At 40.6% G+C, this 57,671-nt stretch carries 53 protein-coding genes (2 of these 53 cut by a window edge); 15 read left to right on the forward strand and 38 right to left on the reverse strand.

Annotated features, from left to right (window positions below):
* A protein-coding gene (locus tag KAN5_RS11540; RefSeq protein ID WP_016708317.1) for a TetR/AcrR family transcriptional regulator crosses the window boundary here: on the reverse strand, positions 1-247 show its 5' portion. Its footprint begins 407 nt before the window's first position; only the first 247 of its 654 coding nucleotides appear in the window; it begins with the start codon at positions 245-247; its stop codon lies off the left edge, out of view.
* A 249-nt stretch (positions 248-496) separates the two neighbouring features.
* Between KAN5_RS11540 and coaD the strand changes: the two genes are divergently transcribed.
* Together coaD and KAN5_RS11550 are read left to right on the forward strand one after the other, a co-directional pair.
* The gene (gene coaD / locus KAN5_RS11545) at positions 497-979 is read left to right on the forward strand and encodes a pantetheine-phosphate adenylyltransferase (RefSeq protein ID WP_016708318.1); all 483 of its coding nucleotides are present in this window, start codon (positions 497-499) and stop codon (positions 977-979) included.
* A complete protein-coding gene (locus KAN5_RS11550; protein ID WP_244389749.1) occupies positions 976-2,370 on the forward strand; it encodes a capsule assembly Wzi family protein in 1,395 nt (464 codons plus the stop codon). Before coaD ends, KAN5_RS11550 begins: the two co-directional genes overlap by 4 nt.
* A gap of 25 nt (positions 2,371-2,395) precedes the next feature.
* Here KAN5_RS11550 and KAN5_RS11555 read toward each other — a convergent pair whose 3' ends face one another.
* The 8 genes from KAN5_RS11555 to argC form a co-directional block, all read right to left on the reverse strand.
* A complete protein-coding gene (locus KAN5_RS11555; RefSeq protein WP_244389750.1) occupies positions 2,396-2,890 on the reverse strand; it encodes a hypothetical protein in 495 nt (164 codons plus the stop codon).
* 57 nt (positions 2,891-2,947) lie between these two features.
* Positions 2,948-3,478, reverse strand: a complete 531-nt coding sequence (locus tag KAN5_RS11560; protein WP_244389751.1) for a hypothetical protein — start codon at positions 3,476-3,478, stop codon at positions 2,948-2,950.
* Positions 3,479-3,515: 37 nt separating this feature from the next.
* Positions 3,516-3,731 (reverse strand): hypothetical protein, encoded by a 216-nt coding sequence (locus KAN5_RS11565; RefSeq protein WP_244389752.1) that lies wholly within the window; start codon positions 3,729-3,731, stop codon positions 3,516-3,518.
* A 270-nt stretch (positions 3,732-4,001) separates the two neighbouring features.
* Positions 4,002-5,867: an argininosuccinate lyase gene (gene argH, locus KAN5_RS11570; protein ID WP_016708323.1), complete on the reverse strand. Its 1,866-nt coding sequence runs from the start codon at positions 5,865-5,867 to the stop codon at positions 4,002-4,004.
* A 54-nt stretch (positions 5,868-5,921) separates the two neighbouring features.
* Positions 5,922-7,124: an argininosuccinate synthase gene (locus KAN5_RS11575; RefSeq protein ID WP_016708324.1), complete on the reverse strand. Its 1,203-nt coding sequence runs from the start codon at positions 7,122-7,124 to the stop codon at positions 5,922-5,924.
* Positions 7,125-7,134: 10 nt separating this feature from the next.
* Complete coding sequence (locus KAN5_RS11580; RefSeq protein ID WP_016708325.1) at positions 7,135-8,055, reverse strand: ornithine carbamoyltransferase; 921 nt, start codon at positions 8,053-8,055, stop codon at positions 7,135-7,137.
* 7 nt (positions 8,056-8,062) lie between these two features.
* Positions 8,063-8,824: an acetylglutamate kinase gene (argB, locus tag KAN5_RS11585; protein WP_016708326.1), complete on the reverse strand. Its 762-nt coding sequence runs from the start codon at positions 8,822-8,824 to the stop codon at positions 8,063-8,065.
* 6 nt (positions 8,825-8,830) lie between these two features.
* Complete coding sequence (gene argC, locus KAN5_RS11590; protein ID WP_244389753.1) at positions 8,831-9,835, reverse strand: N-acetyl-gamma-glutamyl-phosphate reductase; 1,005 nt, start codon at positions 9,833-9,835, stop codon at positions 8,831-8,833.
* 213 nt (positions 9,836-10,048) lie between these two features.
* Here argC and argE point away from each other — a divergent pair, with 213 nt between their 5' ends.
* Positions 10,049-11,197, forward strand: coding sequence for an acetylornithine deacetylase (argE, locus tag KAN5_RS11595; RefSeq protein WP_244389754.1), 1,149 nt, complete (start codon positions 10,049-10,051; stop codon positions 11,195-11,197).
* Positions 11,198-11,246: 49 nt separating this feature from the next.
* Here argE and panP read toward each other — a convergent pair whose 3' ends face one another.
* Positions 11,247-12,875, reverse strand: coding sequence for a pyridoxal-dependent aspartate 1-decarboxylase PanP (gene panP / locus KAN5_RS11600; RefSeq protein ID WP_244389755.1), 1,629 nt, complete (start codon positions 12,873-12,875; stop codon positions 11,247-11,249).
* Positions 12,876-13,132: 257 nt separating this feature from the next.
* Between panP and KAN5_RS11605 the strand changes: the two genes are divergently transcribed.
* Positions 13,133-15,070, forward strand: a complete 1,938-nt coding sequence (locus KAN5_RS11605; protein ID WP_138553833.1) for a bifunctional diguanylate cyclase/phosphodiesterase — start codon at positions 13,133-13,135, stop codon at positions 15,068-15,070.
* Here the strand turns inward: KAN5_RS11605 and KAN5_RS11610 are convergent.
* The 5 genes from KAN5_RS11610 to mpl are packed head-to-tail and all read right to left on the reverse strand — an operon-like array spanning position 14,991 to position 19,350.
* Positions 14,991-15,668, reverse strand: a complete 678-nt coding sequence (locus KAN5_RS11610) for an SAM-dependent methyltransferase (protein ID WP_138553834.1) — start codon at positions 15,666-15,668, stop codon at positions 14,991-14,993. The two genes, KAN5_RS11605 and KAN5_RS11610, sit on opposite strands and share 80 nt — an antisense overlap.
* Complete coding sequence (locus tag KAN5_RS11615) at positions 15,668-16,435, reverse strand: ABC transporter permease (RefSeq protein WP_016708332.1); 768 nt, start codon at positions 16,433-16,435, stop codon at positions 15,668-15,670. Before KAN5_RS11615 ends, KAN5_RS11610 begins: the two co-directional genes overlap by 1 nt.
* Entirely contained in the window at positions 16,436-17,362 is a 927-nt protein-coding gene (locus KAN5_RS11620) for an ABC transporter ATP-binding protein (RefSeq protein WP_016708333.1), read from the reverse strand.
* Complete coding sequence (locus KAN5_RS11625; RefSeq protein WP_016708334.1) at positions 17,359-17,982, reverse strand: flavin prenyltransferase UbiX; 624 nt, start codon at positions 17,980-17,982, stop codon at positions 17,359-17,361. Before KAN5_RS11625 ends, KAN5_RS11620 begins: the two co-directional genes overlap by 4 nt.
* A 15-nt stretch (positions 17,983-17,997) precedes the next feature.
* The gene (gene mpl / locus KAN5_RS11630) at positions 17,998-19,350 is read right to left on the reverse strand and encodes a UDP-N-acetylmuramate:L-alanyl-gamma-D-glutamyl-meso-diaminopimelate ligase (protein ID WP_138553836.1); all 1,353 of its coding nucleotides are present in this window, start codon (positions 19,348-19,350) and stop codon (positions 17,998-18,000) included.
* A 573-nt stretch (positions 19,351-19,923) separates the two neighbouring features.
* Between mpl and KAN5_RS11635 the strand changes: the two genes are divergently transcribed.
* Positions 19,924-22,833 carry a TonB-dependent receptor gene (locus KAN5_RS11635; protein ID WP_244389756.1) on the forward strand — a complete coding sequence of 970 codons (2,910 nt, stop codon included), beginning with the start codon at positions 19,924-19,926 and terminating at the stop codon, positions 22,831-22,833.
* 69 nt (positions 22,834-22,902) lie between these two features.
* Here the strand turns inward: KAN5_RS11635 and KAN5_RS11640 are convergent, their stop codons facing one another.
* The 5 genes from KAN5_RS11640 to folB all read right to left on the reverse strand — a co-directional run bounded on the left by KAN5_RS11640 (position 22,903) and on the right by folB (position 29,459).
* Positions 22,903-23,988: a hypothetical protein gene (locus tag KAN5_RS11640; RefSeq protein ID WP_138553838.1), complete on the reverse strand. Its 1,086-nt coding sequence runs from the start codon at positions 23,986-23,988 to the stop codon at positions 22,903-22,905.
* 57 nt (positions 23,989-24,045) lie between these two features.
* Positions 24,046-27,693 carry a hypothetical protein gene (locus tag KAN5_RS11645; protein ID WP_244389757.1) on the reverse strand — a complete coding sequence of 1,216 codons (3,648 nt, stop codon included), beginning with the start codon at positions 27,691-27,693 and terminating at the stop codon, positions 24,046-24,048.
* A 122-nt stretch (positions 27,694-27,815) separates the two neighbouring features.
* Positions 27,816-28,616, reverse strand: a complete 801-nt coding sequence (locus KAN5_RS11650) for an undecaprenyl-diphosphate phosphatase (protein ID WP_244389758.1) — start codon at positions 28,614-28,616, stop codon at positions 27,816-27,818.
* Positions 28,613-29,101, reverse strand: coding sequence for a 2-amino-4-hydroxy-6-hydroxymethyldihydropteridine diphosphokinase (folK, locus tag KAN5_RS11655; RefSeq protein ID WP_016708340.1), 489 nt, complete (start codon positions 29,099-29,101; stop codon positions 28,613-28,615). Before folK ends, KAN5_RS11650 begins: the two co-directional genes overlap by 4 nt.
* Before the next feature lies 1 nt (position 29,102).
* Positions 29,103-29,459, reverse strand: a complete 357-nt coding sequence (folB, locus tag KAN5_RS11660; protein WP_016708341.1) for a dihydroneopterin aldolase — start codon at positions 29,457-29,459, stop codon at positions 29,103-29,105.
* Positions 29,460-29,711: 252 nt separating this feature from the next.
* Here folB and plsY point away from each other — a divergent pair, with 252 nt between their 5' ends.
* Complete coding sequence (gene plsY / locus KAN5_RS11665; RefSeq protein ID WP_016708342.1) at positions 29,712-30,317, forward strand: glycerol-3-phosphate 1-O-acyltransferase PlsY; 606 nt, start codon at positions 29,712-29,714, stop codon at positions 30,315-30,317.
* A 2-nt stretch (positions 30,318-30,319) separates the two neighbouring features.
* On the opposite strand, the gene tsaD is transcribed toward plsY, so the two are convergent.
* Genes tsaD through KAN5_RS11680 form a run of 3 tightly spaced genes read right to left on the reverse strand, consistent with a single transcriptional unit; the run spans position 30,320 to position 32,320 of the window.
* A complete protein-coding gene (gene tsaD / locus KAN5_RS11670; protein WP_016708343.1) occupies positions 30,320-31,333 on the reverse strand; it encodes a tRNA (adenosine(37)-N6)-threonylcarbamoyltransferase complex transferase subunit TsaD in 1,014 nt (337 codons plus the stop codon).
* A gap of 50 nt (positions 31,334-31,383) precedes the next feature.
* The gene (locus KAN5_RS11675) at positions 31,384-31,974 is read right to left on the reverse strand and encodes a YjaG family protein (RefSeq protein WP_016708344.1); all 591 of its coding nucleotides are present in this window, start codon (positions 31,972-31,974) and stop codon (positions 31,384-31,386) included.
* Positions 31,967-32,320 (reverse strand): DUF2007 domain-containing protein, encoded by a 354-nt coding sequence (locus KAN5_RS11680; RefSeq protein ID WP_016708345.1) that lies wholly within the window; start codon positions 32,318-32,320, stop codon positions 31,967-31,969. The genes KAN5_RS11675 and KAN5_RS11680 overlap by 8 nt, the downstream gene beginning before the upstream one ends.
* Positions 32,321-32,396: 76 nt before the next feature.
* Between KAN5_RS11680 and KAN5_RS11685 the strand changes: the two genes are divergently transcribed.
* The 4 genes from KAN5_RS11685 to KAN5_RS11700 all read left to right on the forward strand — a co-directional run bounded on the left by KAN5_RS11685 (position 32,397) and on the right by KAN5_RS11700 (position 36,124).
* Entirely contained in the window at positions 32,397-32,804 is a 408-nt protein-coding gene (locus KAN5_RS11685; RefSeq protein WP_016708346.1) for a DUF2721 domain-containing protein, read from the forward strand.
* A gap of 49 nt (positions 32,805-32,853) precedes the next feature.
* Positions 32,854-34,377: a DUF3369 domain-containing protein gene (locus tag KAN5_RS11690; RefSeq protein WP_138553843.1), complete on the forward strand. Its 1,524-nt coding sequence runs from the start codon at positions 32,854-32,856 to the stop codon at positions 34,375-34,377.
* Positions 34,378-34,497: 120 nt separating this feature from the next.
* Positions 34,498-35,385 (forward strand): LysR family transcriptional regulator, encoded by an 888-nt coding sequence (locus KAN5_RS11695; protein WP_138553844.1) that lies wholly within the window; start codon positions 34,498-34,500, stop codon positions 35,383-35,385.
* A gap of 118 nt (positions 35,386-35,503) precedes the next feature.
* The gene (locus KAN5_RS11700) at positions 35,504-36,124 is read left to right on the forward strand and encodes a 2OG-Fe(II) oxygenase (protein WP_244389759.1); all 621 of its coding nucleotides are present in this window, start codon (positions 35,504-35,506) and stop codon (positions 36,122-36,124) included.
* Positions 36,125-36,126: 2 nt separating this feature from the next.
* On the opposite strand, the gene ubiA is transcribed toward KAN5_RS11700, so the two are convergent.
* Both ubiA and KAN5_RS11710 read right to left on the reverse strand, forming a co-directional pair.
* The gene (gene ubiA / locus KAN5_RS11705; protein WP_244389760.1) at positions 36,127-37,005 is read right to left on the reverse strand and encodes a 4-hydroxybenzoate octaprenyltransferase; all 879 of its coding nucleotides are present in this window, start codon (positions 37,003-37,005) and stop codon (positions 36,127-36,129) included.
* Positions 37,002-37,547 (reverse strand): chorismate lyase, encoded by a 546-nt coding sequence (locus KAN5_RS11710; RefSeq protein WP_016708352.1) that lies wholly within the window; start codon positions 37,545-37,547, stop codon positions 37,002-37,004. The genes ubiA and KAN5_RS11710 overlap by 4 nt, the downstream gene beginning before the upstream one ends.
* A 154-nt stretch (positions 37,548-37,701) precedes the next feature.
* Between KAN5_RS11710 and KAN5_RS11715 the strand changes: the two genes are divergently transcribed.
* Positions 37,702-38,109, forward strand: coding sequence for a flagellar basal body-associated protein FliL (locus KAN5_RS11715; RefSeq protein WP_016708354.1), 408 nt, complete (start codon positions 37,702-37,704; stop codon positions 38,107-38,109).
* On the opposite strand, the gene glpG is transcribed toward KAN5_RS11715, so the two are convergent.
* The 6 genes from glpG to KAN5_RS11745 form a co-directional block, all read right to left on the reverse strand.
* On the reverse strand, positions 38,103-38,933 hold the full coding sequence (glpG, locus tag KAN5_RS11720) for a rhomboid family intramembrane serine protease GlpG (RefSeq protein ID WP_138553846.1): 831 nt from the start codon (positions 38,931-38,933) through the stop codon (positions 38,103-38,105). The genes KAN5_RS11715 and glpG overlap by 7 nt on opposite strands.
* Complete coding sequence (gene glpE, locus KAN5_RS11725; RefSeq protein ID WP_016708356.1) at positions 38,930-39,247, reverse strand: thiosulfate sulfurtransferase GlpE; 318 nt, start codon at positions 39,245-39,247, stop codon at positions 38,930-38,932. The genes glpG and glpE overlap by 4 nt, the downstream gene beginning before the upstream one ends.
* 57 nt (positions 39,248-39,304) lie before the next feature.
* Positions 39,305-40,330, reverse strand: coding sequence for an L-threonine 3-dehydrogenase (gene tdh / locus KAN5_RS11730; protein WP_016708357.1), 1,026 nt, complete (start codon positions 40,328-40,330; stop codon positions 39,305-39,307).
* Between the two features lie 54 nt (positions 40,331-40,384).
* The gene (locus KAN5_RS11735) at positions 40,385-41,581 is read right to left on the reverse strand and encodes a glycine C-acetyltransferase (protein WP_016708358.1); all 1,197 of its coding nucleotides are present in this window, start codon (positions 41,579-41,581) and stop codon (positions 40,385-40,387) included.
* A gap of 154 nt (positions 41,582-41,735) precedes the next feature.
* A complete protein-coding gene (gene gmhB / locus KAN5_RS11740) occupies positions 41,736-42,290 on the reverse strand; it encodes a D-glycero-beta-D-manno-heptose 1,7-bisphosphate 7-phosphatase (RefSeq protein ID WP_016708359.1) in 555 nt (184 codons plus the stop codon).
* A complete protein-coding gene (locus tag KAN5_RS11745; protein ID WP_244389761.1) occupies positions 42,287-43,345 on the reverse strand; it encodes a glycosyltransferase family 9 protein in 1,059 nt (352 codons plus the stop codon). Before KAN5_RS11745 ends, gmhB begins: the two co-directional genes overlap by 4 nt.
* Before the next feature lie 127 nt (positions 43,346-43,472).
* On the opposite strand from KAN5_RS11745, the gene KAN5_RS11750 reads away from it, so the two are divergent.
* Positions 43,473-44,201, forward strand: coding sequence for a 3-deoxy-D-manno-octulosonic acid kinase (locus KAN5_RS11750; protein WP_016708361.1), 729 nt, complete (start codon positions 43,473-43,475; stop codon positions 44,199-44,201).
* Here KAN5_RS11750 and hldE read toward each other — a convergent pair.
* From hldE to KAN5_RS11765, 3 genes are read right to left on the reverse strand one after another with little or no spacing between them, the layout of a single operon-like run.
* Positions 44,198-45,637: a bifunctional D-glycero-beta-D-manno-heptose-7-phosphate kinase/D-glycero-beta-D-manno-heptose 1-phosphate adenylyltransferase HldE gene (hldE, locus tag KAN5_RS11755; protein ID WP_244389762.1), complete on the reverse strand. Its 1,440-nt coding sequence runs from the start codon at positions 45,635-45,637 to the stop codon at positions 44,198-44,200. The genes KAN5_RS11750 and hldE overlap by 4 nt on opposite strands.
* Positions 45,637-46,227 carry an SIS domain-containing protein gene (locus KAN5_RS11760; RefSeq protein WP_016708363.1) on the reverse strand — a complete coding sequence of 197 codons (591 nt, stop codon included), beginning with the start codon at positions 46,225-46,227 and terminating at the stop codon, positions 45,637-45,639. Before KAN5_RS11760 ends, hldE begins: the two co-directional genes overlap by 1 nt.
* Before the next feature lie 33 nt (positions 46,228-46,260).
* On the reverse strand, positions 46,261-47,751 hold the full coding sequence (locus KAN5_RS11765; protein ID WP_244389763.1) for a capsule assembly Wzi family protein: 1,491 nt from the start codon (positions 47,749-47,751) through the stop codon (positions 46,261-46,263).
* 153 nt (positions 47,752-47,904) lie between these two features.
* Between KAN5_RS11765 and waaA the strand changes: the two genes are divergently transcribed.
* The gene (gene waaA, locus KAN5_RS11770) at positions 47,905-49,176 is read left to right on the forward strand and encodes a lipid IV(A) 3-deoxy-D-manno-octulosonic acid transferase (protein WP_244389764.1); all 1,272 of its coding nucleotides are present in this window, start codon (positions 47,905-47,907) and stop codon (positions 49,174-49,176) included.
* Complete coding sequence (locus KAN5_RS11775; RefSeq protein ID WP_138553853.1) at positions 49,169-49,732, forward strand: DUF1415 domain-containing protein; 564 nt, start codon at positions 49,169-49,171, stop codon at positions 49,730-49,732. Before waaA ends, KAN5_RS11775 begins: the two co-directional genes overlap by 8 nt.
* Before the next feature lie 25 nt (positions 49,733-49,757).
* On the opposite strand, the gene KAN5_RS11780 is transcribed toward KAN5_RS11775, so the two are convergent.
* The 4 genes from KAN5_RS11780 to purL all read right to left on the reverse strand — a co-directional run bounded on the left by KAN5_RS11780 (position 49,758) and on the right by purL (position 56,713).
* Positions 49,758-50,093, reverse strand: coding sequence for a YdbL family protein (locus KAN5_RS11780; RefSeq protein WP_016708367.1), 336 nt, complete (start codon positions 50,091-50,093; stop codon positions 49,758-49,760).
* Positions 50,094-50,102: 9 nt separating this feature from the next.
* A complete protein-coding gene (locus KAN5_RS11785; RefSeq protein WP_016708368.1) occupies positions 50,103-50,285 on the reverse strand; it encodes a YnbE family lipoprotein in 183 nt (60 codons plus the stop codon).
* Entirely contained in the window at positions 50,278-52,719 is a 2,442-nt protein-coding gene (locus tag KAN5_RS11790; RefSeq protein ID WP_244389765.1) for a YdbH domain-containing protein, read from the reverse strand. Before KAN5_RS11790 ends, KAN5_RS11785 begins: the two co-directional genes overlap by 8 nt.
* 109 nt (positions 52,720-52,828) lie before the next feature.
* Positions 52,829-56,713: a phosphoribosylformylglycinamidine synthase gene (purL, locus tag KAN5_RS11795; RefSeq protein WP_244389766.1), complete on the reverse strand. Its 3,885-nt coding sequence runs from the start codon at positions 56,711-56,713 to the stop codon at positions 52,829-52,831.
* A 255-nt stretch (positions 56,714-56,968) separates the two neighbouring features.
* On the opposite strand from purL, the gene mltF reads away from it, so the two are divergent.
* Positions 56,969-57,671: the start of a membrane-bound lytic murein transglycosylase MltF gene (gene mltF / locus KAN5_RS11800; RefSeq protein ID WP_016708371.1), read on the forward strand. Its footprint extends 860 nt past the window's final position; the window shows 703 of its 1,563 coding nt (coding positions 1-703); its start codon is at positions 56,969-56,971; its stop codon lies beyond the right edge, outside the window.

Below are 57,671 nucleotides of genomic sequence, written 5' to 3' on the forward strand. Positions count from 1 at the left end.
CAAGGTACCCAGTTAAGTGTGTCAGTGCTTCATCATGCTTGGCCATAGGCACAAATTGAGTGTGTAAATGCTGGCTGTATAAAGCAAAAATATGACGAATAATGTCTTCTTTATTTTTAAAGTGGTAATAAAGATTACCGGGACTGATCCCCATATGAGAAGCGATATGGTTAGTCGTAATTGCACGCTCACCGTGTTGATTAAATAGCATGATGCTAGTTTTAATAATTTTATCCTTGGTACTCATATCCTGCTGCTCTGGTTGTTTTAGTTAAGTAAATGCTCAGAATTCACTCAGTATTATTAGCCGCGCAGTATATACAAATATAATCCAATAAAATACCACCTTGAAAATTTCTAACCCATAATTCGTAGTTCTTGCTTATAAATGAAATTAACTCATTTACAATCGAAGCTGTGCAGTCGCAATTTGCAGGCTGATCTAGACAACAAAGACTGGTAATATGACAGCCCAAATAACACTAAGCCGATATTTATGAAAGTCACCGCAATTTACCCAGGCACCTTTGATCCATTAACGAATGGACACACAGATTTGATCCAGCGGGCAGCAAAAATGTTCGACACAGTAATTGTTGCAATCGCTCATAACCCTAGTAAACAACCTTGTTTTAGCTTAGATGAACGTGTCGCACTTGCTAATAGTTTACTGACCCACATAGATAACGTTAGTGTTATTGGCTTTTCCGGATTACTGGCTGATTTAGCACGCGATCATAATGCCAATGTACTGATAAGAGGTATTCGTGCGGTGTCTGATTTTGATTATGAATTTCAGCTTGCCAATATGAACCGCCGCCTTAACCCTGATTTAGAAAGTGTATTTTTAACCCCAGCTGAGAAAAATTCATTCATTTCTTCAACATTAGTGAAAGAAGTTGCTCGTCATAAAGGCGATGTCAGTGAGTTTGTACACCCCATTGTTGTAAAAGCATTACAGGAAAAGTTACACGGATGAAGTTAAATGCCTATCTAAGTCTGCTAGCTATCAGCGCTGCACCTGCATTTGCAACCCCTTGGATTGAAAGTGATGATCCATTACTACGCGCATCAATTGAAATGTTGTTTAATCAAGGCATCATTAAGCAACCAATTAATAGCTATCCATTGATGTGGCAAGGTATTGCTAGAGATTTAAATACAATTGAAGCCGGTTCGCTAGCAGCGCAAAGCCAATTTGCTTATCAGCATGTAAAGCACGCATTAGAGAATGCCAAACAAAGCACCAGTTCCGGTGTTAGGGTTAATTACAATAGCGATCCTGAGCTACAGCAGAGCTTTGGTAAACGCGATCAACAACAAAGTGGGATCAATAGCTATGGTGCCATAACTGGCAACCGCGTTAGCGCCAAAGTAAGTGTAAATTACGCTGATGACGCACTGGATGATGAGTACACAAATTATCACGGCAGTTATTTGGCTGTATTAATGGGTAATTGGTCTGTCAGTGCCGAGCAAGTCAGCCATTGGTGGGGGCCTAGCAACGATAATGCCTTGCTGCTTTCAAATAACGCATCACCAATGAAAGGGCTACGAATAAACCGCGCCAACACACACTATGTGGGGCCAAGCTGGCTATCCTTTATTGGCAACTGGCAATTAACTGGAATATACGCCAAACAAAAGCCATATTTAGATAGCAGTGAAAAAGGTGACTATTGGGCTTTACGCTTTGCCAGCACTCCACTTGCAGGGCTTGAGATTGCATTTAGCTCAGCGGGCTCTGACTATTTAACCAGCACAGTAAAAGACCCCAACTCGCTTGAACTAATAACAACTAAACAACGATTAACCAGTTTAGATGCTAAGTACTCGATCAGCATCGGCAATCAACCCGTTGCTTTTTATACTGAGCTAATGGGTAAAAATGACAGTGGTGTAGCACCCAGTGATCCTTTTTATACCCTAGGTGTAGAAAGTTTTTTTGGTGATCAAAAACAGTTATTAAAAACTTATTTTGAATATTCAAATACCCAACAAGATTGTACAGCCCAACTTAGCTGTAATGAGGCTAATGAGAGCTTTACCAACTATGCCCAAGCCTATAATCATAAAGATCGCTTAATTGGCTCTGCAACGCCGCTGCAAAGTAAATCAGCCGTATTAGGTGCCTATTACCATACTATGAATGGTTATGCCGGTTATGCGAAGTTACGTTGGTCACAAAGTGACATGCTCGGCCTAATAGACACACCGCAAACATTTGATCGTCTGCAATTAGAACTTGGCTATCAACAGGCTATTTTTAATGGTTTGTGGAAAATCAGTGGCTCTGTGTATAAAGACGAATTGAGTGACGAATCTGAGACTAACAGCGCATTAAAAACCAGTTGGGAATATCGATTTTAAGCTCCACTAAAGGCTTAATATTTATTTAGGCCTTTAGTAAACCTGCTTTTCGTAACAACCTCATTAGCCCTAAGTAGTCTTTATTTAAGACTAAGGCCGTGATCATCATAATATCCATCAGGTTGACTGCCACAGAGTAGAATGACCAAAACCACCAAGCTTCATGGTTACTAAGAGTAATGGTATCAATATGCATACCTATAAATAACACAATATTTACTGTTAAGCCTGCTACGACATAAAGCTTTGCGGGTAACTCGGAGACTTTCTTCTTATAGGTTATTAACAAAATAATTATAAGAGTGAAAATATCACACGCACTGAAAATTAAATATACGTTCGTATAGTCTATAGAATCAATACCAAGTGTTTTGTTTAGGAGTGGGTCAAACAGTAAGTAAGAAAGAAAGATCGTTAGCGAAATCCACATTAGCGTACGATCACCGTTTGGCATAAATGATTTTTGTACCAAGCAATACAAAAAAGTCATTAAAAAGCCCCACAAGATAAATGTAGACATGTAAAAACTAAAGTATTGCTGAAAAAAATCCACGGATGATTACAGTTTTGATTTATATTAACAATTTTTCAAGTTACTAATTTTTTTATTCCGACCACGCTTAGAAAATAACTTGCCTATATGCAGCCAGTCTTTGCCAAAAATAAGCGTAACGACCATAAAGAAATCAATTGTGTTTATTCCTAGCGAGAAGAAACTCCAAAACCACCAATATTCAGTTCTACCATAAATAACAATATCGATATGTAGGAGAATATAAAGAAGAGTATTCAGAGATAGCCCTATAACTATGTAGTACAAAGAAGCTGAGAAACGTAAATTAAGTAACTTATGAGAGGCTAATAAAATTAAAATGGTTACGACATCATAAGACGCCCAGATTGAGTAAATTGATGTCCCAGCATTTAAGTCAACTATCTCATAACTTAATGCGTATGATGATAGCATTAACGTAGAAACAACGAGTGGTGAATTACTTCGATCTTCGACGGCAAACTTCAAAAACAAGTTATATAAGCAAGCCATTAATAATCCCCAAATGATAATCGTATCAAAGTGGATCCCTAAAGACGTTAAATCAAAATACATACACCATCTCGTTTGTTACTAAACCTTAGCAACAAATTTATGAAGGACGACGACGATCCGGCTCGATAGTTATACCACCACCACCACGCTGGATTTCAGCTTCACCTTTAGATGCTAATAAGGCCTCATTAGATATAGACACTGTATCAGATTGTAGGGTTTTATTACTAGCGCTTTGTTCAAGTGCTGGCTTTGATTGTTGCATAGAGTTGTATGCTTGCATTTGTAGCTGGCTGTTTGCAGTAATTTGCATGAGATTGATCCTTTCAATAAATGTTGAATTAGTAACTAGTTAGTAAGTTACAGTTGCTTTAGCGCTCTGATTATTTTTTGGCGCTTTTAAAGATGAACTCACGCTGAGCCACCTTACACTTTATATAAAGCAATTACCGATCCAACATTTTTATAAACGATCTATTTTGATCCTTATTCGTACAAAAAACAAACCAACAGGTCATACCAGATGAATTTGGACATAAAAAAACGCACAGGGGTAACCGTACGTTTTTTACATCCAGGGATTTTAAGCTACGTTTTTACACGGGATCTCCGTATTCCGACTTGGCTTCAAAATAAATTCCATTGCGACTTCATCACAATTGTCTCTGCGTAAACATAGTTCACAATCTTTCATTACCTTTTCAGGTAAACTGTCTTTAGTACAGAATGTGAAACCTTGTTTTTCAAAGAAATCAGGTACTCGCGTCAAAACGATGATGCGATTAAGTGCCAATTTTTTGGCTTTAACTAATAAGTGTTCAACCAATTGGCGGCCTTGCCCAGTAATTCCTGTATCAGGATCTATACCAAGAGAACGAATTTCAGCAAGGCCAGTATCATAAATATAAAGCGACGCACAGCCTGAAACCTTTCCAGCAACTTCTGTCACAGCGAACTCATTAATTGAGTGCACCATATCACTTTTAGCTCGCGGTAAGTTTTCACCTACAGTAGCCCAGTGCTGGATTAGCTTAGCTATCGACTCAACATCATCAAGATTGGCGTCACGAACCGTTATTTGCTGTTTTTTTTTGGCATCTTTGACAGCAATAGTTACTTGCTCTAAAGATGTACCACCAAGTGCTTGACGTGCTTTTAGACACGCGTCTATTTCTAATACAGGATATACATCTTGTTCAAAAATACTATGCACAGACTTAAATTGTTCTAAACTTAAATCTTCTAAGTTATTCCCTTGCGCAATAGCCATTTGTACCAGTACGCCAACGATATGATGACCTTCTCTAAAAGGAATACCTTTAGCAACTAGATAGTCAGCCAATTCGGTCGCATTTGAATGACCACCTTTAGCTGCTGCAAGCGTACGTTCGCCATTAACTTTCACGCCTTTAATACATGCTTGCGCCATATGAATACAAGCAAGCCAAGTTGGCATAGCGTCAAACAAGCCTTCTTTATCTTCTTGCATATCTTTGTTATAGGCCAATGGCAAGGCTTTCAACGTCATCATCATAGCGCTAAATGAGCCAAATACTCGGCCCGTTTTGCCACGAATAAGCTCTAGTGCATCTGGGTTCTTCTTTTGCGGCATCAATGATGAGCCTGAAGTGACATTATCTGCCAATTCAATAAAACCAGCTTCACCCGAGTTATAAAAAATTAAATCTTCTGCCATGCGAGATAAATGAATCATGGAGATAGACGCACAACTTAATAGCTCAACAACAAAGTCACGATCTGATACGGCATCTAAACTATTTTTAGTTGCAGCGGTAAAACCTAGCCCAACGGCAAGTGCTTGCCGATCAATTGGGTACGCAGTGCCAGCAAGTGCACCACTGCCAAGCGGACAAAAATTCATCCGTGCTTTCGCATCCGCTAAGCGACTTTCATCACGCTCAAGCATTTCAACGTATGCCATACACCAGTGGCTAAATAATAATGGCTGTGCACGTTGCAAATGAGTATAACCTGGTAAAATTGTACCCAGCTCACGCTCTGCCAACGCAATAAACTCACCTTTTAATTGCCCTAACGCTTCTAAAAGATGATCCGCAGTATCACGACACCATAATCTAAAATCGGTTGCAACTTGGTCGTTACGGCTACGCCCTGTGTGTAATTTTTTAGCAAGATCGCCTACTTTTTCAATTAAAGCAGCTTCAACATGTGAATGAATATCTTCAGCGCCTGACGTTGCCACAGCTTGTGGATCCGCTTTTACTTCATCGAGTAATTCATATAATGCAGCCACGAGCGATTGATGCTCATCACTTGTTAGTACATCAACTTGCTTAAGAGCACCTGCCCACGCAACAGAGCCAACAATGTCTTGCTCTGCGAGTTGATAATCGAAGGGAAGTGAGTCGTTAAATTGTTTAAACGCCTCATCTGGACCCGTAGAAAAACGTCCGCCCCATAATGCCATGAAATATCTCCAAACCCTGAAATTGCCCCGCTTGTTGACGGGGCTGTAGTAAAATTACTTCTTCGCTAGTGCTGAAATTCTGCTTGAAAGCGAGAATAAACGAATAAAGCCTTCAGCATGCGATTGGTCATACACATCATCTGCACCAAACGTTGCAAAATCTTCGCTGTATAAACTATTTGGTGATTTCTTCTGTACTGCTGTTACTTGACCTTTGTACAGCTTCAGCACAACTTCACCGGTCGCCACTGTTGATAGCGCTTCAGCACCTGCTAAAATTGAATCTTTAAGCGGTGTAAACCAGCGACCGTCATACACTAAGTGTGAGAACTCGCCGCCCAGTACTTCTTTCCATTTACGGCTGGCTTTATCAAGCACAAGCTCGTCAATTGCTTGTAATGCCGCCATGATCACTGTTCCACCTGGTGTTTCATAACAACCACGAGACTTCATACCCACTAAACGGTTTTCAACGATATCAACACGACCAACGCCATGCGGGGATGCAATATCATTAAGCTTAACTAAACAATCATACGGTTTAAGTTGCTCGCCATTAACAGCAACAACTTCACCTTCAACAACATTTAGGGTGACAAATTCTGGCTCATTAGGCGCTTGCTCTGGTGAGTTAGTCCATGTCCATACTTGATCACTTGGTTGACACCACGGATCTTCAAGCTCACCACCTTCGTGAGAAATATGCCATGCATTTGCATCACGGCTGTAGATTTTAGTTGCCGATGCTGAACATGGAATATTACGCTCAGCTAAGTAATCAAGTAACGATTCACGGCTTGATAAATCCCACTCACGCCACGGTGCAATCACTTGCAGATCAGGGGCAAGCGCGGCAAAACAAGACTCAAAACGTACTTGGTCATTACCTTTACCAGTACAACCATGAGACAGAGCATCGGCACCTACTTTACGGGCAATTTCAACTTGCGCCTTTGCGATAATAGGACGCGCCATTGATGTACCCAGTAAATAAGTACCTTCGTAGATTGAACCGGTTTTTAAGGTTGGGTAGATGTAATCACTGACCATTTCATCTTTTAGGTCAACAACATAACATTCTGATGCACCTGATGCGATAGCTTTTGCTTCAACGCCTTCAAGCTCTTCAGCGCCTTGACCTACATCGGCCACGAACGCAATAACTTCACAGCCGTAATTTTCTTTTAACCATGGCACGATGGCCGACGTATCTAAACCACCAGAATAGGCTAATACAACTTTTTTAATAGAACTCATTGGTGATACCTTACACAAAATTTGGATTTAATAATGAAACAAGCAACGCGTTTTGCGCATGCATACGGTTTTCTGCTTGTTGAATAATTTTTGACGCCGGGCCATCCATTACTTCTGAAGTAATTTCAAACTCACGGTGCGCAGGCTGACAATGCAAAACAGTATCTGCCCCTGTTTGTTTAAGTAATGCGGCATTTAATTGATACGGCATATACTTGTCTTTTACTTGTTCAAGCGGCGTGTCATCACCCATTGATACCCATGTATCTGCATACACGGCATTTGCACCAACAGCGGCTTCAACACGGTCGCTGACCATTACTGATGCGCCATTCATTGCTGCAATTTGCTCTGCTTGCTTCAGAATTTGCGAATCTGGTGAGCTGCCTTTTGGGCATACGGCAACAAAATCAGTTCCTAAGGTTGCAGCGAGTAACATCAGTGAATGTGTTACATTATTACCCTCACCTAAATAAGCTAACTTTAATTGGCTTACATCACCGTATACTTCTTGCAATGTTAAAAAGTCAGCCAAAGCTTGGCACGGATGGTATAAATCACACAAACTGTTGACCACAGGAACGCTCGAAAATTCAGCAAGTGTGGTTAACGTTTTATGCTGATATACACGTGCAACAATACCATCTGCCCAACTTGCAATGTTTAAAGCAAAATCTTTTACAGATTCACGCGCGCCCATAGCGCCATTTTGTGAATCAAGATATACAGCATGGCCACCTAACTTATTGATACCTATATCAAACGATAAACGCGTACGTAAGCTTGGTTTTTCAAATAAAGTAACCACTGACTTACCAGCCAATGCTTGGCTAAAATCAATAGGGTTTGCTTTAATTTTTTGCGCTAAATTAAGTAATTTCAGTGCGCCTTGTTGGTCTAATTCTAGACCCGATAAAAAATGATTAAACATATAAAACCTATGGTGTAATTTTTGTTCCGACGTGCTCACCCGCAAGTAAAGCGACTAAATTCTCTGGCTTTTGCCAGCTCGAGATGTAAACGCCACGTCGTAAGTGCTGGGCAGCAAGAAGACTGGTCTTAACTTTGACCTCCATCCCACCCAAAATTACTCCTTCTGCGATCAACGTATTGATCTGATTTGTATCAAGCTGATGTAACGGCTGCTTATTTGCATCAAGTACAGCTTCTACATCAGTCATAAAAATAATTTCAGCATTTAGCTCTTTAGCAATGGCTGCTGCTGCTTCATCTGCATTTACGTTATACCAAAGCCCATCTTCACCAAAACCAATAGAACTAACTAAAGGAAGACGACCTAATTTTAACAATTGCGGTATTACACTTTGTACACCACCGTCACATTGTCCAACTTGACCAAGTGCTTTTAGCTTTTGTGATGAAATAATGCCCGCTTCATATAAACTAAGACCTACAGGTTTATGCCCTGCGACAATTGCCTGACTCATCAATTGTTTATTTGCACAGCCTGCTAATGCGCCGACTATATATGGCATTTGCTCTTTAGGGCTAATACGTAAGCCCTGATGTTTTGCACTGGCAAAGCCCGCTTCTTTTAGCCAGCTATCAACCAATGCGCCACCACCATGCACAATCACAAACTGTGCTTGAGTTTGTGATGCCAGCGCCTCAAATAACGCTTTTGCCGCGTCTTCCGTATTGAGTACTGCACCACCGAGTTTAATGACCCATGTTTGCATTACTAGTTACCCTTTTAAACCTGTGCTATGAGGTAAACCCATCGCTAAATTAATACATTGCAGCGCTTGCCCAGCGGCACCTTTTAACAAGTTATCAATAGCTGCCATTACAATTAGCTGAGAGCCTTGTTGTTGCCAAGCAATGTCCACATATGGCTGCTTTGCAACCCCTTTAATTGACGGGATTTTACTACCAAGCAATCTGATCAATGGCTCATCAGCAAGCACTTGATAGGCTTGAGTAACTTGCTCAGACGTAACATCAGCTTTTAATTGCACATAAATAGTTTCTAAAATACCGCGTGGGAAATTACCTAGGTGCGGTGTAAATAACACTTTGTGGCCTAAATGCTGCTCTATCTCAGGGCTATGTCTGTGATTGAACAATCCGTATGGTGCAAGCGACACTTCACAAAAATGCGTGCCTACGCTTGCTTTACGTCCAGCACCTGTGACACCCGATACCGCATTAATAATCACTGGCTGCTCCGCAAGCAAGCCTGCTTGCTGAAGTGGCTTTAACGCATTTAATGCAGCTGTTGGGTAGCAACCTGCCACAGCAATAAGTTGTGCTTTGGCAATAGCTTCGCTGTTCCATTCTGCCAAGCCATACGCAGCTTCATTTAGTAACTCAGTATGTTGGTGCTCAAAGCCATAATAAGTTTGATAATCTTCATTACTACTTAAGCGGTAGCCACCTGATAAATCAAAAACTTTTTTGCCCATGCTTAAAAAACGTGGCGCTAAATCAACACTCACTTTATGATCAGTGCACAAACAAACAAAATCAGCTGAATTTTCGATATCGCTATACGCACGTTCGCTTAGCGGTAATAAAGGAGTGTCAAGTAAACCAAGGTGCTCAGGATACAAGTCGCTTAATAGTTTGCCTTTATCTAAGCTTTGCTCAGATACATAGCATGCTGCTAAAGTTAACTGTGGATGTTTTGCTACTAAACTTGCTAATTCTGCGCCGCTATAACCACTTGCGCCAATAATTACTACTTTCATTCGTTACTCTTTTTGGGTTTTATTACTACATTTACATTCAAATCGGGTTAAACAGCGTGAAACACACTGTTTGGGGAATGAAACTGAATTATCGTCGTTTTATATTCATTGCGTCGCTTTAATATATTTATGCTTAAAAAGTGAATTGATATTCATAATAAATACTTTTATATTGTTATGCAATTAGATTGAATAATTATTTTGGATTTTTTTATGCCTTTACCCTCTTTTTTGTCCATGTATCAGCAGTTAATTGCCGCCCCTTCCATTAGTGCTATGGATGAATCTTTAGCCATGAGTAATAAAGGCGTGATTGATCTACTTGCAAACTGGTGCACCAGCTTAGGTTTTGAATGTGAGATCACCGAATTATCAGGGCCTAAAGGTCGTTTTAATTTACTCGCCAAACGCGGCCACGGTGATGGCGGATTAATGCTTGCTGGCCACACTGACACCGTTCCTTTTGATGATAGCCGTTGGAATTATGATCCATTTAAATTAAGTGAATATGACAACAAATTATATGGTTTAGGCAGTATCGATATGAAAGGTTTTTTTGCTTTTGTACTGCAAGCAATTAGTGAACTTGATAAAAACGAACAAACTCAACCTATTTTGATTTTAGCCACCGCCGATGAAGAAACAACTATGGCCGGTGCGCAACAAATTTGTAAACATCCAAATTTAAAACCGGCGCGTTGTATCATAGGTGAACCCACTGATATGACACCAGTATTTACTCACAAAGGTCACATGAGTACAGCGATTCGAGTGGTTGGCCGTTCAGGTCACAGCTCCGATCCTGAGCGCGGTTTAAATGCCATTGAAGTCATGCATAAAGTCATTGCGAAGTTATTACTGTTAAAAGAAGAGTTAAAGAATAAATATTCAGTAGAGCATTTTGTCATTCCCTACCCAACATTAAACCTCGGGCATATTCACGGTGGCGATAACGCTAACCGTATTTGCGGCTGTTGTGAAATGCACATTGATATGCGCCCATTACCGGGTTTGAGCGTACAAGAACTACAAATGATGCTGTTAAAAATAGCCGCTGAAATCAACAACCAATACCCAGATGCAGTGAGTGTAATGGATATGCACGAGCCTATTCCTGCGTTTACAGGGAGTACTGACACAGCATTAGTACAATTGGCAGAAAAGATATCAGGGGAGCAAGCCGTTGCGGTAAATTACTGCACCGAAGCACCGTTTATTCAACAATTAGGCTGTGAAACGATTGTTATGGGACCGGGCTCTATCAATCAAGCTCACCAACCAGATGAATTTTTAGCGATGGAAAAAATCAAACCATCACAACATATAATTAGTGAAATGATTAAAGCTAGTTGCTTTGGGTGATCACTAAAAGCGATGGCGCTTCTTTACGATAAGAAGCGCCACTGCGTTGCTAATCCATATATTTAGATAAGAATTTTTTAAATACAGGATCGGTTTTCGCGAGTGCCTTTTGCTCTGTCAAGATTTCTTGAAGAATACTCTCTGATGTCAGAGGGTTGGCAAGTACAACGCGAAAAACCACTGTTGGCTGATGAGCATATTGAGCTGGCGTCAATCGCGTACGTGATACAAATGAACGCCCAGCTTCACGTTGACGCTTTTGCATACTGGCGGTGAAACGATTTAGTGAAGCAAATATATCCAAACGCGTTTGTTCATCCGCTTGCGCTATTTTTTGCTTAATTTGCTTTGGTACATAACGATAAGTTAAAAGGCACAGCTCAGGCTCTGAGATCAGTTCAAAGTCATCATCTGCTTTTATTAAGTCAGCAAAGTAACGGGCTTTTTCAATGCCTTTGTCGATTAAAATTTCATAGCCTTTACGGCCAATAACACGTAAGCAAGCATGCACTAACATTGCCATACCTGGGCGGCTACCTTCGAGAGTATGACTACCTAAATCTTTTGAGCCTTTACGCAAAATATATTCAGCATGATGCTCAATGGCATCTGTCGCTGCAGGATCTTTAAACAGTACAAGACCTGCCCCCATTGGCACGTACATTTGCTTATGTGCGTCAATGGTAATTGAATCAGCGCGCTCAATCCCTTTTAATAAAGGGCGGTAAGTATCAGAAAGTAGCGTTGCTCCTCCCCATGCAGCATCGACATGGAAATGACAATTAAGTTCCTGACTTAAATCAGCCATCTCATCAAGCGGGTCAATATTACCTGTTTCGGTCGTGCCAGCCACAGCAACAATTGCCATCACTTTGATCCCTTTAGCCGCTAATTGCTGCGCAGTTTCACGCATGGCTGCAATATCAACTTTATTATCATCGGTGGTTTTCACCGCAACAAAGTTATCACGGCCGATACCTAATAGGTCGGCTGTTTTACCTAAAGAATAATGACCGCGTTCTGATACTAAAACAGCTAAACCTTTATAGCCATAATGTAACATTGCACTGACAATGCCTTCAGCTGCAATGCCTTTAAAATTACCATCAGCTTTTAATAGTCGGTTTCTGGCAATCCACAAAGCAGTAATATTCGCCACGGTGCCACCGGAGCAAAAAGCACCAAGTGAAGTTTTGGCACTGTGCATCCACTTACTATAAAAAGCGTCATCTTGGCCATAAGCTAAATGATGCATCATGCCCAAGACTTGGCGTTCAAGTGGCGTAAATGCTTTAGAGGTTTCAATCTTGACTAAGTTTTGGTTAAGACCCACCATCAACTTCGACAGTGGTAATACAAAATGCGGGAGCGCTGATGTCATATGGCCAATAAAACTTGGCGCGGCAGTGTGCACTGAATGAGCAACTAATTGCTCCATAATATCCTGCGCATAAGCTGAAACAAAAGTCGGATCTTCTGGGATCACTGCCGATTGAAAATCTTTCTCAATCTCATGCAATGGCTTTTCAATTGCCGCGATATTCTCATTCAGAAAACCAGCTAAATTGCTCGAGATCTCAAGTTCGATTTTACTCAAAGTTGAGTCAGGTGCTTCAGGCACAGTAAATATACGCATCAGAGTTTCTTTAGAGGCGACGGCACAACGCTTTTGATCCATCTTAATACCCAATAAATGTAGTTTTTTTGGCTAAAGCCCCTAAGCTGGGCTTCATTAACAATAACATCAACTACAATGATTCTACGAAATGCGTTAACTTTACTGCAATAGAGTAGAAATGTCTCGTATTAAGCCATAAAAGCACTCAATTGCATGACAGATTGATGATAGTTTGATTAAAAAATGCTTAACTATATTTTTATAGGTGATGTAGTCTTTTTTTGTATAATGGGGAGGATAATAAATAAAGGATGAGCATGATAAACACAAATTTACGGACGAATTGGATAATCGCAGGCTTCATACTGTTTTTTATCAGTTTATTAGGCTATATCTATTACACTTATCACAGTACCCGCAATGATATAATGCAAAGCGTTGATACTCGCTTACTTAATGCTGCATTAAGTGTTAAGCATATATTGGGAGATGACTACCATAAAAAAATTAATGCAGGCCTTCGCATATCACCATCTGCATATCAACAAACTAGTCGGCAACTTTCAGAGTTTGCTAATGCGTTAAATATCGCTTACGTTTATGCCATGGTACTAAAAGACGACAACGTATATTTTAGTGCTTCGAGCTATACACAAAACGATCAAAATAGTGGCAAAGTAACCCAGTTTCTCGATTTATATCCGGAAGCCACCGCTGCGAATATAGGTGCGTTTTACTCAACTGAACCGGTATTTGAAATATCAAGAGATCAATGGGGCCATTTTAAAACTATTTTTGTGCCCTTTGTTGATGCCAACGGCGTAACCTACTTAACCGGTGCCGATATTACAATCTACGATCTCAATCAGCGATTAGCTGAGAGTGTTTCGAAAGCAGCCGCCATGGCGGCATTCTTCTTTTTTATTGCTCTATTAGTTGCTGGTATTTATGTGTATTTGTTAAAACGCGCAATTTCTACCGACACCAGCAGCGGTTTTGCCAACCACATTGCGCTGGAATACTATATTAAAAAATCGTCGAATCATCATATGCAGTTAGCGGTTATTTGGGTCAATGAAATTGAAGATATTAGTAGTTTTTATGGTACTGAAATAAGTGATCGGGTGATGAACACCTTATTGCATTACTTTAGAAAAAATCGCCCAGCTGCAAGCCGAATATTTCGCTTAGCAACTAATAAAATTGTGCTTATAGCTCCTTTTAATGACGATGATATGAGCTTTAACGATGTGATCCAAGCTTATAATTACAGTACACCACTTCTTACTGATCCGTTTATTTACATCACTTTATGTGCGGGCATCGCCAGCGGCAATAAATCTATGTTACTTGAAAATGCCCATATTGCAGCACTGCAAGCGAAACAAGGACGCCACACTGTAGTTAATTATTCGAGCGCGCTTCATGATGTAAAAAATCAATACCAATACAATGTAGCGATGGCCAAGGAAGTACGAGAAGCATTTGAAAACAATAGAATTGTCCCATACTTCCAAGCTATTTATAATAGTGACAACAAGACGATTATTCAATATGAGTGCTTGGCTCGAATGATCACTTGTCATGGCGAAATTCTTAAGCCTGACTCTTTCTTGGACGTTGTAAACCGCTCTAGAATGGATGGCATGTTAACCCGAACTATGCTCACGCAATGTTTTGCGCGCTTTAGAAAAACCAGCATTTGCTGGAGTATTAATATTACCGTTCAAGATATGCTCGATCCTAGCTTAACTGAGTTTTTGGAAGATGAACTCAAGCGCTACCCCCTACCCGGTAATATCACCTTAGAGCTTTTAGAAACCGAGGCAATTGCTAATTTTTCTGAAGTTAAAGCATTTATCACCCTAGTAAAAAACCGAGGAGTACGAGTAGTTATTGATGATTTTGGTACGGGTTATTCAAATATATCTAATGTACTGAAATTAGAGGTAGATGGAATTAAACTTGATGGCTCCTTAATTCGTCAAATAGTTAATGACCAAGATATTTATTTATATATTGAGCACATCGCCAGTTTCGCAAAACAACTCAGTTTACAACTAATTGCAAAAAATGTGGAAAGCCGACCCGTCGTAAATGCGCTCCGTAAAGCGAATGTGGCGCTGATGCAAGGGAATCATTTTAGCGAAGCAGCGCCACACGTTAACCTCGACGTTAGGACTGCCCTGTCAAAGGGACCACTAACCGATGACTCTGTTGCCCACTCGCCCAATATTTTCGTTCAAAAGGAGTGATAGCAATATCACTTTCATAGTGCGCTACTTCGCAACTATATCCGGCTAAATTAAGTGCTTGCGCAAACTCTTTGACGTAGATATCCCAGTTACTGCGTACTTCTAGCAAGCCTCCCAGTTTAACGATGAATGGGAAAATAGCTGCACCGTGCCAACGCCGTTGAATATGCTTAGCTTTAGGCCATGGATTTGGGTATAACAAATAATGATGTGTTGGCTGCCAGTTAGCGGCCACAGCTAAACGCCAAAAATCATTCAAGTCGGCTTGCACTAAAATATACTGGCCTGAGTCAGTTTGTTTGTACTCGATATCATGTTTATCTAAACGGTGCGACGATTTATCAATGCCAATGACAAGTGCATCAGGATGACGCTTGGCTAAATTCGCCGTGCTTTCACCTACACCACAGCATGAATCTAAAATGATTGGCCCCGCAAAAGCCTGCACTTTTTCATTTACTTGGTCAAAAGCCGTTTGCGTGTGCGCTGCAATCGGCTTTTTAAATTCAGCAGTTAAATGCTTATTAACTATCTCATCCAGCTTTTCGTGTAAGCCTTGTTGATTCGATACAATACTACGTGAATTTGCATCACTCATCAGTGTCTTAACCCCACACCTTTTTTAATTAGCGTTAATGCTAACGTAAATAAGGCTGTAATAAATATTAACAACACGCCAAATGCGACTGACAAATCAACATCAGATACACCTAAGAAACCATACCTAAAGGCATTAACCATATAAATAATAGGATTAACCTGCGACACACCCTGCCAAAATTCAGGTAATAAGGTGATGGAATAAAACACCCCACCTAAATAAGTAAGTGGTGTTAATACAAAGGTCGGGATAATACTAATATCATCGAAGCTATTGGCGTAAATTGCATTGATCAACCCACCTAATGCAAATACCGCAGAGGTGAGTATTACCGTCGCAATGATCACAAAAATGTTATGAATTTGAATATCAACAAACAGTAACGATACGCAGGTTACGATTAAACCCACCAGCATACCGCGGGTCATCCCGCCGCCCATATAGCCAAGCACAATGATGTAGTTTGGTACTGGTGCAACTAATAATTCTTCAATGCTTTTTTGAAACTTGGTTGAATAAAAACTGGATGCAACATTGGAATAGGAGTTAGTGATCACCGACATCATAATAAGGCCAGGCACAATAAACTCCATGTAACTAAAGCCGCCCATATCGCCAATGCGCGAACCAATTAAGTTACCAAAAATCACAAAATACAAGCTCATGGTAATGGCAGGCGGTACTAACGTTTGCACCCAAATACGCAAAAAGCGAATACACTCTTTGATCCATAAACTTTTTAAGGCTACGCCATATTTAAACATCTACTTGCCCCGCCCTTGCTCTAATAAACCAACAAATAACTCTTCTAATCGGTTTGCTTTATTACGCATACTGAGTACTGTATTTCCCTGCTCAGTCAATGCTGTAAATACGGCATTTAAGCCTTGCGACTTTGCCACTTCCACTTCAATTGTATGATCATCAGCCATAGTAAACTTATAACCATCAAGCGTTACTGGCTGCACTGGCTGTTTTAAATCGAGAATAAAGGTTTCTTTATCTAATTTAGCCAATAAAGCCTTAATAGTGGTATTTTCAACGATAATACCAGAATCAATAATGGCGATATTTTTACACAGTAATTCAGCTTCTTCTAAATAATGGGTGGTGAGAATAATCGTTACACCCTGTTCGTTTATTTGTCGTAAGAAATCCCACATTGAACGACGTAGTTCAATATCAACACCTGCAGTAGGCTCATCTAAAATAAGCAGCTTTGGTTCATGCATTAACGCACGGGCAATCATTAAGCGGCGTTTCATGCCTCCGGATAACGTACGCGCTTGTTTATCTTTCTTTTCCAGCAAGCCTAACTGCGTTAAATATTTATCCGCACGCTGATGAGCCACTTTACGTGGTACACCATAATAACCCGCTTGGTTTACCAGTATTTGTGTCAGCGTTTCAAACTGGCTAAAGTTAAACTCTTGCGGTACCAGACCAAGCTGCGATTTAGCCGCTTCTAAGTCACTATCGATGTCGTGACCAAACACTTCGACTTTCCCTTGGCTTTTATTAACCAGTGACGAAATTACGCCGATAGTCGTTGATTTACCCGCACCATTAGGGCCAAGTAGGGCAAAAAAATCGCCTTCATAGACTTGAAGGTCAATGCCTTTAACGGCTTCAACGCCATTTTTATAAACCTTGGTAAGGCCTTCAATATTCAAAGCTACTGCTTTACTCATGATTTACCTTCTCCATAACCCCAACGTTTCGTTAGTGTATGTTCAATATTTAAGTGATCTAAAATGCGTGCAACCATAAAATCGACTAAATCATTGATGGTTTGCGGTTGATGATAAAACCCTGGTGCTGCAGGCATAATAGTCACCCCAAGCTTGGCCAGTTTAAGCATGTTCTCTAGATGTATTTCACTAAACGGGGTTTCTCGTGGTACTAAAATAAGCTGACCGCGCTCTTTAATCACCACATCTGCAGCCCGCTCAAGTAGATTATCTGATGCCCCTACCGCAATGGCTGAGACTGATCCTGCACTGCACGGGCAGACGACCATTTTTTTCGGCGCTGCTGAGCCTGACGCAACTGGGCTAAACCAGTTATCTTTACCAAACACTTGTAGCTGACCTGCCGATGCATTAAACAAAGCACTCAACTGCTCGGTCGCCTTATCTTCATTGCCCGATAATTTTATATTTGACTCAGTATCAAGCACCACACGAGCTGCACTTGAAATCAACACATAGACACGAAATTGCTGCGCCAGTAATACTTCAAGCAGTCGTAAGCCATAAGGCGCACCTGACGCGCCACTAAAGGCAAGCGTAATGGTTTCTTTATATTGCACTGTCGCTCCGGTTTATTACGAGGTAAATTTATGCTGTAAAGCTGTGATTAACTTGTCATGAAGGCCATCAAAGCCCCCATTACTCATAATTAATATATGCTGCTGCGGTTTTGCATTTGCAACTACGCTTGCAATGATCTCATCGGTATTCGTTAGGCACTGCATACCCGCTTGTTTGGCTTGTTCACGTAATGACCAGCTTAAATTTTCTGGTTCAAATAGATAAACCTCATTAGCATCAACTAACGATGCTAATAACGTATGTTGATGTACGCCCATTTTCATCGTGTTTGAACGAGGCTCTAAAATCGCAATAATTTGTTCATCCCCCACTTTTGCACGCAGGCCAGCAAGGGTCGTTTTTATTGCTGTTGGGTGATGGGCAAAATCGTCATAGACATTGATGTTAGCGATATTTGCTTTAAGTTCCATGCGTCTTTTGGGGCTAATAAACTCAGCTAATGCCGCAATACTGTGCTCTATAGCAATACCTACATGGCGCGCCGCTGCAATCGCCATAATCGCGTTTTTAACATTATGCTCGCCAATAGCTTGCCACTTCACAGTACCTACAGCTACATCACTGAGCAATACCGTAAACTCACTGCCATCACTTTTATGTAAATCATAACGCCAATCACCACCGAGTGTTTCTTTATCGCTCCAACAACCTTGCTCAATCACCTCATTTAAGGCTGACTCGTTAGTTGGCCAAATAACCTTGCCGCTACTCGGTAGTGTACGCATCAAGTGATGAAATTGTTTTTTAATTGCGTTTAAATCGTCAAAAATATCCGCGTGATCAAATTCAAGGTTATTTAAAATAAGCGTGCGTGGTAAGTAGTGAACAAACTTACTACGCTTATCAAAAAATGCAGTGTCGTATTCATCGGCTTCAATAACAAAAAACGGCGTTTCACCAACCCGTGCAGACAAGCCAAAATTTTGTACTATGCCACCGATTAAAAAGCCCGGCTTTAAACCTGCGTACTCTAAAATCCACGCCAGCATACTTGCAGTAGTTGTTTTACCATGAGTCCCAGCCACTGCAAGTACCCAAGAGTTTTGCAGCAAATTATGCTTTAACCATTCAGGACCTGAGGTGTAAGGTAGCCCTTTATCTAACACATATTCAACACACGGATTGCCGCGGCTCATTGCATTACCAATGACAACCATATCAGGTGCAGGCTCTAGCTGTGTAACATCATAGCCTTGAGTTAGCTTAATGCCCAACTCTTCGAGTTGTGTGCTCATTGGCGGGTAAACGTTTAGATCTGATCCCGTTACAGTATGACCTAACGATTTAGCTATCGCTGCAATACCGCCCATAAAAGTGCCACAAATACCTAAAATATGAATATGCATATTATTCCTTTGCCGCTAAATAGCCTTTGCAGCGCTAAAAATCGATAATAAATAAAGTGACTATAATGCCAAAAATAGCCATCAGTTACCATCGCCATCTACTGATGAACACTAGCGAAAACATCGTGCATTACAACTTTTTCAGAAAAGTTCCTTAAACAGGGTTAACCGAGCAAAAAACGAACATCAAAAAACATACAAAATTAACATTTTAGACTCATAAATAAACGATTTTATGTATTTATAATCACAATTTGGTTAATGACAACAGACCCACACTCACCAAAAAGCACCTCAAAAATGACAATGTAAACCTTTGAATACAATAAATTTTCACTTAAAACAACGAAGTACCCAAAAACACACCAAAATAAAACATAAAACACTTTTTAGCAACAAGCGTTACATTTAACAGGTACAAGACTCAATATATCTGCTGTGATAAAACATGCCGCTAAATTACATTTGGTTACATTACTGGTGATTTTTTTAACGCTAGAACTGTGACTAGATATTCGTGCAATCGACTTAAAATATTTTTTTGCATTTTAAGTTGTCGAAATTAAAGGTGTTATGTTGAAAAAATTAAATCTCATTACTGCTGGCATTCAAATCGCCATCATTACCGCTGCAGGCACTTCAGTAGCCTTTGCTAATACAACTGAAGATGTAAAACCAGTAGAGCGCATTCAAGTCACAGGTTCAAAAATAAAACGATTTAACCTTACTTCACCAACCCCCGTAACGGTGATCAGTGGTGTTGAGATGGAAAATGCTGGTGTCACTAACGTGAATGATCTACTTGCTGAACTGCCGCAAGCAACGGTTGGTTTATCACCTGAAACAACAACCAATTTCATTTATGCATCAGGACTAAACACCACTGATTTACGTGGTTTAGGATCTGAACGTACGCTGGTATTAGTCAATGGCCGCCGTTTTGTTGCAGGCTCTGTTGGCAGTACAGCTGTAGATTTAAACAATATTCCAACCACATTAATTGAGCGTGTCGAAATTGCCACAGGAGGTGCAGCTGCAGTCTATGGTGCAGACGCAGTGGCTGGTGTTGTCAATATCATTACAAAAAAATCATTCGATGGTATTGAAATTGATGCATCAACTATTCGTCCAGAGCAAAGTGGCGGCGAGCAAAGCTTCTTCTCTATTACCGGCGGTATGGAAGGTGACAAACTATCTTTTGTTACATCGTTGAACTACTCAAAAACAGATAGCTATAGTAAGTTAAGTCGTGACTTTTACCGCAACCCGGTAACCTCTTATGCAAATCCAGCAAATACCTCAGGTGCTGATGGTATTCCTGAGCGCATTATATTAGGTAAACCAAGTACGCTAAGTTATTACTCTGAGGGCGGTGATTTTTTTAGTAAAACAGGCTCACTTAGCGACGATCATTATAACAATCATCATTGGGCATTTGATGATAATGGTAATATTAAAGCATTTGACTATGGCTTAGGTCGTGTAGAAAACTCTGGTGTAGCGAATGCTTCTGCAAACAATCGTTATTATGCCGATGCCAATAACCCTGGCGATGGTATTTTTAGTCATGGTTACAAGAGCTATTTCCAAACGCCATTAGAGCGCGCTATTTTATCAACCTATGGCACATACGAAATCAACGATGATCACGCTGCAACATTTGATTTTACTTGGTCAGACTCAAAAGCAACAACAGAAAGCTCACCGGCATTCTTTGCTCATACAATCCGTCGTGACAATGCTTTCATCCGTGATGATATGGCTAAAATTATGGATGATAATAAACTAGACAAGGTAACTTTACGCCAAGCTAATGAAAATCTATGGGGCGATCGCGCCTATCAACAAGATCGCTCAGTGATCCGAACTTCACTTGGCCTTGAAGGTATCTTGAGTGATGACTGGGGCTATAGCACCTACGTACAATATGGCCGTATCGAGCAAGATACTTTATGGCGCGGTGAAGTTTTAGAGCAGAACTTAGCCAATGCTATCGATGCTGTTAAACTAAATGGCCAGATTGTATGTGCACTTCGTGATGCTGATGGCAATGTAACCGGTGCACGCGAAGATTGTGTTGCTTTTAACCCTATGGGTGCACATAGCGCTTCACCAGCACAAATGAATTATATTGCTACTAATGCAACACGAACTGCAAAACAAGATCAACTGGTTGTTGCGGCTACATTTGATGGCTTATTGTTTGAATTACCTGCCGGTGCAGTAGCGGCTGCATTTACCGTAGAACACCGCCGTGAAAGCGCAGAAACCAACCCTGATCAAGCAATGCAAAATGGCCTTATTTTTGGTAATTCAAGCTTACCGATGAAAGGTGATATAGATGTAAATGAATTTTCAACAGAAATTTCTGTACCTTTACTTTCAGACCATTTCTTGGCAACTGACTTAACTTTTGAAACGGCCTATCGTTATATGGACTACTCAGTTACCGGTGGCGATGATGCATGGAAACTATCATTAAATTGGGGCGTAACAGATGAAGTACGTATTCGTTTAAACCGCTCTAAATCAGTACGTGCACCGAGTTTAAGTGACTTATTTACTCCAAGTTCGCAAACCTTTAGTTCAGGTCGTAAAGATCCTTGTCGCGCCGATGAAATTGCCAGCTCGGGTAGTGAATACAAAGCCAATGTCATTGCTAACTGCCAAGCTGATGGCTTACCTGAAGGTTGGATGCCGACCGCAGAATGGCAAGCTGCAGGTAGCTTACCAGGCTATGTACAAGGTAACCAAGACTTACAAAATGAAACTTCAAACGACTACACCATTGGTTTTATTTATACCCCAGAGTTTATTGAGGGGTTAGATTTAACCCTTGATTATTGGTCATTCGAAATTGAAGGAGCGATTGAATATTTTGGTCGTGATAGTGTTGAGCTATGTTATGAATCATCATCACTAAACAGCCCATTCTGCTCAAATTTCGTGCGTGATCAGCAAACCGGCGATATTATTAATTATTATCAACGCCCAATTAATGCTGCTGTAATCAATAAAAAAGGCTTAGATATTGAATCAGCCTATCGTACAGAGCTCGGTAATGGTGATTTAGCACTTAAATTAACAGCGACTTACCTTGAAGCGGATAGCGAAAACTCAACTGGCCGCGCGGAAGATTTTCGTTCTAACGTGGGAGAAATTGAAGATCCTCGCTGGAAAGGCCGCTTTAATGCAGTCTACTCTCACGATGATTCAAGCTATATTTTAACCGCGAACTATCGCCATAGTAGTGTCGAAAGTAATGAATGGAACATTGAAGATAACAACTACAATGATATCCCGTCTTACACAACTTTTGATTTCATGTACAAAACTTACCTGCTGGATGAATTACAGTTACGTGTAGGTGTTAACAACATTTTAGACCGTGAGCCACCACGTAATCCATTCACTTACGATGATGGTGAGTTTTATGATGTGAAAGGCCGTCGCTTATCGTTAGGTGCTAAGTACACTTTCTAATTAAAACTGTGTTTAACTGATAAAAAACGCCTCAGTTCATTGAACTGAGGCGTTTATTTTTTCCAACAACTAAAAAAGCCAATTCACCTGCATATTTAACGATAATTGCATCGCTTTATTTGGATTTAACTTATCCATCGCGATCTCCAGTTTAAAATAATCAATTTTATACCCTAGCTGAGGTGTCAAATTAATTGGGTCGAACATTAATTCAAACATACTTTTTTTGTAAGCAAATTGAGCGCCTATTTGCATAAAGTTAATATCACCTTGACGCAATAAGTGTAAAGCATAATCTACTTGTTCATGAGCGTAAGTAAACGCTAAAGCTATTTGCTCAGGTATTTGATATTTATGCTCGCTTTGCCCTTCAAACCCTTTAAGTAAAGGCCTGAAACTACTAAATCCTTGGTTATCAACAAAACTGCCTTTAGTATTTATATTGGCGGAAGTATAGCCCAAGCTCTCGAGGCTAAAACGATTATAAACATCAATAAAATCGGCGCGTATAGTAAGGTTGTCAAATAAAGAAAACTCAGTAAAAACGTCCATAGAGTAACCATTACCATTGGTATCCCAATCACCTTCATTTGGACGCTTTAAAAAGTTATTGTGCGTGTAATATTCCTCATAATTAAGTTCCCCCAGCAAACTATTATCCTGACGTCCTTGCACATTTCCAGTCACAATTGAATGACGAAAATAATCAACATTCCAATAACTTCCTTTTATTTCGACAAGGAACTTATCTTTGAAGGTGTGGCTATAAGTCACGCCAAAACCCTTACTTTTATTGGCAAAGTAATCAAGCCTTACTCGGTAATTTTCTTTATCTAAGAGTGGGATCTCTTGTTGCTCTTGATAGTAACCTAAGGCGGTATCCGCATTACTCCTTACAAAATAATCAAGTCGTTGTTCTATATGAAATTCAAATTCTTCAAAACTTAAATGCTGATAACTTACGCCAAGCCTTGTTTGCGAAAAGCCTTTATCAGCATCAGATTTAGGAGGACTTTGCCAATCATCATCGACTAATTCCAGTACCGGTGAAATATTACTAAAACTATTTGAATCAATATAAAAAGACACTTGTTGCTGCGCATTACTATGCAGTGCCATTAAACCCAAACAGCCTAAAAGGATGTTTTTTATCATTTATTAATCTTTTTATAAAAAAGGCCTGCAAAGGCAGGCCTTAAATTTGATGCAAACTTATAATGTCTCAACAATGCCATTTTCATACACTATTAAAACAAGTGAATCGCGCTTAACAATTTCAGCGGCTTTTTCATCACCTACCATAATTGTCCCCAGCACTTGCTGTTCTGCGTCTTCATCTGCAGGTTCTGCTAATACCAGTTTAACATTTTCAGCATTTGTAGCTGATAATGTCTCAAGCTTAGTGTCATAACTCACAATAAAGCTGCGTTGTTTATCACTTTCAGGCAATAGATACTTCACATCGAGTGCTAGTTTACCTTGCTCTAGCTCAGTACGCTCACCGGTCAGGTTTAACTCTAGGTTATATTCACCCACCTTAACCTGCACATTTAGCGCGGCATTCACATCTAAGAAAGTTTCCTCATTTTCAACATTAGTCCCTAACTCAGGTTGTGTTAAATACATATCAATTTTATATGTACCATCTGCAGACCATTGCATGTGTTCAGGTTGCGTAAAATCAGCTCTTACTTCACCTAAACCACTCACAAAACTACGATAATAAACAGGTTCAAATGTTGGCTCTTCGCCAGGGATTGATGGAGGATTAATACTATATAAACGGCTCTTAAATGTATCTACGGCGGTAAAACTAGCAAGGTTTTCCCCATTTATACCAAAACGAGAAAACTGCCAGCTATAAGCAAATTCTGTAAAGTTCGCAAAATTACCACAGTTACCGCTTTGCTCATTAATATCAATTAAGTTCCCATCATAATCGTAATACAAACCATCTACTGTTTTACTATAAAAATCAAAGTTAACACAATTGAAAGAGTCCGTGATTTGATCATCATTACTATCAATTGCGGTCAACTTTTCATAGCGACCCCAACTATCATCAAGGTATCGATCAAAAAATTCAACGGTTATTGTTTGTGCTAAACCTTCGCCTTGAGTTTTTACCGTCAGCGTTTCACTTTGTACAAAGTCACCATTCTTAGAGACTGTAACATTATCTACTGAGAAATTAGTTTCTGAGGATCTTGCAACATTAATCGTCTGCACTTCTCCATCTTGAACGGATGCTTGTAAAGTTGCGGCTTCATCACTAACAGTAATAGTAAGCATATCTTCTAAATTTGGTGAAACTAAGTAACCATTCAGCTCTGTATTAAGGCCAGCTACAAGCGATGTATCATTATCGTCAAAGATTAAACGATACGAACCTTTATCCCCAACAACAACACTAAAGTCATTCGCGAATGCATCGTCAAAATAATCAGTAATTGTGGAGATTTGCTCAACTGGCGTTCGAATCCCAATATTCAACCCATTTAGCGCATCATCATAATCATGGTACTCACCATAATTATTAAACATGATATCAAGTACAGCTATACTGCTTCCGTCCTCAGTAATAAGCACACCATCATTATATTCTTTAAAATACTGATAATGCCTTTTAACTACAAATGGTTGATAATATTCATCAAACTCTACTTGTTCAATGAATTCAACATAACCATAATAATCATCATTTCCCTCGTTATAGTAGTTGTATAAATAAAATTGCACACCTTGATAAGTAAACGCTTCTCTTGTAAAACTCCCTTGAAAGTACCCTTCAATATCAGTAGTTCGATTAGCAGACACTTTCCAGTTTCCAGCATCTGGCGCAGTCTTTACAAATGTATAAGCAGTCACTGTTTCATCGTCATTCACTGATAGATTTAACGCTGTATTGGCTTCATTTATAGTGATTTCAGCAATACCTTTATACATTTCACCAAAACCTTTAAGTTCTGGCGGTATATATGATTCAAGATCTTTAATGTTGACGGTTGCAGTAGCTTTTACTAATTCGCCTTCAAGAGATGAAAACTCACCGCTTAAGCTGGCCATTTTAGGGAGCACTAGCATATCTTGTTCAAGCGTATAGTCCCAAGCAGATTGATTCCAGCTGCCATGCGAATACTCAGCACTGTATACTTGAAGCGGGAGTAATTCTGCCGTTAAAGCACCGGTAAAACTTACAGGGTTTGTTACTGTCGTGGTCACCTTTTGTGCAAGTGCCACATTTAGTTTCAGCTCCCCTTTGGTAGGTTCGGCATTAACATCACCACTTTCAATTTGAGCTCGGGTAACTGCACTATCTAAAGTAAGTGTTGCGTGACTTCCTTCAGCAATTGTAAATTCAACAGCTGCATTTTCAGCCATACCCGACAATAACAACTGATACTGTGTATTTTCTGTTAATGCGTTAATAGCAACATCAAGGCTTAATTTCTCTTCCCCGGACTGTGCAGTAACACTAAATATCAGGTTTTCTTCATCTATGGTTACTCTACCTGTACCCGCTGTAGTTAAGTAATCCGCTAAATCAAAGACAGTGCCTGTTACTTCACCGTTTTCAAGCTGTTGATGAATCTCTGTAACAGCTTCAATAACATCACTTAAAAGTGCAAAACTATCCGCTTGCTCTGCAACCATGTCTCCAGCCGCTTCTACGAGGCTGACAAACTGCTCGCCCTGGGATTCAAAATCTGCCCCAGACGAATTCGTAACATCAAATAAATTTGCAAACAAGCGTATATCATTCACCATTGCGCTGGCTTTTGCTATCGCATCACCTTGTGTTTCATCACTTACTTTGCCTTTAATCCGCCCATCATCACCCGCCTGTGTGATTTTTACCTGAATTTCATTCGCAAGATTCGTCGCCGCCTGCTCTAAGTCATCTAAGTGCTCAATCAGTGCAGGATCATTAGCAATCACTTCAATGAGCTGCGCCAACGCTTGCTCTGAGCCTGTTAAAACGTCTTCCAGTGAAAATTCAAAATCATCGTCATCATCGCTTTTACTCGATGCTAAAAAGGCACCATTCGCTGCTACCATGTCCGCAACTGCTGACGATAACTTGGTACTAAGCGCGAGCTCTGGTTCTTCTAAGTACAAGCTATTGGCAATACCAGCGTTGATAAGCGCATAGCGCATCGCATTACTATTATTACTATCAAATAAAGATGACGGTGCTTCTAGCGCGCCGGGAGTCAATAAGTTCAACGCCCCTACTAAACCAAATGTATTGGCTATTTCTGACTGTGCATCTGCAATCGCTTGCTCCGATACACTCCCGCGACTTTCCGCTAGTGCTGTCGCCATATGTGTTAACGGAGTTATATTAGCGGTATCTTGTGTGTTAGTGTTTTCACTGCTAATAGATAAAATACTCGTTAGAGAAAACTCAGGATCTTGCAGGGTTAAATTTACGTCATCACCAAATTTTACCACTGTATCAGTATCGTCAACTCCACAACCTTTAGGGGCATCACAAACCATTAATGTAGGAGATTCAGCATCACTACTTGCTGACACTTGAACTTTAACGATCCCTTTCACATCATTTAATGTAACTTGATATTGACCATTTTCATCCGTTACAAGGGATGATTCACCAAGTTCATTAGCCGTAAGCTCAACCGCCTCACCTTCTACATATTTAAAAAATGTCAGTTGGGCATTTTTTAGCGTCCCTTTTGAAGCAACCCCCTGTACTAACGCTTCACTTACAACGGGTGTAACAGGATCCGTTACTATAGGGTCTTTGCCATCAACGGGTTTATCATCTGACGACCCCCCACACCCAGATAACACTGCAACAATACTCAATGCCAATAATGATTTTTTAAATTCCATCTCTATTCCTTAATCAATTTATTTACAAACGTTACCAAGTGTAGTCAAAAAGGCAAAAAAAAAACACCTACGAAATCTAAGTGTTTTTTTCTCATAATATTGCAAATTTAATTAAATTATTTTTAAAGGCTTAAGAAAATAATTAATCCTGCTCCCAAGAGTAAACGGTAAATGACAAATGGCATCATTCCCATCCGCTCAATTATTTTTAAGAAGAAGAAGATACATGCATAAGCAGAGATAAAAGATAAACCAGCACCTAGAATTAACGTGGTCCAATCAACGATATGATCACCTAATGCTAGTTCAATGGTGTAATAAAGACCCATCATAGAAATTACAGGAATGGCCAGTAAAAATGAAAAGCGTGCGGCGCTTTGCTTGTTCATGCCAAGCATTAAACCTGCCGTCATGGTGATCCCTGAACGAGATGTACCAGGGATCATAGCCATCGCTTGTGCCATGCCAATCATTAATGCTGATTTCCAGTTTAATTGATAAATGGTTTTAGTTTGTTTCCCTTTAACGTCTGCATACCAAAGCAAAAGACCAAAAAGAATTGTTGTTATAGCGATGACCCATGCACTGCGTAAATAAAGCTCAATTAAATCTTTAAAAACCAATCCTAATACCGCAGCTGGAACAGTACCTAAAATAATCCACCAGCCTAACTTACTATCATCCGTAGCGCCTTGTGCACCAAATGACTTAAACCAGGCTCCTAATATTTCAACGACCTCTTTGCGAAAGTAAATGACTACGGCAATCAAAGTACCAACATGCACAGCAACATCAAAGGCAAGACCTTGGTCTTGCCAACCGAGAATTTGTGAAGGGAGAATAAGATGCGCTGAGCTAGATATGGGTAAAAACTCAGTCAATCCTTGGATCAGGGCTAAAACGATAATTTCGATAATACTCATGGGTTAGTAAACTCCACCTTCCATAGTTTTTGCTTGGGGTTGTTGTAAGCATCCCACAGCTGGGCGATTGTTTGCTTAGCTGTAGGGTGGTAAAAATCCGGGGCTATTTCAGCTAATGGTTGTAGTACAAAAGCATTTTTGGTTATTTCATCGCGGGGCAACTGCGCAGGTGTGTCACAGATCACATCGTCATAAAATAATAAATCGAGATCAAGGGTCCGTGGGCTAAACTTTTTATCGTTGTCAGTGCGGCCATTATCTCGTTCAATCAGCTTCAATAATTGGCAAAGCTCAGACAGCGGTATTTGTGTTTGCGCACCCACTACCGAATTATAAAAGTTATTGCCAGCAAAACCAACAGCTTCACTTTCAAATACACTAGAGTGCTCAAACTCAGTTAAGTGAACTTTTAGGGCAATTAGCGCTTGGCGAAGATAGTGCTCTTTATTAACATTGGAGCCAAGGCTAATATAAATTTGCGCCATCTTAACAGGCCTTACTTCGTGTAATTTCAACACCAACCGTGTTTGCTTGCGCCACAGCTGCGGGCTTACTAATGCGTATGGTCACTTGGGTGGTGGTAAACTCGGTTAAAATAATCGCTGCGAGTTGTTCAGCTAAAGTTTCTAATAACTCTACCGGTTTTGCTGTCGTGTGAGCAATTACTCGCTCGCTTACTTTTGCATAATCAAGCGCTAAAGCAATATCATCAGTTGCTGCAGCAGGTTTAATATCGCACAGCATTTCGATATCAAAATACAAACTTTGCTTAGTTTCTTTTTCAAAATCGTATACGCCTATGATAGTGTCAACATGTAGTTGTGATATAAAAACCTTATCCATAACTGCTCCAACTGGCAAAAGCTTAATCTCATTAATTTGAGTTTAGTTAAGCTATAATTTGTATTTATAGCCCTTATACACTGTAAGTGTGTTTTATTATGTAAAAATTACCCATACAATAGCGTATAGGTACACCATGTAAAATTAGTGTGTGGGTACATCACGTACTTGCATTTCAGTCATAAAAAGTATGAATGCAATTTTTGCGGCCAATGATAGCCGAAAAAGTGCGATATAAAAATAAGGAAGCGCGTGATAGCCGTTTTAATGTTAGTTTTAGCCTACTTACTAGGGTCGATTTCATCGGCTATTCTAGTGTCGCGGCTATTTAGACTACCCGATCCACGCAACCACGGCTCAAATAATCCTGGAGCGACCAACGTTTATCGCCTAGGAGGCGCTTTCCCAGCTTGCTTAGTATTGGTGTTTGATATTCTTAAAGGAACAATACCAGTGTGGGGCGCATACTTCTTGCAGCTTGATCCGCTGATGCTAGGGCTAATTGGTGTCGCCGCATGTTTAGGCCATATGTTCCCAGTATTTTTTCACTTTAAAGGCGGTAAAGCCGTTGCTACGGCTTTTGGGACATTACTACCCATTGGTTTATCACTTGGTGGGTTATTGATTTCGACTTGGGTTGTGGTGGTTGCGGTAACGCGCTATTCATCACTTGGCGCATTGATCGCTGTTTCATTAGCACCACTGTATACATGGTGGATCAAACCACTTTATACATTGCCAGTTACTTTTTTAACTATTTTGATAATCTTTCGTCACAATGCCAATATCAAACGTTTATTTAGTGGTAAAGAACCTAAAATTGGCGACAAAAAAACGCCGCCAACTGAAGATGAATAAAATTAAATTGCGTCTAAACTATCTATTGGCCAACGAGGCTTAGTTTTCATATCTAGGCTGGCAAACTGCCCTGCTTTTAAACGCTGCATACCAGCATAGGCAATCATCGCACCATTATCAGTACAAAACTCTGTACGTGGATAATAAACTTGGCCTTTCATCCCTTGCATTACACGTTCTAGCTGAGCACGCAACTGCACATTTGCACTCACCCCACCAGCAATCACTAAACGGTTAATACCCGTTTGTTTTAAAGCTCGTTTACATTTAATTACTAAAGTATCAATCACGGCAGTTTGAAATGCATGAGCGATATCAGCTTTAGTTTGCTCATCGTTTTCATTATCACGAATTGTAATTGCCGCTGCCGTTTTTAAACCACTAAAACTAAAATCAAGCCCCGGTTTATCCGTCATTGGCCGAGGGAAAATAAAGCGCTTAGGCACTCCTTGCTCTGCAAGTTTAGCCAGACGAGGACCTCCTGGGTAATCCAAACCAAGTAGTTTAGCTGTTTTATCAAACGCTTCACCTGCGGCGTCATCAACAGACTCGCCTAATACTTCGTATTGACCAATACCAGCAACTTTAACCATCATCGTATGGCCACCTGATACTAATAAGGCTATAAATGGGAACTCTGGGGTATTTTCTTCAAGCATTGGTGCCAGTAAATGCCCCTCCATATGATGCACCGCAACAGCGGGGATATTCCAACCATAGGCGAGAGAACGACCAATTGATGTCCCCACCAATAACGCCCCAACTAATCCTGGGCCTGCGGTATAAGCTATCCCATCAATATCTTCTGGGCCACAACCTGCCTGTGCAAAGGCAGCATCAATCAATGGCAAGGTCTTACGTACATGATCTCGTGATGCGAGCTCAGGTACCACACCTCCATAGTCCGCATGTACTTTTACTTGACTGTATAATTGATGCGCCAGTAAACCTTGCTCATCATCATAAATTGCAATTCCAGTTTCATCACACGACGATTCAATGCCTAAAATTCGCACTGCAGTTTTCTCCCATGCCTACTATGGCACTTTATAAAATAATCAAATAATTAAAGCGAAATACCAATATTTGTTTGCCCATCAGCGATAGCATGCTGCTTTAGTGCTTTAACATTTTCAGCCGTTACTCTGCCCATCTGCTCAACAAAATCAATGAGCTCACCTAACACTTCAATTTCATATTGCATTAATGGATGCTCACGTACCGCAGTATTATCAGCCAGCTCCCCTGTCACTGTTAATTGATACTCAATGAAACGTGCAACGGTTGCCTGCGATATTTTACTAATGCTGATAAACTCTTGCTCATCTTTAGCAATTAGACCATGCATTAAACCTAACAGCGCAGTCGCAGCATCGATAGCAGGGTACGTTCCGAACATATCAAAATCAGCAAGTTCAGGGACATTCGGCTCAATTTTTTCAATTTGCTTTTCAAGGCTTATTTTACTTTTCGGCAGTAATATTTTTTCCCAGCAGAGGTTAAGTGCACTGCGCAAAACAGCTTCATCACCAAACCCTGTCGCTTCACTGAATAAACCATAATTAGGTAACATGCGTTCAATTAATGCTGCCGCAAGTACCGCTTGTTGCAAATAGTTAAGCTCTCGAATGCGCTGAAAATTATTCGCTTTAGTCATTATTAGGTGTCCTACAAGACCAACAAAAATCAAATGTTGGCCCATTATGCTCATTACAATTGGGGCATACCCAATCAGGAGCTGATTGTTGTACTTGAGTGTAGTTTACCAATATTTGTCGCGCCTGGCGCTCTTTAATCGCAAAAACCTGCACCCTAACCTGAGTTTGCTCTAAAGGTATTTCACCTACTGCTCCTTGTAATGATTCACCAAGTAATTGGCAGTCAATATTATTGTTAAGAAATAGTCCTTTCACAATATTTGCTTCTATCGCATTCGCAGCACAATAGATTGTTAACCATTCAAATGGCGCTTGCTGTGTATCGTTATTTATTTTATTTTGCAATGACAACCTCTTTTACTTTGCGAACTAATTACCCTAAGCTACTCTAAGCAAAGTAATTGTTATATAGGAAATAATCATGACCCTCACAACGCCTGGACTGCTTTTCCCTGCAATCTCTTTGTTGTTATTAGCGTATACCAACCGCTTTTTAGTACTCGCACAATTAATTCGTGAACTCAATGCCCGTGAAGGCGATACTATACGACCACTCGTCGTTGCACAAATCACTAATTTAAGAAAGCGCATTAAACTAATAAGAACCATGCAAGTGTATGGCGTTGCTTCTTTTTTGATGTGTACACTGTCCATGTTTGCACTCTTTATCGAGTTTAAAACTACGGGAGTGATTTTATTTGGTGTGAGTTTAGCGTGCCTTGCATTGTCATTATTAACATCTTTGTATGAGATTCATATTTCATGTGATGCAATTGAAATTGAACTTAAAAACATTGAAAAAAAACCACTGAGCAGTAAGGCAGACTAAAAAACAGACACTATACTCTTTAGTACGATGATAAACTAAAGGTGTAAACGTGAACGACTTTTTATTTTCAGAAAATTCCCCTGAAGAGTCAGAAGCTCTTACACCACAAGCTTTCTGGGATATTCTCGTCGTTGATGATGAAGATGATATTCATCAAGTTACCAAGCTTGTGTTATCAGGTTTTACCTTTGAAGATAAAGCGTTACGTTTTCATCATGCTTATTCAGCTCAAGCCGCAAAAGAATTATTACGCCAAAATCTGGACTTTTCAGTTGGCTTAATCGATGTTGTCATGGAAACCAGTCATGCTGGATTAGATCTAATAAAATTTATCCGCGATGATCTAAACAACCACGATATTCGGCTTATCTTACGCACCGGCCAACCAGGTGAAGCCCCTGAAGAATCTGTGATCCGTGAATATGATATTAACGATTACAAAAATAAAACTGAATTGACTGCAATAAAAATGAAAACCTTATTGTATTCTGCTTTGCGTGCACACCGCGACATTCAAATTATAGAGCGACACAAAAAAGGCCTAGAAAAAATCATCAATGCCTCTAGCTCATTTTTAAAGTGTGATAGCGTGCATGAATTTGCATCAACTATTTTATCTCATGTAACCAATGTGATGGGCTTAGATGATACTGAAATTTATTGCGCGGCGGCGGTTAATCAACAAACCTCTCCAGCTACCGATTTTAAGCTACTGGCCGCATCCGGTGTAGAGCCTGAGGCTAATACCAACACACTACCTGATGATGTAAAACAGCTGTTTGTTGAAGCCCATAACCGAAAATCATCTCAAAAAACCACGCGTGACTATATTGGTTATTTTCCCACCCAAGCTGGTCTTGAAACCATGCTCTACGTACGTAAAGGTTCATTATTAGAAGCTACGGACTACCAACTTCTCGAATTTTTTGCCAATAACATTGCACTCGCTTACGATAACCTTAAACTGCGCGAAATGATGAAGGAGTCGCAAAAAGAGTTGTCCTATATCCTCGGCGAAGCCGTTGAGAAACGCTCAAAAGAAACCGGGTCGCATGTTAAAAGAGTCGCGCATTATAGTGAATTATTAGCTAAGCTATACGGATTAAATGGCTTTGAATGTGAAGTTATAAAACTCGCCTCTCCTTTGCATGACATTGGTAAAATCAGTATTCCTGATCATATTCTCAATAAACCCGGCAAACTTGATGCTCAAGAATGGGCTATTATGCAAACTCATGCCGAAATAGGCTACGACATTCTAAAAAATTCAAGTAACGAAATTTTAAAGTGTGGTTCAATGATAGCTTACCTACACCATGAAAAATGGGATGGTACTGGCTATCCTAACCAACTGGCAGGTGAAGACATTCATATTGTTGGCCGCATTACCGCACTTGCAGATGTATTTGATGCATTGGGGAGCGATCGTTGTTATAAAAAAGCATGGCCTCTTGAAGATGTGCTTGATTTAATAAAAAGCGAAAGTGGTAAACAGTTTGAACCTAAACTTGTCGATTTATTTATCAATAATTTAGTACTTTTTTTGGAGATAAAAGAGCGTTATCCTAACTGATAGTTGTAACATTTGTGTAAAATGCACTTTTCAAATTAGGTACAATGAATTACTATCTATTAAGATAAAATCAATTATGTTCGCCACTAGTGCGGCTTACTTATACAAAGGACTATAAAAGTGAGATTTGAACAATTAGAGCAATTTGTAGCATTAGGTCAGCTACGCCATTTCCGCCAAGCGGCCGAAACAACCAAAATCAGCACCTCAGCATTAACACGCAGTATTCAAACCTTAGAAGATGAAGTTGGCTATGAACTGGTCAAACGCTCAACTCGTTCTGTGAAATTAACGCCAGAGGGCGAGCTTTTTTTAGAGTATGCACAAGACACACTCACCAAGCTTGAAGACACTAAAAAACGTTTATTCCAATCGCTTAATGGCTGCTCAAATGAAAAGCTAGTTATTGGTTATACCAACAACGCCAGTGCTATCGTACCTATTTCATGCGGGCAATTTTTAGCACAATATCCACATGTTAAAATCGAAATGCAATTACAAGAGCAAAGTGAACTTGTACGTAAACTACAATTAGGTGAAATTGATATTAGCGTGTGTTCACAAGCGGTAAATAGCATAGGTAATGATATACACTTACCTGATCAATTGATTTTGTTCGTTGCAAAAACCCACCCTCTTGCCAATAAGACTGATCTCTGCAAACAAGATTTAGCTGACTACCCTATGTATAGTTGCTTTTCACAATCAAAACAAGTCCAAACAATGCTAAATGAAGCTGTTGATAGCTTGAACAAAACGAGTAGCATTAAAGTAGGCAGCATTGAGCAAGTAATGGATGGGTTATGCAAATCAAATCATGTTGCTATTAGTAGTATTGAGCATGCCAGCTCGGTCTCTGAAAATAGTAACTTAGTACAGCTAAAGACCAATAAAAATTTAGCCCATGAGCAGTTGATCGTACAAACTAGTCAACAAGTTGCCGTTGGTGATCCAATAAATCAATTACTGTCACTAATAGAAAAGACAGCGCTATCAATAAACTCTTAAATGTATCAATTTAAAACCAAGTCAAAAGCATTAGTTTGGCTTGGTTTTAAATCTGCAGTAGTATCTTCTATTATTTTTAAGCTAAACTACGCACCTTCACTGCTATATAGTACAATTAATGATCCTTAATTTTATCCCTGAACGTTATTTAACTGACATCGAAACTAATGGTTATGCTGTAGTTGAAAATATGTTTGACGCTGCACTGACAAACGCGTTGATGCATGACTGTTATCGCATTAACCCTAGTTTTAAATTAGCGGGAATTGGACGCCAACAAGATTTGCAGATAGACAAAAGCATACGTTCTGATAAAACATTTTGGTTTGACGGCAGCAGCCAAGCTCAGCTTGATTATCAAGCCGCGTTAGAAGATATTAGAATTAATTTAAACCGTTATTTCTTTTTAGGTTTATTTGATTATGAATGTCATTACGCTAAATATCAGCTTGGTGATTTCTATAAAAAACATTATGACGCATTTAAAGGTCGTTCTAACCGTGTATTTACCACGGTATTTTACTTAAATACAGTGCAATCAGGTGGTGAGTTAGTCATTTATAAACCTAAAAGTAAAGAAATAGAGGTAACGATCCAACCAAAAGCCGGTACTTTGGTGATGTTTGAAAGCGAACGTTTTATGCATGAAGTATTACCTACCGTAGATGTTCGTTATTCTATTGCAGGCTGGTTTCGTAAAAACACCTCTATCAGTGGTATTATTGATCCACCACGCTAACTCTATAAACTGAATGGTAAAGATGTCATTAAACCAACAAATATTACCATACCAACATAATGATTGTTTAAGAAGGCTTTAAAGCATTGCTCTCTATCACGGCTATGTATTAGCCATTGTTGATAAATTAAAAAACCACTCGCGACACATAAACTGAGCCAATAAGGCATGGTTAATTGGCTCATATATCCAATCAAAGCCAATAAACCAACAAAGATACCATTTAGCGCAAAAATAATGATTCTATCTGCGCTACCAAACAATATTGCTGTCGACTTTACACCAACCTTTAAATCATCATCTCTATCAACCATTGCGTACATAGTATCGTAAGCAACTGTCCAGGCGATATTAGCCGTAAACAGTAGCCAAGCCAGTAGAGGCACACTGCCAGTCACAGCCATAAAGGCCATCGGAATAGCCCAGCCAAATGCAGCCCCCAATACAACCTGCGGTAACTGAGTGTAACGTTTCATAAATGGGTAGCTAAATGCCAATAGTAATGCCCCAAATGAAAGCAAAATAGTTTGCCAACCTAAAAATAGCACCAGTATAAATGCGATGAGGATCAGTAAGAAAAATAAGCTCAGGGCTTCACCACTACTCACCATACCTGCTACGAGAGGCCTTTGAGCTGTGCGCTTTACAGCACCATCAATGTTACGATCAGCAAAATCATTGATGACACACCCAGCACTGCGCATTACAAATACACCTAAACTAAATACGATTAGGTAAAGTAAGCTTGGCATACCATCACTTGCCAACCAAAGAGCCCAATAAGTAGGCCACAATAACAGTAAGGTGCCAATGGGCTTATCAATGCGCATTAGTTGCTTATAATAAGGTAGATGAGCGGTGTGTAATGCAGCTAGTTTCATAAATATAAATAAGCCTCCGGCAAAAAAATCTCTGCAACTAAAAAACGGCTTTGAGCTAACGAGAAAACACTACGACGCCCCCATAGCGGCTTTGTCACTTCTGAATATTGACTTACGAGTTGCTGCACAGGATGCAGGCAATCAAACTGCGCGACTTCTATTTCAGTGCGTTTTAGGTCTGGATGCTGAAAAATCACATCGCCCAATGGCCTATCTCCCAGTGCCAATAACTGCTGTCGTTGCATAGCATCACTAACAGGCAGCCAACTTTGCGCATAAACCATAGGTTTAGCATCACAAAGTAATAAAACTTCACGGTTAATAGCTAACGACTGAGAACACGCTAATAATTGTTGTTGTTTGTGGGTGAGTGAAAAGGTTTGTTCATTTAATACCTGAACCGTAAATTCAGTACAATGTTGTTTTAATTTGGCAGTCAATGAATTGGGTTCAAGTAACCAGTCTTGCTCAATGCCTGACAAAGAATTGATTGATGTGCCTAACTGCCAATTTGCAGCTACAGAAACAGGAAAAGTGATCACGCTAACTCTATTTAATAACAACCTTATAAATGATACCACTGCCTGCGCTTAGGAAAAAGTGATGATTAATGAATATAATAGCTTCATCAACCTGTATCTTAGCTATTATTACGTATAGACTAATAAGTATTAATCGCATGGCCTATTACTGAATATGAAAAAAACCCTTTACGTTGGTATTTTAATTAGCACTTTGCTTGTTAGCTTATTTAGCAGTTTTATGAGCCGTGCAGAATCTACCGTCGGCTACTTTGGCTTTGAGCCCGATATTATTACTAATTACATCGGCCAAGGTAATAAAAAACTGGGGTATGTACGTATTACAGTTGATTTAATGCTCAGCGATATGTCAACTATTGCTATTGTTGAGCACCACACGCCATTACTACGTGATGCGTTAGTGGAAATTCTATCTAAAGAACCTGAAGAAAAAATTAAATCACTGACTGGCCGAGAAGAGATCAGAAAACGCTGTGCGGATAAACTCAAAACCCTGCTAAAGCAAGAAACAGGGCAAGAGATCATCCGCGAAGTATTATTTACTAAATACCTCTATCATTGAGGTTTAACTGTATTTTTAGTGAATAACTGAGCGGTAAACGCATAAGCCATACCGCTTACTAAGCCACCTAAGTGTGCCCAATTAGCCATACTTACAAACAACATATCGCCAAAGCCAAGTACCAACCAAATCAACATAAAGCCGATAATACCATTGGTTACTAAAGCTGGCTGTTGCGGATTTAGAACTCGATGGATCCAACAAAAACCAAGCAAGCCATAAACTACACCACTCAAGCCACCAAAGTTTGGACCTACCATAATAAACTCGGCCCAATTACTAAATAGTGCGGTCACTAAAAAAAGCCCCATTAAAGTACTTTTACCACTGAGCTTTTCAATGCCATCACCTAAAGTGATCCACCACATAATATTAAACACTAAGTGCACCGCAGTAAAATGCACAATTGCCGGTGTCAGCCAAGTTAACGGCTGGTCGGGTTTAAACTGTAATGCACTATAAATTGACTCGAAGCCACCCATTAAAAACGCCAAATAAATGCCTACACAAAGAAGGGTGACGGTTTGATTTAACCAGCTGAGTGCTTTAAAGCGTGTTTTTAAATTTAATCCTTGGCCTTGGTATGTGAGCGGCGACTCAGTACTGCCTACTTGCCATGATGCTTCTTGGTAACGTACATGGTTTGGATTTTCAACGAATGCTAACCATAATGGTTGTGCTTGGTGAAAGTGCTCTGGGGCAACACAAATAATAACCGTGGTGCCATCCTCTGAGCGTAACTCGCCATGTATCCCTTGGCTTTTTATATAATCAATAAAACCTTGCGCAGCACGTGGGTTATTTATACTGCCAAGCTCTATCATTGTTCTACCTGCTCTGGTAGCTGAACTTCCCACTGGGTAAAGCCGCCATCCATACTATATACATCTTCAAAGCCCTGTTCAGATAAGTAATTAGCAGCACCTTGTGAACTCATACCGTGATAACACACAATAATAATTGGCTGGTCAAACTCTTTGTTCATCATAAATTCGCCAATATTAGCATTTGATAAATGTTCAGAGCCTGGAATATGTCCTGCTTGATACGAATTAGGATCGCGGATATCTGCAATAACGACATCTTCGCGGCCTAACATAGCTTGTGTTTGTGCAATTGAAATATGTTTAAATGCCATAATACTCTCTAAATATAAAAGGCGACCTAAGCCGCCCTTCTTAACGCCTAAATTGAATTAATCCCAATTTAGAATAACTTTACCCGATTGACCTGAAATCATCATATCAAAGCCAGCCTGGAAGTCATCTATTGAATATTGATGCGTAATGATTGGGTTTAGATCAAGCCCTGATTGAATAAGGCTGGCCATTTTGTACCAAGTTTCAAACATTTCGCGGCCGTAAATCCCTTTGATCACTAAGCCTTTAAAAATAACTTGGTTCCAATCAACTGCCATGTCTGATGGCGGAATACCTAGCATGGCAATTTTACCGCCATGGTTCATGTTATTTAACATACCATTAAATGCAACCGGCACACCTGACATTTCAAGTCCAATATCAAAGCCCTCTGTCATACCAAGCTCTTTCATTACATCTTCAAGCTTTTCATTTGCAACATTGACGGCACGAGTCGCCCCCATTTTACGGGCTAAATCTAGGCGATATTCATTAACGTCAGTAATAACAACGTGACGAGCCCCCACATGCTTAGCCACTGCCGCTGCCATAATACCAATTGGCCCTGCACCTGTGATCAATACATCTTCACCCACTAAATCAAACGACAATGCCGTGTGTACAGCATTACCAAACGGGTCAAAAATAGAGGCTAGCTCATCGCTAATATTGTCTGGAATTTTAAATGCATTAAATGCTGGGATCACTAAATATTCTGCAAATGCACCTTCACGATTTACACCTACACCCGTTGTATTTCGGCATAGATGAACTCGTCCTGCACGACAGTTACGACAGTGGCCACAAGTGATATGACCTTCGCCTGAGACCCGGTCACCTACACTAAAGCCACGTACTTCTTGGCCCATATCAACTACTTCACCTACATATTCATGGCCTACCACCATAGGGGTAGGAATGGTGTTTTGCGCCCATTCATCCCACTTGTAAATATGTACGTCAGTACCACAAATCGCAGTTTTGCGAATTTTAATTAATAAGTCGTTATGGCCAACTTCAGGTTTTGGCGCATCAGTCATCCAAATACCTGGCTCTGCTTTTAATTTAGATAATGCTTTCATGAATCACACTCAATAAAAAAACCGCTGCAAAGGCAACGGCTTAAAATAAATTAATTAAATAACACCCATTTCTTTACCAATACGGGTAAAGGCGTCAATTGCGATATCTAATTGTTCAATACTATGCGCAGCTGAAATTTGTGTACGAATACGTGCTTGGCCTTTTGGTACAACAGGGAAAGAAAAACCAGTCACGTAGATACCTTCTGCTAACAATTTATCTGCCATCGCTGATGCGATTTTAGCATCTCCTAGCATTACTGGAATTATCGCGTGATCTTTACCGGCACAGGTAAAGCCAGCCGCTTCCATTTGCTCGCGGAAGTATTTTGCGTTTGACCATAACTTAGCACGTAACTCACCACCGTTTTCTAGCATTTCAAGCACTTTGATTGATGCAGTAACAATTGAAGGAGCCAATGAGTTAGAGAATAAATAAGGACGAGAACGTTGACGCAACCATTCAACAATTTCTTTTTTACCTGATGTATAGCCGCCCGATGCACCACCAAGCGCTTTACCTAAGGTGCCAGTAATAATATCGACACGGTCTAACACATTACAGTACTCAGGTGTGCCTTTACCATTTTCACCAACAAAACCAACGGCATGTGAGTCATCAACCATAACAAGCGCATCATATTTATCAGCAAGATCACAAACTGCTTCTAAATTACAGATCACGCCATCCATAGAGAACACGCCATCGGTTGCAATAAGTTTTGTTTTTGCACCCGCTTCATCAGCGGCAATCAATTGCTTTTCTAGGTCAGCCATATCGTTATTTGCATAACGGAAACGTTTAGCTTTACATAAGCGCACACCATCAATGATCGATGCGTGATTTAACGAGTCGGAAATAATCGCATCGTCTGCGCCTAAAATTGTTTCAAATAACCCCGTATTCGCATCAAAACACGATGAATATAAGATAGTGTCTTCTGTTTCTAAAAATGCACTGATTTTTTGCTCTAACGTTTTGTGAATGTCTTGCGTTCCACAAATAAAACGCACCGATGCAACACCAAAGCCATGCGCGTCTAAGCCTTGCTGTGCGGCTTGAATAAGCTCGGAGCTATTTGCCAAACCTAAGTAATTATTAGCACAAAAATTAATAACTTGGTCGCCAGAAGCTACTTGAATTTGAGCTTGCTGCTGTGATGTGATCACTCGCTCATTTTTATACAAACCTTCGGCTTTTACTTCATCAATTTGCTGCTGAAGCTGGCTAAAAAACGCAGATGCTCTCATCTGAAATCTCCAATTTATTGAACGGGGCGAGCGAACATGAATTAACACGGCTCATCTATGCGGCTATTGTAAAAGTTTAGTCAAACAAATGCACTGTTTGTAGTTCATCGCATAAATAAGGAACTGACAACTTATGCTGCCAGTTTACATTCGGTTATAGCAGTAATGCGGGTAAATCAGCTAACGAATCACAAACATAATCCGCCGAGTCGATAGCTAGGGCATCAAACTTTTGCCCTGACCGTACCAGCACCCGAGTGCCTATAGCAGCTTTACTTGCCGCTTGCATATCACTGAGTTTATCACCCACCATAATACTTTGAGTGACATCAATATGATGTTCAGCAATACCTTGTAATAGCATGCCTGCTGCTGGCTTGCGACAATCACACAGTTTTAGATAAGCTGGTAAGGCTTTTTTTGGGTGGTGGGGGCAAAAATAAACATCCGCGACAGTGACTTGATGCTCAGCAAATTGACTTATCATCCAGTGTGTCAATATATGAAAATCAGCCTCAGAATAATAACCGCGGCCAATCCCTGATTGGTTAGTCACGATGATCAGTTTATAACCCGCATCGACAAACGCTTTACATGCGGCAAACACGCCAGGCACAAATTCAAACTTATCAGGCTCATAAACATAACCATGATCAATATTAACCACACCATCACGATCTAAAAATAAGGCTTTATTAAAACGACTCATAACTGCTCTTTTTTTACCACAAGGTCAAACATCAAGGTTACTTCATCAACTGTTATTTGACTCATTAAGTCACTGCCTTTAATTCGCGTGCCCCAAGGTAGTTGTTCAGCCGTTTTACCTGTTTGCTTGAGTAAGTTTTGATGGTAAACCTCAACAACATAGTTTTGATATAAATAAGGCCCTGTTCGCTTTGGGTTTGAATGAGCATATAAACCAATTACCGGTGTGCCCACGGTTACCGCCATATGCGCAGGACCAGTATCAGGAGCTAGAACTAATGCCGCTCGCTTTAATACACATAACAGTTGCTTAAGCTTTGTTTTACCCACAAGGTTAACAATAGGTGTGCTAGTGGCAGCGATAATCTCATTACTGAGTGTCACTTCAAGCTCAGTTGGACCGCCAGTGATCACCACATGAAAACCTTGGCTGTGCGCATGCTCGGCAAGCTTAGCGTAACGCTCAGCAAGCCAGTTACGCTCTTTTTTACTCGCGGCAGGTGAAATCACAAAAATGCGCCCGGCTAATCGCTCTGCGCCAAGTAATTCATCCGCTGTTATTTGGTCCTGCTCAGTGACGGGCATAGCCCAATTAGGCTGATAATCTGCAACACCTATCGCTTGTGCAAAACCTTTAAAGCCTTCTAACACATGAGCCTGCTGCTGCGCTGCTATACGTTTATTAATAAATAAACTATGTAATTCTTTAGAGCGAACCCAATCAAAGCCAATTTTAACTTTCGCAGGGATACAACGCGCGACTAAATTAGCCCTTAATGCTACTTGCATATGCAGTAACACATCAAACTTACGGCCTTTAAACTGCAGTTTTAGCTGTTGATAAGCCGCCTTCCCTTGCTTTTTATCAAACACCACCAGCTCAACACCGGGTAAACCTGCCAGCAACATGGCTTCAACTTTACCAATCACCCAGGTGATTTTTGCATTTGGGTGCGCTTTTTGAATCGCTTGCACCGCCGATACAGCATGACAAACATCACCAATTGCGGAGAGTCTTAAAATACAAATATCTGAATAGGTGATTGAGTCAGTCACAGAAATCCTTAGCTTATGCTTGGTAATAGTAATGATCTTAAATTAACTACTCGCTATTGCAAGTACTTATACTCAGCTTTAAAACAGGTTAAGATACCGTTATCGCCTGTAATCAAGTAAATACATTATGTTTAACCAACAAACCATTAATGAGCACATCATTTTAAGCCACCCTGAATACAGTGCTTTAATAAGCTTAAATTGGTTTGATGCTGAGTACTGGCAGCAGCAGGATAAGATCGTTGGTACCAAAAAAGGCCGCGCGACAGCATGGTTTTTTTGCCATAACGACCTAACAGCCGTGCTTAGACATTACTGGCGTGGCGGCTTAGTAGGTAAAGTATTAAGCGATCAATACCTTTACAGGGACGTTGCAAAAACCCGAGTATACCAAGAATTTGCGCTGATGATGCGATTGATCAAGCTTGGTTTAAACGTACCAATGCCAATTGCAGCAAAGATCAGTGTAAATGGTTTAATATACCGCGGTGATATTATTACTCAAGCCATTGCTGGCGCACAAAGCCTGTTAGATGTGCTAAAAATACGTAATTTAACTGAGCTGGAATTGCTAAAAATTGCCGAGACAATTGCTAAATTCCATAACAATGGGGTGTATCATGCTGATTTAAATATAAATAATATTTTATTTAATGAAGCGGGTGACGTATTTATTATCGACTTTGACCGAGGTGAATTAAGAACTCCACACCTTAATTGGCAACAAGCAAATATGGCTCGCCTTGCTCGCTCGTTTAATAAGGAGCAAGGACGAAATCATGTTATGCATTGGCAGCAAAGCGACTGGCAGCAGTTACACGCAGCATACCAGAGCGCCCTTAAACATAACCGTTAAGCCTTTATTTTACTGATTACTTTTGATGTAGAGCAGCCATTTAAAAACTCCAACACCTCGACTTTGCCACCATGGCGAAGTACATGTTCAGCACCCGCTATTTGCTCTACAGTGTAATCGCCTCCCTTCACTAAAATATCAGGGCTTATAAGCTCGATTAATTTAGCTGGTGTATCGTTTTCTTCTACGGCACCAAATGGGATAACCCAATCGACTGATGCCAAAGCGCTCAGCACCATAGCTCGCTCATCCAACGGATTAATAGGACGCTCAGGGCCTTTCAAACGGGTGATTGATTCATCGTTATTTAAGCCGACGACTAAACGATCTCCTCGTGCTTTAGCTTGCGCTAAATAGCGTACATGCCCAGCATGAAGAATATCAAAGCAACCATTTGTGAACACAATTGTTTCACCATTTTGCTTTGCAAACTCAATATGCTTTAGCACATCATCAAATGGCGTTTGATAATGCTCACCGGTCTTTTGTAAATATTGACCTAGTTTGCGGCTTAGCTCTTCTGGCGATACCGTTGCAGCACCTAATTTACTCACTGCAATACCGGCAGCTAGGTTAGCAATCTCAACGGCATCTTTAGGCTGCATGCCAGCACCTAACATTACCGCAAGAGTTGCAATAACAGTGTCGCCTGCTCCCGTTACATCACTTACTTCAAGCTGCTGTGCAGCAAAATCGTGCTTTTCATCAGCACTGATAAGCGACATCCCTTGCTCTGAACGAGTTAAAAGCATTGCTGCAACACCGGCACCTTTAATGAGTACCCGTGCGCTATCAGTCAAGCTTTGTTCTGAATCAGTTTTACCACCAGCAAGTTTAAACTCATTCAAGTTGGGAGTAATATAGTCAGCACCACGATATAAATTTAAATCTGGTGATTTAGGATCAATTAATACAATTTTACCTGCTGCTTTTGCAACTTGGATCATCTGTTGAATTAAACTCAATGAGCCTTTCGCATAATCAGAAAACACCACTAAATCATATTGATCTAATACCAACTCTAACCGATTAAGTAGCAATTGACTGTGCTGGTCGGTAAATGTTTCTTCTAAATCTAACCGCACCACTTGTTGATGACGACTGATCACACGCATTTTTGAAATCGTTGGTAAATCACACACACTTACTAGTTGTGAGTCAATGCGCTCATCGGCCAAAATATTTTCTAAAATTTGCCCACTTTCATCTTCACCAATAAGACCAAGTAAGCCAACCTTACCATCTAACCGAGCAATATTTTTTGCTACGTTTGCAGCACCACCCGCTTTGTCTTCAAACTTACTGACTTTGACAATCGGCACTGGCGCTTCAGGAGATATACGCCCAGAGTCGCCATGCCAATAACGGTCCAGCATTACATCACCAACCACTAAAATTCTTGCGTTAGAAAGGTTCTTAAATAACCCTAAATCCATTAATTTTGCCCCGCTACGACCATATCGATGGCTTCACACAACCAATGACCAATAAACATATGCGCTTCTTGAATCCGCGCTGTTTCATCATTTTTAATAATAATAGGTAATTTTGCGATGTCTTTAACTTTGCCGCCATCGCGACCAGTAAAAGCAACGGTAAAGGCACCAATTTCATTTGCTGCCGCAAGTGCTAAATTTATATTAGCGCTGGTGCCAGAGGTCGTTAAACCAATCACTAAATCTTCAGGTTTACACAATGCCTGTACTTGACGCTCAAATACCGTATCAAAGTGATAGTCGTTACTGTGCGCAGTTAAGATAGAAGTATCTGTTGTTAGCGCCATAGATGCTAATGGACCACGTTCTAATTTATAACGTACCACAAACTCCGCCGCTAAGTGCTGCGCATCTGCTGCGCTGCCACCATTACCAAACCAAATCACTTTACCACCCGCTTGTAAAGTACTGTGGCAAACCTCAAGTAATTGCATAACTTGAGGATGGTATGTTTCCATCGTTTCAAATAATACTTGGTGACGAGTTAAACTTTCAAGGTAGCTGGTCGCTACAGAATCAATTTTAGACATTTAAAGTCCCCTCAAAATAAGTCTGACTAATTACTACCAAAAAAGTGCCACGGATAACCACGTATAGTTATCACCGAACACATCTTCACCATAGGTCAACGTAGTTTCAATATTGTACTCTTGCCATTTGCGGTTATTACTAATTTGCAGCTCAATGGCTTGTTCATAATCCGCAGTTGTTTGGCCCCATTCATTTAAATAATTACTTTTATTTTCAATGCTGGTTAATTTAGCACGCCACAAAGAACTAAAATTATCATTATAGACAAGTTCTACGGAATGAACCTGAGTCGGAGGAGCATCAGCATATACTCTTAATGGTTCATCGGCGTGCTCATTTAAATAACGCTGATCTGCCGCAAAGTGGCCGGTGCTAAACCCATCTTTAGTATTACCAAAAACTGGATATATTTCGTTTACGTACCATAGGCTATGCATATTGGTATATTCATACCTAAATGATAGATCATCTGTTAGCAGTGGTAAGAATAAGCCTGCACTAGCAACCGTATTTCCAAATTGGTAATTTTTATGGTTTTTAGTATCTTCCCCACCGTATTCAAAATAAAATTCCGCAGGCATTCCCCAGTCAAAATTTATGCTACTTGTGATTGTGGCGTATTGATCACCTAACTCATTATCTCGCCCACCTTCAACCATAGCTGCATTATCATTTCCTGCAGGATCAAAAAACGCTTTTACTACATCGCTGAAGCCAACTTCACGGGGACCACCACCAAATTGCATCATGCGGTTTAAGCCAATTTTCCAGCCCGAAACTGGCTCAATACTAATATGTGTTCCTGCTAAACGAGGGGTGCCATCATGCAGCTCACCTTGATATAAAATCCCTTTTTCAACATGCTCAAGCTCGGAGTAATAAAGTTCAAAATCAAAGTTCCACCAATTATGCGCCGGTGCCACCATACCTAATGAAATTGACGGTGAAGTACGGGCATTGGTAGAAATGATTTGCGCTGATTGTTTAAATGGCGAAAACCAATGCTCCTTATAGCCGATATTTAGTTGTAGATCATCGCCAGCAAAACTTACAAAGCTATTATAGTTCACAAATTTATTTTGCTTAGCGCGGTAATCCACCCCAACTTGCATCAAGGTATAGTCATTCGGACGCCAAATACCTTCAAAAAATACCTGCCCCCATTCGTCAGAACTCACACCTCGTTGATTAGCAAGTTTAGTTGATTTGTCTCCATCAACTCTAAGTTTCACACCAACGCGAGTAATATTGTCACTACCTTGGTAAGGCTTGATTTTCGCACGTATGGCTGCAACTAAACTCGGTTGTGAATCTTGCAATTTAGTCAGTGCGGCTTCAACTTCAGTTAAACGATACGGTTTAGCCATCGGTGTGCCAGAGCTAAGCGCAAATAAAGTATCGAGCTGATGATCAAGCTGTGCATCCATACCAATCGGTAGATACGCAGTAGGTGTTGCAAATAAAGGAAATGCGCAACTTATAAAACTGCTTAGAACCGCGGCTTTTATCAATTTTAATTTCATAACAACTATATTTTTCACAAAGGTGCTGAAATATTACCAAATTAGCCACAACTAAACACTCAAAACTCGCAACTGGAACGATTTTTAACAATTTCGCATTTTGCTCAGCAGGTATCCGCGTTATCATTAACATTTATAATTTGAGGCTAGAAAATGGCTCGTTTTTTTTATTCGCTGATTCTTTATCTGCTAAGCCCACTTATTGTCTTTTATTTGTATCTGTTAAGAGGTAAAAAAAATCCTGGCTACCGAGAATATTTTGCAGAGCGGTTTGGTCTTATTAGCGAACAAAAAAATTCAACTATCGTCTTCCACTGCGCCTCTGTGGGTGAAGTGTTAGCTGCATCGCCATTAATTAAACAATTACAAAGTCAGCTGCCAACTTACTCCTTAATGATCACGTGTAATACACCGACAGGACGGGAGCAAATATATAACAACTTTAAAGACTCGGTACAATGCGTCTACTTACCACTTGACTTCCCATGTGCAACTGCGCGATTTTTAAAGCAAGTAAAACCCGCTATGCTGTGTATTTTAGAAACCGAGCTGTGGCCAAACTTACTTGCACAAAGTAAACAACGTAATATTCCGGTACTGGTACTTAATGCCCGCTTGTCAGAGAAATCTCAACGTGGTTACCAAAAAGTAGCGCCGCTGACGCGAGCACTGATGGCTTCTATCTCAGCACTGGCAAGTCACAACCAAGACGATGTCACTCGCTTTATCGAGCTAGGCCTTGATGCAGGAAAAGTACAAGTAACAGGGTCGATTAAGTTTGATATAAAACCAACCGATGAACAGTTATTAAAAGTTGAAACTTTAAAAGCACAATACAATAGTCAGCGTTTTATTTGGGTTGCTGGTTCCACCCACCCTATTGAGCATCAATTAATCTTAAACGCGCATCAACGCCTTTTAGAAGTAGCTCCAGATGCATTACTGGTTATTGCCCCGCGCCACCCAGAACAATTTGATAAAGTTGCGGAATTACTCCACGAGTCAACTCTGAGCTTTAGCCGTCGTAGTCAAAATGACTATCACAACGAGCATGTACTCCTTGGCGATACCTTGGGGGAACTGCAATGTTTATATGGTATGGCTAACATAAGCTATGTCGGCGGTAGTTTAATTGAGCGCGGTGGGCATAATCCGCTCGAATCAGCGGCTTTCTCTGTGGGAGTATTAACGGGCCCACATACTTATAACTTTAACCATGTTTACCCAGAGCTAATTGCCCTTGGTGGGGCTAAACAAGTAGCCAACACGGATGAATTAAGCTTGCAACTAATAGAGCTTTATCAACAACCCGTTCGTTGTAAAAAACTAGGCGAGCAAGCCGCAGTGTGTGTGGCTAATAACCAAGGTGCAATTGCGAAAACAATTGCTATTATTAACCACTATTTAGAGCCTAATCGTGACTGATCAAACATCATTAAGTTTACCAGAACAACAAACCCGCGAATGGGTTTCAAGTGTCATTGTTAAATACAATTTCTGTCCATTTGCCCGTAAAGAAGTGGAAAACAATTGTATTCACTATCAAACAAGCCAAGCCACCAGCATTGATGACGCCGTGATGGAGATGATTGAGCAGTGTATTGAACTTGACAGGCAGCCAACACGAGAAACGACATTATTAATGTTTGAACAAGGCTTCGCTGATTTTGAAGCGTTTTTAGATTTAGTGGATTTAGCAAATGCATTACTTGTTGCACAGGGCTTTGAGGGCAAGTACCAAATAGCTAACTTTCATCCTGATTATGTATTTGCCGATAGCGATGAAAGTGATGCCGCCAACTATACGAACCGAGCACCTTTTCCAACCTTGCATTTAATTCGTGAAGCCAGTATGAGTGCCGCATTAGATGAGTACAACGAGCCGGAATCTATCCCTGAACACAATATCAATTTAGCACGCCGTAAAGGCATCGACTTTTGGCAACAATTACTTGCTGGATGCAAAAAACCGAGCGCTTAACAGCTCGGTTCCCTCATAGTATAGCTTACTTTTTAACCCACTCGCCGTTCACTTCAATAAAGTGACCAGATTGAGTTTTTTCAATCGTTTTCGCTGCCGCTAACGCTTCAACTTGAGCAAGCGACAGATTATTTTTTTTCGCCAGCTTTAAATATTGTGCTTTTCGTTTTTCATTGATTTCATCAACAACCGCTTTTGCCTCTGCATTTTGTACCACAAGGCCCAAATAACCCGAGCTATCCTCACCCACTAAACCTTGGTTTTTGGCATCATCTAAGCTAATTGCCCACGCCGAGAACGACAAGCAAAAGGCACTCAACAATGTGATTATATTTAATTTTTTATTTCTTACTCTGCTCATAATGGTTCCTTAGAATAATTCGCTGTCATCACTAAATAAATTATCGAGCTCTTTATCAACTTTTACGCGGATCTCATGATCAACTTTTACATTTAAGTTGATTGTTATTGGCTCTTTTGCTGCCACCTCAACACGATGCGTGCATGCACTGAGTAAACCCAGTGCTGTTATTATCACTAACCATTTAGTCATTATTACTTCCTTTTGTTGAATACTCTTGTTCAACCTTTTGTGTAATTTCATCACTTAAGCGTAATGCTCGTAATAGCGTAAACACATTTTCTTCATGATTGTAGTTAAAGTTAACTTGCTGCGCTTGTGGTTTATTATAACCTTGTAAATTAACGCCTAAGGTCATCCAACCATCTGGTTTTAAATTAACACTACTTTTAATACTTTGAATATCTAAATCTTCAAGCAAACCAAGTATAGGGCTAAGCTCTTGCTGCTGTGCTTTGACCGCATTAAAAGCGGCATTATTAGTAATAAGTAGCTTCGCTGCACCTTGGTTTGTGAGCTGCCCCTCTTTTACTTCTATACCTAACTCAGAAAAATATACCGGTAATGTGCCAGTAACTCGCCCCGTTAAACTGATCCCTGACTTTTCATCAAGCGTGATCACTTTACTTGCATCAATATTTTTAAATGTGACTAACGCTTGCTGAGGCTGCTCAGTCACTCGGTACTTATCAAGTGTAAAGCTGCCTCCCATCACGTTACCAGTAATAGCTGTGATGGCAGGTTCACTATTATTGATCTGCAATTGCCCAGTTATCTTTTCAACAATCGCACCAGCACGAAGTTCATTAATATCAAATTTAGTCGGCTTAACATTAAGCAGGCCTGAATCATACTTCCCTACCAATTGACTACTAAAGCCATTGAGCAGGTAATCTGTATATAGGCCATTAATACCACTTAACTGTACAGTGATATCAGCGGCCAATAAGTTAACATCTCCTTTGACATGGGCTGATACAGAGCCCCCCGTTAATGTCGCAAGCGGAGCAAACTGATGTAAAATGGGGTTAAATCGTGAAACCGACTGTTCAGGAATAATCACTTCCACAGGGTGTGCCGTACTACTCATATGATGTGTAACAATCACTTTAATATCATCAATCATTACTTGATGCGAAGCCTGCAATGCACGGCTTTGCATTGCACGAGAGCTTACCTTGATATTGTTAAGGTCAACTGCCTCACTTTGTAATGCTGCTAAAGTAGTTTCACTGCTAATATCAATAAACAGCTCTCCAACTCCAAGGTCACCAGAGGCATTCAAGTTATTTGTTAGTTGCGTTAATTTATAATCGCTGAAACTCACTGTATCGACTTGGCTGGCGAGTGCAGCTGTTGTATAACGCTGTTCATTAATTGTTGCTGTCAGTGTTCCTTGATACTTGCTTACAGTGAGTTCATCAACAGCCAACTTCCCAATCGCTAACTTCGCAGACAGTTTTCCCTGTGCTGTAGTCAAAAACTCTTTTACAGTAAACTCGCCGTTACTGGTTATGTTTTGTGCATCTACGGCAATAAAATCAGGTAACTGCACTAGATCTAATTGATACCTGCCTACAACGTCATAATTAGCCATGTTAGTAGTTATGCTAAACTTTTTAATGTCATCATTTTGCAGCGAAAAAGCCAGCTCGGCTTTTAGGCTGTTGGGCAGATCATTACTATTTACATCGAGATTATTTATTCTTAACTCACTTGTAGCAGCAACAAAGTTAATCGCATCTAGATTCAGGCTGCCATCCTGCCAGCCAATTTGGTCAGGTAATTGCAACTGCCAATGAAGTGGAATTTGCTTGGCAATAAATTGCTGTTGCTTAGTATCTGCTGTTAATCTTGCTATTTGCTGCAAGCAATTTTCTTGTGCATCTAGCGAGCTTGTTAATTGCTGCGCATCCAAAATTAATCGCTGAGAGTTTAAATCATACTGGCTGCTTACATGGCCATTGGCCTTAAATATAATTGCACAATTTTCAAGTTCAGCGACGTATTGGCCATCAATCTGTGAATCAAGCGTTAAACTTAAACCATCAAAACTAAAGCGATTTTGACTATTAAGATTCAAGTTAGCAATGTGTCTTACCTTGCTCACTAACTCATTATCAAGCTTCACTTGCCCTGTTATACGATCTGTAAATAACGACGCACTAGCGGTGATATCTCCACTGACCACAAATTGATTCAAAAGGGGTTCATTTATACTGATAGTCAGGGGGTTGGCTAGCTGCGGATATGAGATCACTAACCGATTAACCGTCAGTAAAGGTCTACTTTCAATGAGTGTTAACGCCAATTTTTTTGCTGTGGATGACTCAGCAGTAGACGTTGGAGTCGTTACGCTAAGATTGGCACGGTTAATAGTAACCCGTTTGGTATTAACCGTTATATCAGCTAATTCAAGCTGCTGCCCTTGGTAGCCAATACACGCTTTTTCTATATGGAGATCTAAATTGCTTGTTAACGACCAGTCCAAACAATGCAATTCAACACCGGATTGCTGTAATGAAGGGGCCGCAAAATGCAAAGTGAGCGGCATGCGAAAAACATAACCAAGTGTCAACACACTTAGCAGTAGAATGAATAACCCCCAACCTACACGCTTAAACATATTATCCTTAAATAAATTTTGACCTTTGACCAGCATAAACAAAAAAGGCTGCACAATGCAGCCTTTTATTCTATCGCTAAAGTATGAACCTAGCTTGTATAAATGTAAATTAACCTACATTTTTACGTGCGTTACGGAACATACGCATCCATGGGCTATCCTCGCTCCACTCATCTGGGTGCCAAGAGTTAGCAACCGCTCGGAATACGCGTTCAGGGTGTGGCATCATCACAGTCGCACGACCATCAGTAGATGTAATACCTGTAATGCCCTCTGGCGAACCATTTGGGTTAGCCGGATACTGAGTTGTTGGGTTACCGTAGTTATCAACAAATTTAACCGCAACAGTACCTGACTCAAGCGCCGCTTTAACCGCAGCACCGTCTGCAAATTCAGCATGACCTTCACCATGAGACACCGCGATAGGCATACGAGAGCCTGCCATACCGTTAAAGAATACAGAAGGATTCTCCTGCACTTCAACCAAGCTAAAGCGTGCTTCAAAACGCTCAGACTTATTAGTTACAAAGCGTGGCCAATGCTCAGTGCCAGGGATCAACTCTTTTAACGTTGATAGCATCTGACAACCATTACACACACCTAAGCTAAATGAGTCTTGACGCTCAAAGAAGCTTTGGAACTGATCGCGTGCCATATCATTAAACAAGATTGATTTAGCCCAGCCTTCACCTGCACCTAGTACGTCACCGTAAGAGAAACCACCACATGCCACTAAGCCTTTAAATTCTTCAAGGCTTAAGCGCCCTTCAAGAATATCGCTCATGTGCACATCAACCGCTGCAAAACCTGCACGGTTAAACGCAGCAGCCATTTCTAGGTGCGAGTTAACACCTTGCTCACGTAAGATAGCCATTTTTGGCTTAGCGCCTGTAGCAATATACGGCGCTGCCACATCTTCGTTTAAGTCAAAATTTAATTTAACGTTAAGACCAGGATCTTTAGCGTCAAACTTGGCATCGAACTCTTGTTTAGCACAATCTGGATTATCACGACGCGCTTGCATTTGGTACGTTGTTTCGGCCCAAATTGTACGAAGCTCTGTACGTGTATTACTAAGTACTGTGTTGCCTGCACGATTAAAGACTACAGTGTCATCACCGTTTAAAGAACCAATTGCGTGGCTGATTGCTGCAATACCGTGCTCAGCAAATACCGCATTTACTGCGTCTAAATCACTATTAGCAACTTGAATAACAGCACCGAGCTCTTCGTTATAAAGAACTTCAATATCTGAGCCTGTTAGCTCATCAAGGTTGACTGTTACACCCGTGTGACCAGCAAATGCCATTTCAGCTACTGTGGTAAATAAACCACCGTCTGAACGGTCATGATAAGCAAGTAACTTGTTATCTGCGACTAGTGTTTGCATTGCATTGTAGAAGCCTTTTAATAATTCAGGGCTATCAACATCTGGGGTTACATCGCCTAATTGCTTATAAACTTGCGCTAAGCTTGATGCACCCATGCGGTTTTTGCCTGCACCTAAATCAACTAAGATCAGTGACGTTTCACCTTTATCTGTACGTAACTGTGGGGTCACCGTTTTACGTACATCTTCAACACGGCCAAATGCAGTGATGATTAACGAAAGCGGTGCAGTAACCGATTTTTGCTCGCCATTCTCATCCCATTGAGTTTTCATCGACATAGAGTCTTTACCCACAGGAATAGTGAGGCCGAGTGCAGGACAAAGCTCTTCGCCCACGGCTTTAACTGCTTCGTATAAACCGGCATCTTCACCTGGGTGACCTGCAGCAGCCATCCAGTTTGCAGATAGCTTAATATTCTCAAGACCACCAATATTGGCACATGCAATATTAGTTAATGACTCAGCTACAGCTAAGCGTGCTGATGCGCCATAGTTCAGTAATGCCGCAGGTGTACGCTCACCCAGTGACATAGCTTCACCATGGTAAGTATCATACGTTGCAGCTGTCACTGCACAGTTAGCCACTGGTACCTGCCACGGGCCAACCATCTGGTCGCGCGCAACTAAACCTGTTACAGAACGATCACCAATCGTGATCAAGAAGGTTTTTTCTGCAATGGTTGGTAAGCGTAATAAACGCTGTGCAGCATCTGCGATATCAATTTTTGCTGTATCTAACGCTTCACTAGTCGCTTTTAAAGAGTGCGCTTCACGGTGCATTTTCGGTGCTTTACCTAATAATACATCTAGCGGTAAATCAACAGGGTTGTTATCAAAGTGGCTATCAGCAACTGTTAAATGACGCTCTTCAGTAGCTTCACCAATGACCGCATATTGTGCACGTTCACGCTTACAAATAGCTTCAAAACGGTCAAAATCTTCAACGGCTACGGCAAGTACATAACGCTCTTGTGATTCGTTACACCAAATTTCATGCGGCGCCATACCTGGTTCATCATTAGGAATGTCGCGTAGCTGGAATTTACCACCACGACCACCGTCATTCACAAGCTCAGGGAATGCATTTGATAAACCACCTGCGCCCACATCGTGGATAAACGCGATTGGGTTAGCATCACCAAGTTGCCAACACTTATCGATCACTTCCTGACAACGACGTTCCATTTCAGGGTTTTCGCGCTGTACAGAAGCAAAGTCTAAATCTTCATTTGATTGGCCAGATGCCATTGATGAAGCGGCACCGCCACCTAAACCAATGTTCATGGCAGGACCACCTAATGCAATCAGTTTTGCACCAACTGGAATTTCACCTTTTTGTACATGCTCAGAACGAATATTACCTAAACCACCGGCAAGCATGATTGGCTTGTGGTAACCACGAACTTCGACACCATTGTGGCTATTGACTTGTTCTTCATAAGTACGGAAATAACCTAATAAGTTTGGACGACCAAACTCGTTGTTAAATGCCGCGCCACCTAGTGGGCCATCAATCATAATATCAAGCGCGTTAACAATACGACCCGGTTTACCAAAATCAGTTTCCCACGGTTGCTCATAACCAGGAATACGTAGGTTTGATACAGTAAAGCCAACTAAACCCGCTTTTGGCTTAGAGCCACGACCGGTGGCGCCTTCATCACGAATCTCACCACCAGACCCCGTTGCCGCACCTGAGAATGGGGCAATGGCTGTTGGGTGGTTATGCGTTTCAACTTTCATCAAGATTTCAATGTTCTCTTGATGATACGCGTATTCACCTTCAGCATTCGGGAAGAAACGACCCGCTTTAGAGCCCGTCATTACTGCAGCGTTATCTTTATAGGCAGATAATACATTTTCAGGATTATGCTCGTAGGTGTTTTTAATCATTTTAAACAGCGACTTTGGCTGTTCGATACCATCAATTGTCCAATCTGCATTAAAAATCTTGTGACGGCAATGCTCTGAGTTTGCTTGTGCAAACATAAATAATTCGATGTCGTTCGGGTTGCGCCCTAACTTTTGGAAGTTCTCTACCAAGTAATCGATTTCGTCATCTGCCAGTGCAAAGCCTTGCTCAACGTTTGCCGTAGCAAGCGCTTCACGACCACCGCCTAAAATGTCTACTGATGACATTGGACTTGGTGCGTCAGTGCGGAACAATTTAGCGGCATCGTCCATTGCGCCATGTGTTGCTTCAGTCATGCGATCATGTAACAAGGCTGCGACTTGAGAAAGCTGTTCAGCGTTTAAATCACCTTCAACATAGTAAGCAATACCACGCTCTACACGGTGAACTTGCGCTAAACCACAATTATGTGCAATATCCGTCGCTTTTGAAGCCCAAGGTGAGATTGTTCCTGGGCGAGGCGTTACTAACACCAAAGTACCTGCTGGTGTATGTTCGGCAATCGTTGGACCATAGGTAAGTAACTTCTCAAGCTTAGTTTGCTCGTCACTTGAAAGCTCTGCCGTTAAATCGGCAAAGTGTGCATACTCAGCGTATACATTAGTGACTGGAAGTTGCGCCTGTTGGCAACGGGCTAAAATTTTCTGAACTCTAAAATCGGAAAGTGCTGGTGCACCACGAAGGATCAACATAGGTATTTTCATCCGGGGTTAGGGATTGAACGATATTTTAGGCGGGCATTATATACCCAAGTAACTCGGAAATACAGGTTAAGGGGGGAATTAAAATTGCGTCAATGCCCGTATTTGTTCGCATCGTTTATCCCGAATATTACCGTTCAGCACATGGAGATATTAAAACAGCGCAACATCATCTACAACAAATCGACAAGTGACGCCACGTTAAAGTTTTGATATAAGGGGATAGTAGCATTCAAGGGGCGCGGTATGTTTAAACAAAAGCTAATAACAATCATTACGTTAGTAATGTTTTTATGTGCCTGCGATATGCAGCAGCAACAATCTCAACTCAGTCAAATTAAAGCACACAATAAAATCCGAGTTGGTACATTAGCAGGGGCAAGTAACTACTACCAAGCCGTACAAGGCGAACAAGGGTTTGAATATGAGTTAGCGCAAGAGTTTGCAGACCATTTAGGTGTCGAGCTTGAAATGGTGCCGTTCTTTAACTTATCCGATATGTTTTCTCGTTTAGATAATGGCGACTTAGATTTAATAGCTTCCGGTTTAACTTATGACAAAACTCGTGCTCAAACTTACCGGTTTGGCCCAACATATCGCACCATTAGTCAAAAATTAGTTTATAAGCAAGGACGTGTAAGACCTCGTGACTTTGATGATCTAACTGGTAACTTAACGGTACTGGCAAAAAGTAGCCACTCATTAGCACTTCAACAAATAAAACAAACTCACCCGAATTTAACTTGGCAAGAAACCGAAGAGTTTGATGAAGAAGAGTTACTGCAAGGCGTAATAGATGGAGACATAGATTACACCCTTGCAGACTCGCACACTTTATCTTTATTCCGTCGCTACCACCCCAATTTAAGTATTGGTTTTTCAGTTACCCGCAATGATCCAATTGCATGGTTATTGCGCAAAGACGGTGATGATTCACTCTACGCATTAA

This window comes from Pseudoalteromonas sp. KAN5 (assembly GCF_022846535.1).
Classification (GTDB): Bacteria; Pseudomonadota; Gammaproteobacteria; order Enterobacterales; family Alteromonadaceae; genus Pseudoalteromonas; species Pseudoalteromonas haloplanktis.

What these genes read in the sequence shown, in the direction of transcription:
- tdh (WP_016708357.1), bottom strand. Translation starts at nt 40,330, where the DNA reads ATGAAAGCATTATCTAAATTAAAAGCAGAGCCAGGTATTTGGATGACT.
- coaD (WP_016708318.1), top strand. Translation starts at nt 497, where the DNA reads ATGAAAGTCACCGCAATTTACCCAGGCACCTTTGATCCATTAACGAAT.
- KAN5_RS11760 (WP_016708363.1), bottom strand. Translation starts at nt 46,227, where the DNA reads ATGTCTAAAATTGATTCTGTAGCGACCAGCTACCTTGAAAGTTTAACT.
- hldE (WP_244389762.1), bottom strand. Translation starts at nt 45,637, where the DNA reads ATGGATTTAGGGTTATTTAAGAACCTTTCTAACGCAAGAATTTTAGTG.
- argH (WP_016708323.1), bottom strand. Translation starts at nt 5,867, where the DNA reads ATGGCATTATGGGGCGGACGTTTTTCTACGGGTCCAGATGAGGCGTTT.
- KAN5_RS11560 (WP_244389751.1), bottom strand. Translation starts at nt 3,478, where the DNA reads ATGTATTTTGATTTAACGTCTTTAGGGATCCACTTTGATACGATTATC.
- folK (WP_016708340.1), bottom strand. Translation starts at nt 29,101, where the DNA reads ATGGCGCAAATTTATATTAGCCTTGGCTCCAATGTTAATAAAGAGCAC.
- KAN5_RS11700 (WP_244389759.1), top strand. Translation starts at nt 35,504, where the DNA reads ATGATCCTTAATTTTATCCCTGAACGTTATTTAACTGACATCGAAACT.
- gmhB (WP_016708359.1), bottom strand. Translation starts at nt 42,290, where the DNA reads ATGAGTCGTTTTAATAAAGCCTTATTTTTAGATCGTGATGGTGTGGTT.
- KAN5_RS11620 (WP_016708333.1), bottom strand. Translation starts at nt 17,362, where the DNA reads ATGAGTAAAGCAGTAGCTTTGAATATTGAAGGCCTTACCAAGGTTTAT.
- KAN5_RS11675 (WP_016708344.1), bottom strand. Translation starts at nt 31,974, where the DNA reads ATGACTAAAGCGAATAATTTTCAGCGCATTCGAGAGCTTAACTATTTG.
- KAN5_RS11610 (WP_138553834.1), bottom strand. Translation starts at nt 15,668, where the DNA reads ATGAGTGATGCAAATTCACGTAGTATTGTATCGAATCAACAAGGCTTA.
- KAN5_RS11615 (WP_016708332.1), bottom strand. Translation starts at nt 16,435, where the DNA reads ATGTTTAAATATGGCGTAGCCTTAAAAAGTTTATGGATCAAAGAGTGT.
- folB (WP_016708341.1), bottom strand. Translation starts at nt 29,459, where the DNA reads ATGGATAAGGTTTTTATATCACAACTACATGTTGACACTATCATAGGC.
- waaA (WP_244389764.1), top strand. Translation starts at nt 47,905, where the DNA reads ATGGCTCGTTTTTTTTATTCGCTGATTCTTTATCTGCTAAGCCCACTT.
- KAN5_RS11715 (WP_016708354.1), top strand. Translation starts at nt 37,702, where the DNA reads ATGAAAAAAACCCTTTACGTTGGTATTTTAATTAGCACTTTGCTTGTT.
- KAN5_RS11765 (WP_244389763.1), bottom strand. Translation starts at nt 47,751, where the DNA reads ATGAAATTAAAATTGATAAAAGCCGCGGTTCTAAGCAGTTTTATAAGT.
- KAN5_RS11555 (WP_244389750.1), bottom strand. Translation starts at nt 2,890, where the DNA reads ATGTCTACATTTATCTTGTGGGGCTTTTTAATGACTTTTTTGTATTGC.
- glpE (WP_016708356.1), bottom strand. Translation starts at nt 39,247, where the DNA reads ATGGCATTTAAACATATTTCAATTGCACAAACACAAGCTATGTTAGGC.
- mpl (WP_138553836.1), bottom strand. Translation starts at nt 19,350, where the DNA reads ATGCATATTCATATTTTAGGTATTTGTGGCACTTTTATGGGCGGTATT.
- KAN5_RS11575 (WP_016708324.1), bottom strand. Translation starts at nt 7,124, where the DNA reads ATGAGTTCTATTAAAAAAGTTGTATTAGCCTATTCTGGTGGTTTAGAT.
- KAN5_RS11685 (WP_016708346.1), top strand. Translation starts at nt 32,397, where the DNA reads ATGACCCTCACAACGCCTGGACTGCTTTTCCCTGCAATCTCTTTGTTG.
- KAN5_RS11790 (WP_244389765.1), bottom strand. Translation starts at nt 52,719, where the DNA reads ATGTTTAAGCGTGTAGGTTGGGGGTTATTCATTCTACTGCTAAGTGTG.
- KAN5_RS11645 (WP_244389757.1), bottom strand. Translation starts at nt 27,693, where the DNA reads ATGGAATTTAAAAAATCATTATTGGCATTGAGTATTGTTGCAGTGTTA.
- argB (WP_016708326.1), bottom strand. Translation starts at nt 8,824, where the DNA reads ATGCAAACATGGGTCATTAAACTCGGTGGTGCAGTACTCAATACGGAA.
- KAN5_RS11565 (WP_244389752.1), bottom strand. Translation starts at nt 3,731, where the DNA reads ATGCAAATTACTGCAAACAGCCAGCTACAAATGCAAGCATACAACTCT.
- glpG (WP_138553846.1), bottom strand. Translation starts at nt 38,933, where the DNA reads ATGATAGAGCTTGGCAGTATAAATAACCCACGTGCTGCGCAAGGTTTT.
- KAN5_RS11650 (WP_244389758.1), bottom strand. Translation starts at nt 28,616, where the DNA reads ATGAGTATTATCGAAATTATCGTTTTAGCCCTGATCCAAGGATTGACT.
- KAN5_RS11605 (WP_138553833.1), top strand. Translation starts at nt 13,133, where the DNA reads ATGATAAACACAAATTTACGGACGAATTGGATAATCGCAGGCTTCATA.
- purL (WP_244389766.1), bottom strand. Translation starts at nt 56,713, where the DNA reads ATGTTGATCCTTCGTGGTGCACCAGCACTTTCCGATTTTAGAGTTCAG.
- panP (WP_244389755.1), bottom strand. Translation starts at nt 12,875, where the DNA reads ATGGATCAAAAGCGTTGTGCCGTCGCCTCTAAAGAAACTCTGATGCGT.
- KAN5_RS11580 (WP_016708325.1), bottom strand. Translation starts at nt 8,055, where the DNA reads ATGTTTAATCATTTTTTATCGGGTCTAGAATTAGACCAACAAGGCGCA.
- KAN5_RS11780 (WP_016708367.1), bottom strand. Translation starts at nt 50,093, where the DNA reads ATGAGCAGAGTAAGAAATAAAAAATTAAATATAATCACATTGTTGAGT.
- KAN5_RS11785 (WP_016708368.1), bottom strand. Translation starts at nt 50,285, where the DNA reads ATGACTAAATGGTTAGTGATAATAACAGCACTGGGTTTACTCAGTGCA.
- argE (WP_244389754.1), top strand. Translation starts at nt 10,049, where the DNA reads ATGCCTTTACCCTCTTTTTTGTCCATGTATCAGCAGTTAATTGCCGCC.
- KAN5_RS11635 (WP_244389756.1), top strand. Translation starts at nt 19,924, where the DNA reads ATGTTGAAAAAATTAAATCTCATTACTGCTGGCATTCAAATCGCCATC.
- KAN5_RS11550 (WP_244389749.1), top strand. Translation starts at nt 976, where the DNA reads ATGAAGTTAAATGCCTATCTAAGTCTGCTAGCTATCAGCGCTGCACCT.
- argC (WP_244389753.1), bottom strand. Translation starts at nt 9,835, where the DNA reads ATGAAAGTAGTAATTATTGGCGCAAGTGGTTATAGCGGCGCAGAATTA.
- KAN5_RS11750 (WP_016708361.1), top strand. Translation starts at nt 43,473, where the DNA reads ATGTTTAACCAACAAACCATTAATGAGCACATCATTTTAAGCCACCCT.
- KAN5_RS11640 (WP_138553838.1), bottom strand. Translation starts at nt 23,988, where the DNA reads ATGATAAAAAACATCCTTTTAGGCTGTTTGGGTTTAATGGCACTGCAT.
- ubiA (WP_244389760.1), bottom strand. Translation starts at nt 37,005, where the DNA reads ATGAAACTAGCTGCATTACACACCGCTCATCTACCTTATTATAAGCAA.
- KAN5_RS11735 (WP_016708358.1), bottom strand. Translation starts at nt 41,581, where the DNA reads ATGAGAGCATCTGCGTTTTTTAGCCAGCTTCAGCAGCAAATTGATGAA.